Origin of the sequence: Mesorhizobium sp. LNJC391B00, from assembly GCF_000502535.1 — a bacterium.
In the GTDB taxonomy this organism is placed as follows: Bacteria; Pseudomonadota; Alphaproteobacteria; order Rhizobiales; family Rhizobiaceae; genus Mesorhizobium.
The window spans coordinates 55544-110942 of the sequence record NZ_AYWI01000005.1 but is presented as its reverse complement, the minus strand read 5'-3'; the positions used below and the strand labels follow the sequence as shown (position 1 = coordinate 110942).

Annotated in this window: 56 protein-coding genes and 1 pseudogene (2 of these 57 cut by a window edge); 26 read left to right on the top strand and 31 right to left on the bottom strand. The window is 63.5% G+C overall.

Annotated features, from left to right (window positions below):
- A protein-coding gene (locus X750_RS150760) for a peptidoglycan-binding protein (RefSeq protein ID WP_023705444.1) crosses the window boundary here: on the top strand, window positions 1-464 show its 3' portion. The gene continues 325 nt to the left of window position 1, outside the view; only the last 464 of its 789 coding nucleotides appear in the window; the start codon falls outside the window, past its left edge; the stop codon is at window positions 462-464.
- Between the two features lie 72 nt (window positions 465-536).
- Entirely contained in the window at window positions 537-884 is a 348-nt protein-coding gene (locus tag X750_RS150765) for a DUF1491 family protein (RefSeq protein ID WP_023698568.1), read from the top strand.
- Here the strand turns inward: X750_RS150765 and X750_RS150770 are convergent.
- The 4 genes from X750_RS150770 to X750_RS150785 all read right to left on the bottom strand — a co-directional run bounded on the left by X750_RS150770 (window position 871) and on the right by X750_RS150785 (window position 5645).
- Window positions 871-1881 (bottom strand): DUF2336 domain-containing protein, encoded by a 1011-nt coding sequence (locus X750_RS150770; protein WP_023747495.1) that lies wholly within the window; start codon window positions 1879-1881, stop codon window positions 871-873. The two genes, X750_RS150765 and X750_RS150770, sit on opposite strands and share 14 nt — an antisense overlap.
- Before the next feature lie 396 nt (window positions 1882-2277).
- Entirely contained in the window at window positions 2278-2826 is a 549-nt protein-coding gene (locus tag X750_RS150775; protein WP_023747494.1) for a DUF1254 domain-containing protein, read from the bottom strand.
- On the bottom strand, window positions 2819-3403 hold the full coding sequence (locus X750_RS150780) for a DUF1214 domain-containing protein (RefSeq protein WP_023747493.1): 585 nt from the start codon (window positions 3401-3403) through the stop codon (window positions 2819-2821). The genes X750_RS150775 and X750_RS150780 overlap by 8 nt, the downstream gene beginning before the upstream one ends.
- A gap of 73 nt (window positions 3404-3476) precedes the next feature.
- Window positions 3477-5645: a penicillin-binding protein 1A gene (locus tag X750_RS150785; RefSeq protein WP_023747492.1), complete on the bottom strand. Its 2169-nt coding sequence runs from the start codon at window positions 5643-5645 to the stop codon at window positions 3477-3479.
- A gap of 170 nt (window positions 5646-5815) precedes the next feature.
- Here X750_RS150785 and X750_RS1000000166870 point away from each other — a divergent pair, with 170 nt between their 5' ends.
- On the top strand, window positions 5816-6076 hold the full coding sequence (locus tag X750_RS1000000166870) for a glycine cleavage T C-terminal barrel domain-containing protein (protein WP_023709286.1): 261 nt from the start codon (window positions 5816-5818) through the stop codon (window positions 6074-6076).
- Window positions 6058-7598, top strand: a pseudogene (locus X750_RS01000000162900) (trimethylamine methyltransferase family protein). Before X750_RS1000000166870 ends, X750_RS01000000162900 begins: the two are co-directional and overlap by 19 nt.
- Before the next feature lie 12 nt (window positions 7599-7610).
- On the opposite strand, the gene X750_RS1000000166390 reads toward X750_RS01000000162900, so the two are convergent.
- The 3 genes from X750_RS1000000166390 to X750_RS150795 all read right to left on the bottom strand — a co-directional run bounded on the left by X750_RS1000000166390 (window position 7611) and on the right by X750_RS150795 (window position 9967).
- Window positions 7611-7775, bottom strand: coding sequence for a hypothetical protein (locus X750_RS1000000166390; protein ID WP_023705441.1), 165 nt, complete (start codon window positions 7773-7775; stop codon window positions 7611-7613).
- 136 nt (window positions 7776-7911) lie between these two features.
- The gene (gene groL, locus X750_RS150790) at window positions 7912-9540 is read right to left on the bottom strand and encodes a chaperonin GroEL (RefSeq protein ID WP_023705440.1); all 1629 of its coding nucleotides are present in this window, start codon (window positions 9538-9540) and stop codon (window positions 7912-7914) included.
- Window positions 9541-9604: 64 nt separating this feature from the next.
- Window positions 9605-9967, bottom strand: coding sequence for a co-chaperone GroES (locus X750_RS150795; protein WP_023705439.1), 363 nt, complete (start codon window positions 9965-9967; stop codon window positions 9605-9607).
- 246 nt (window positions 9968-10213) lie between these two features.
- Between X750_RS150795 and X750_RS150800 the strand changes: the two genes are divergently transcribed.
- Both X750_RS150800 and X750_RS150805 read left to right on the top strand, forming a co-directional pair.
- The gene (locus X750_RS150800; protein WP_023670169.1) at window positions 10214-10477 is read left to right on the top strand and encodes a hypothetical protein; all 264 of its coding nucleotides are present in this window, start codon (window positions 10214-10216) and stop codon (window positions 10475-10477) included.
- A complete protein-coding gene (locus tag X750_RS150805) occupies window positions 10474-10740 on the top strand; it encodes a DUF1488 domain-containing protein (protein ID WP_023705437.1) in 267 nt (88 codons plus the stop codon). The genes X750_RS150800 and X750_RS150805 overlap by 4 nt, the downstream gene beginning before the upstream one ends.
- A gap of 43 nt (window positions 10741-10783) precedes the next feature.
- Here X750_RS150805 and X750_RS150810 read toward each other — a convergent pair whose 3' ends face one another.
- Both X750_RS150810 and X750_RS150815 read right to left on the bottom strand, forming a co-directional pair.
- The gene (locus tag X750_RS150810; RefSeq protein WP_348524274.1) at window positions 10784-10951 is read right to left on the bottom strand and encodes a hypothetical protein; all 168 of its coding nucleotides are present in this window, start codon (window positions 10949-10951) and stop codon (window positions 10784-10786) included.
- A gap of 31 nt (window positions 10952-10982) precedes the next feature.
- Window positions 10983-11192: a hypothetical protein gene (locus tag X750_RS150815; RefSeq protein ID WP_023705435.1), complete on the bottom strand. Its 210-nt coding sequence runs from the start codon at window positions 11190-11192 to the stop codon at window positions 10983-10985.
- 217 nt (window positions 11193-11409) lie between these two features.
- On the opposite strand from X750_RS150815, the gene X750_RS150820 reads away from it, so the two are divergent.
- On the top strand, window positions 11410-11817 hold the full coding sequence (locus X750_RS150820; protein ID WP_023670173.1) for a DUF3168 domain-containing protein: 408 nt from the start codon (window positions 11410-11412) through the stop codon (window positions 11815-11817).
- 6 nt (window positions 11818-11823) lie between these two features.
- Here the strand turns inward: X750_RS150820 and X750_RS150825 are convergent, their stop codons facing one another.
- A complete protein-coding gene (locus X750_RS150825; RefSeq protein WP_023747491.1) occupies window positions 11824-12210 on the bottom strand; it encodes an ester cyclase in 387 nt (128 codons plus the stop codon).
- Window positions 12211-12490: 280 nt separating this feature from the next.
- Between X750_RS150825 and X750_RS150830 the strand changes: the two genes are divergently transcribed.
- The 8 genes from X750_RS150830 to X750_RS150865 all read left to right on the top strand — a co-directional run bounded on the left by X750_RS150830 (window position 12491) and on the right by X750_RS150865 (window position 19657).
- Window positions 12491-12751, top strand: coding sequence for a hypothetical protein (locus X750_RS150830; RefSeq protein WP_023670174.1), 261 nt, complete (start codon window positions 12491-12493; stop codon window positions 12749-12751).
- An 81-nt stretch (window positions 12752-12832) separates the two neighbouring features.
- Window positions 12833-13498 carry a response regulator transcription factor gene (locus X750_RS150835; protein ID WP_023670175.1) on the top strand — a complete coding sequence of 222 codons (666 nt, stop codon included), beginning with the start codon at window positions 12833-12835 and terminating at the stop codon, window positions 13496-13498.
- A complete protein-coding gene (locus tag X750_RS150840; RefSeq protein ID WP_023747490.1) occupies window positions 13482-14900 on the top strand; it encodes an ATP-binding protein in 1419 nt (472 codons plus the stop codon). The genes X750_RS150835 and X750_RS150840 overlap by 17 nt, the downstream gene beginning before the upstream one ends.
- A 174-nt stretch (window positions 14901-15074) precedes the next feature.
- On the top strand, window positions 15075-15518 hold the full coding sequence (locus tag X750_RS150845) for a hypothetical protein (protein ID WP_023687241.1): 444 nt from the start codon (window positions 15075-15077) through the stop codon (window positions 15516-15518).
- Window positions 15519-15603: 85 nt separating this feature from the next.
- Window positions 15604-16758 (top strand): c-type cytochrome biogenesis protein CcmI, encoded by a 1155-nt coding sequence (ccmI, locus tag X750_RS150850; RefSeq protein WP_023747489.1) that lies wholly within the window; start codon window positions 15604-15606, stop codon window positions 16756-16758.
- A gap of 3 nt (window positions 16759-16761) precedes the next feature.
- A complete protein-coding gene (ccmE, locus tag X750_RS150855) occupies window positions 16762-17205 on the top strand; it encodes a cytochrome c maturation protein CcmE (RefSeq protein WP_023705431.1) in 444 nt (147 codons plus the stop codon).
- Entirely contained in the window at window positions 17205-19196 is a 1992-nt protein-coding gene (locus X750_RS150860; protein ID WP_023705430.1) for a heme lyase CcmF/NrfE family subunit, read from the top strand. The genes ccmE and X750_RS150860 overlap by 1 nt, the downstream gene beginning before the upstream one ends.
- Window positions 19193-19657 carry a cytochrome c-type biogenesis protein gene (locus X750_RS150865; protein WP_023670181.1) on the top strand — a complete coding sequence of 155 codons (465 nt, stop codon included), beginning with the start codon at window positions 19193-19195 and terminating at the stop codon, window positions 19655-19657. Before X750_RS150860 ends, X750_RS150865 begins: the two co-directional genes overlap by 4 nt.
- On the opposite strand, the gene X750_RS150870 is transcribed toward X750_RS150865, so the two are convergent.
- Both X750_RS150870 and X750_RS150875 read right to left on the bottom strand, forming a co-directional pair.
- Window positions 19654-19962: a type II toxin-antitoxin system RelE/ParE family toxin gene (locus tag X750_RS150870; RefSeq protein WP_023670182.1), complete on the bottom strand. Its 309-nt coding sequence runs from the start codon at window positions 19960-19962 to the stop codon at window positions 19654-19656. The two genes, X750_RS150865 and X750_RS150870, sit on opposite strands and share 4 nt — an antisense overlap.
- Window positions 19959-20228, bottom strand: coding sequence for a CopG family ribbon-helix-helix protein (locus tag X750_RS150875; protein ID WP_023670183.1), 270 nt, complete (start codon window positions 20226-20228; stop codon window positions 19959-19961). The genes X750_RS150870 and X750_RS150875 overlap by 4 nt, the downstream gene beginning before the upstream one ends.
- Before the next feature lie 191 nt (window positions 20229-20419).
- Here X750_RS150875 and X750_RS150880 point away from each other — a divergent pair, with 191 nt between their 5' ends.
- The 5 genes from X750_RS150880 to X750_RS150900 all read left to right on the top strand — a co-directional run bounded on the left by X750_RS150880 (window position 20420) and on the right by X750_RS150900 (window position 27989).
- The gene (locus X750_RS150880) at window positions 20420-21973 is read left to right on the top strand and encodes a Do family serine endopeptidase (RefSeq protein WP_023670184.1); all 1554 of its coding nucleotides are present in this window, start codon (window positions 20420-20422) and stop codon (window positions 21971-21973) included.
- A gap of 254 nt (window positions 21974-22227) precedes the next feature.
- The gene (locus tag X750_RS150885; protein WP_023670185.1) at window positions 22228-22902 is read left to right on the top strand and encodes a response regulator transcription factor; all 675 of its coding nucleotides are present in this window, start codon (window positions 22228-22230) and stop codon (window positions 22900-22902) included.
- A 107-nt stretch (window positions 22903-23009) separates the two neighbouring features.
- Complete coding sequence (locus X750_RS150890; protein ID WP_023747488.1) at window positions 23010-24485, top strand: HAMP domain-containing sensor histidine kinase; 1476 nt, start codon at window positions 23010-23012, stop codon at window positions 24483-24485.
- Entirely contained in the window at window positions 24485-27451 is a 2967-nt protein-coding gene (locus X750_RS150895; protein WP_031242861.1) for a bifunctional [glutamine synthetase] adenylyltransferase/[glutamine synthetase]-adenylyl-L-tyrosine phosphorylase, read from the top strand. The genes X750_RS150890 and X750_RS150895 overlap by 1 nt, the downstream gene beginning before the upstream one ends.
- 64 nt (window positions 27452-27515) lie before the next feature.
- On the top strand, window positions 27516-27989 hold the full coding sequence (locus X750_RS150900; RefSeq protein WP_023702181.1) for a hypothetical protein: 474 nt from the start codon (window positions 27516-27518) through the stop codon (window positions 27987-27989).
- 104 nt (window positions 27990-28093) lie between these two features.
- Here X750_RS150900 and X750_RS150905 read toward each other — a convergent pair whose 3' ends face one another.
- Together X750_RS150905 and pepN are read right to left on the bottom strand one after the other, a co-directional pair.
- A complete protein-coding gene (locus X750_RS150905; RefSeq protein ID WP_023702180.1) occupies window positions 28094-30415 on the bottom strand; it encodes a PAS domain-containing sensor histidine kinase in 2322 nt (773 codons plus the stop codon).
- Between the two features lie 310 nt (window positions 30416-30725).
- A complete protein-coding gene (gene pepN / locus X750_RS150910) occupies window positions 30726-33365 on the bottom strand; it encodes an aminopeptidase N (RefSeq protein ID WP_023747486.1) in 2640 nt (879 codons plus the stop codon).
- A 318-nt stretch (window positions 33366-33683) separates the two neighbouring features.
- Between pepN and X750_RS150915 the strand changes: the two genes are divergently transcribed.
- The gene (locus X750_RS150915; protein WP_084567145.1) at window positions 33684-34586 is read left to right on the top strand and encodes a DMT family transporter; all 903 of its coding nucleotides are present in this window, start codon (window positions 33684-33686) and stop codon (window positions 34584-34586) included.
- Between the two features lie 19 nt (window positions 34587-34605).
- On the opposite strand, the gene X750_RS150920 is transcribed toward X750_RS150915, so the two are convergent.
- From X750_RS150920 to X750_RS150930, 3 genes are all read right to left on the bottom strand, one after another.
- Entirely contained in the window at window positions 34606-35418 is an 813-nt protein-coding gene (locus X750_RS150920; RefSeq protein ID WP_023747484.1) for a helix-turn-helix transcriptional regulator, read from the bottom strand.
- Window positions 35419-35658: 240 nt separating this feature from the next.
- Complete coding sequence (locus tag X750_RS150925) at window positions 35659-36537, bottom strand: uracil-DNA glycosylase (RefSeq protein ID WP_023670194.1); 879 nt, start codon at window positions 36535-36537, stop codon at window positions 35659-35661.
- Between the two features lie 141 nt (window positions 36538-36678).
- Window positions 36679-37233: a hypothetical protein gene (locus X750_RS150930; RefSeq protein ID WP_023698594.1), complete on the bottom strand. Its 555-nt coding sequence runs from the start codon at window positions 37231-37233 to the stop codon at window positions 36679-36681.
- A gap of 302 nt (window positions 37234-37535) precedes the next feature.
- On the opposite strand from X750_RS150930, the gene X750_RS150935 reads away from it, so the two are divergent.
- Both X750_RS150935 and X750_RS150940 read left to right on the top strand, forming a co-directional pair.
- Window positions 37536-39215, top strand: coding sequence for an electron transfer flavoprotein-ubiquinone oxidoreductase (locus X750_RS150935; protein ID WP_023747483.1), 1680 nt, complete (start codon window positions 37536-37538; stop codon window positions 39213-39215).
- 143 nt (window positions 39216-39358) lie between these two features.
- A complete protein-coding gene (locus X750_RS150940; protein ID WP_023692824.1) occupies window positions 39359-39958 on the top strand; it encodes a DUF922 domain-containing protein in 600 nt (199 codons plus the stop codon).
- 25 nt (window positions 39959-39983) lie between these two features.
- On the opposite strand, the gene X750_RS150945 is transcribed toward X750_RS150940, so the two are convergent.
- The 3 genes from X750_RS150945 to X750_RS150955 form a co-directional block, all read right to left on the bottom strand.
- Window positions 39984-40985 carry an endonuclease/exonuclease/phosphatase family protein gene (locus X750_RS150945; RefSeq protein ID WP_245271837.1) on the bottom strand — a complete coding sequence of 334 codons (1002 nt, stop codon included), beginning with the start codon at window positions 40983-40985 and terminating at the stop codon, window positions 39984-39986.
- A gap of 152 nt (window positions 40986-41137) precedes the next feature.
- On the bottom strand, window positions 41138-42598 hold the full coding sequence (locus tag X750_RS150950; RefSeq protein WP_023731828.1) for an AMP nucleosidase: 1461 nt from the start codon (window positions 42596-42598) through the stop codon (window positions 41138-41140).
- A 277-nt stretch (window positions 42599-42875) separates the two neighbouring features.
- Window positions 42876-43070, bottom strand: a complete 195-nt coding sequence (locus X750_RS150955) for a hypothetical protein (protein ID WP_023747481.1) — start codon at window positions 43068-43070, stop codon at window positions 42876-42878.
- 51 nt (window positions 43071-43121) lie between these two features.
- Between X750_RS150955 and X750_RS1000000165775 the strand changes: the two genes are divergently transcribed.
- Window positions 43122-43352, top strand: coding sequence for a hypothetical protein (locus X750_RS1000000165775; protein WP_156932391.1), 231 nt, complete (start codon window positions 43122-43124; stop codon window positions 43350-43352).
- A gap of 136 nt (window positions 43353-43488) precedes the next feature.
- Here X750_RS1000000165775 and X750_RS150960 read toward each other — a convergent pair whose 3' ends face one another.
- Window positions 43489-43830, bottom strand: a complete 342-nt coding sequence (locus tag X750_RS150960; protein WP_023687258.1) for a DUF2147 domain-containing protein — start codon at window positions 43828-43830, stop codon at window positions 43489-43491.
- A gap of 436 nt (window positions 43831-44266) precedes the next feature.
- On the opposite strand from X750_RS150960, the gene X750_RS150965 reads away from it, so the two are divergent.
- A complete protein-coding gene (locus X750_RS150965; protein WP_023747480.1) occupies window positions 44267-44533 on the top strand; it encodes a sel1 repeat family protein in 267 nt (88 codons plus the stop codon).
- Window positions 44534-44919: 386 nt separating this feature from the next.
- Window positions 44920-46041, top strand: coding sequence for an ABC transporter substrate-binding protein (locus tag X750_RS150970; RefSeq protein WP_023687260.1), 1122 nt, complete (start codon window positions 44920-44922; stop codon window positions 46039-46041).
- Between the two features lie 66 nt (window positions 46042-46107).
- Here X750_RS150970 and X750_RS150975 read toward each other — a convergent pair whose 3' ends face one another.
- The 10 genes from X750_RS150975 to X750_RS151020 form a co-directional block, all read right to left on the bottom strand.
- A complete protein-coding gene (locus X750_RS150975; protein WP_023747479.1) occupies window positions 46108-48069 on the bottom strand; it encodes an acetyl/propionyl/methylcrotonyl-CoA carboxylase subunit alpha in 1962 nt (653 codons plus the stop codon).
- A gap of 49 nt (window positions 48070-48118) precedes the next feature.
- On the bottom strand, window positions 48119-48496 hold the full coding sequence (locus X750_RS150980; protein WP_023684512.1) for a hypothetical protein: 378 nt from the start codon (window positions 48494-48496) through the stop codon (window positions 48119-48121).
- A 45-nt stretch (window positions 48497-48541) separates the two neighbouring features.
- Window positions 48542-48931 (bottom strand): hypothetical protein, encoded by a 390-nt coding sequence (locus tag X750_RS150985; protein ID WP_023747478.1) that lies wholly within the window; start codon window positions 48929-48931, stop codon window positions 48542-48544.
- A gap of 120 nt (window positions 48932-49051) precedes the next feature.
- Window positions 49052-49582, bottom strand: coding sequence for an O-acetyl-ADP-ribose deacetylase (locus tag X750_RS150990; protein WP_023747477.1), 531 nt, complete (start codon window positions 49580-49582; stop codon window positions 49052-49054).
- A 1-nt stretch (window position 49583) separates the two neighbouring features.
- Window positions 49584-51191 (bottom strand): carboxyl transferase domain-containing protein, encoded by a 1608-nt coding sequence (locus X750_RS150995; protein ID WP_023747476.1) that lies wholly within the window; start codon window positions 51189-51191, stop codon window positions 49584-49586.
- A gap of 8 nt (window positions 51192-51199) precedes the next feature.
- Window positions 51200-52024: a DUF1444 family protein gene (locus X750_RS151000; RefSeq protein WP_023747475.1), complete on the bottom strand. Its 825-nt coding sequence runs from the start codon at window positions 52022-52024 to the stop codon at window positions 51200-51202.
- A 107-nt stretch (window positions 52025-52131) separates the two neighbouring features.
- A complete protein-coding gene (locus X750_RS151005; protein ID WP_023692831.1) occupies window positions 52132-53295 on the bottom strand; it encodes an isovaleryl-CoA dehydrogenase in 1164 nt (387 codons plus the stop codon).
- A 65-nt stretch (window positions 53296-53360) separates the two neighbouring features.
- Complete coding sequence (locus tag X750_RS151010) at window positions 53361-54017, bottom strand: TetR/AcrR family transcriptional regulator (RefSeq protein ID WP_023747474.1); 657 nt, start codon at window positions 54015-54017, stop codon at window positions 53361-53363.
- Window positions 54018-54086: 69 nt separating this feature from the next.
- Window positions 54087-54377 (bottom strand): acylphosphatase, encoded by a 291-nt coding sequence (locus tag X750_RS151015; protein ID WP_023747473.1) that lies wholly within the window; start codon window positions 54375-54377, stop codon window positions 54087-54089.
- Window positions 54378-54523: 146 nt separating this feature from the next.
- Window positions 54524-55399 carry the 3' portion of a pyridoxal phosphate-dependent aminotransferase gene (locus X750_RS151020; protein WP_023747472.1) on the bottom strand. Its footprint extends 237 nt past the window's final position, so only the last 876 of its 1113 coding nucleotides appear in the window; its start codon lies off the right edge, out of view; it ends in the stop codon at window positions 54524-54526.

Below are 55399 nucleotides of genomic sequence, written 5' to 3'. Positions count from 1 at the left end.
TGAAGGATCTCGATTTCTACACGGGAACGGTCGACGGCATTTCCGGGCCGAATACCCAAAAGGCGATCCAAGCCTACCAGCAGAAGGTTGGCCTGCCGGCGTCCGGCGAGATCGATGCTGTGCTGCTCGACCAGCTCGGCGCCAAGCAGACCACGGCTGGCATCCCGCATCCTGTGCCGAGGCCCGTGGATATGGCCGCTGCTCCCGTCGCCGCGCCCGAGGCCGCGCCTGCGCCCATCCCGGTTTCCGCGTCGGTATCCGCCCAGGCGCCCGATGCCCGCATCGTCAAGATCCAGGCCGGCCTGAAGGCATTCGGCAATGACGACATGCAGCTCGACGGCGTCGTCGGCGCCCGCACCAAGGCGGCGATCAAGGAATTCCAGTCGCTGTTCGGCCTGCCGGAAACGGGCGAGCCCGACGAGGTCGTCTACGTCAAGATGCGCGAGATCGGCCTGACCAATTGAGTGGTCAGACGACCGCTCGCGGATAGACGAAAATCCGGCTAAGACGCCGCGCATGTCCTCCGGAGCCTCGTCATGCGCGTAACCACCGAGTTTTGGGTGTCGGCCCTGCTGCGCCGTGTCTTCGGCGCCGGCGGCTTTGCGGCCGTCGTCAAGCGTGGCGCGACCGAGGCCGGCGCTGTCTTCGTGCTCTCCCGCGGCAGGCTGGGCGACGTCTCCCTGTTCGGCCCGGCGCCGCAGACGAGCTACGATTCGGACAAACCGGATGATCGCTTTTTCACGCTGCTCGGCGCCGGCGACGATGCCGCCGCGCTTGACGCCAGGCTTGAGCGGGAGAAAAAATTCGATCCCGACATCTGGGTGGTCGAGATCGAGGCCGGAACGGTTTCCGTCGAGGAGCTTCTCTCCGTCAAGACGCCTTGAGGCTGGCCCCTAAGCTGGCTTTGTCGACGTCCGGCGCTTGGTCGCCATTCGCGGCGACAGGGGTGTTGCCGCGCACCGCTCGCGACAATGTTTCGGCCTTCCAGCCGCGCACCTTGTCGAGCGCCGCCTCGTGATGCAGCAGCCGGTAGCGGTCGAGGAAGATGCGGATCGCCTGCGGGTGCGGAAACTCCCGGGGGTACACCGCGACCACGATCAGGAATGCCCTGTCCTCAGTGAGGTCGAGCGCCCGCAGCGCGGCGAGCAGCGAGACATAGCTCGAATGCTTGGTCAGCGACCGCGCCGTCGAGAAGTCGATATCGAGCGCGTCGGCAAGCGCGGTCTGGAAGAAGGCGGCGTTGCCGGTCAGCGCCGTCTCGCGCAGCTTGCTGTAAGTTGCTGAGCCGGCGAAGGGATTGACCGATGTCGCCTCGCCCTCGGCGAGCATCATCGAGCGCAGGCGGCGCCTGGCGGTTTCGGCGGCGCTGCCGGGCAGATTTGGTGCGCTGGGAGCGGCGGCAGCGGCTTCGGCGTCGGCGCCCGCCACGTCGGCGATCGGCTCGGGCTGCCGCACGCGCACCAGGGTCGGCTTTTCCAGCGCCTTGATCAACTGCGCGATGGCCGGGTTCAAATCCTTGCGGCGGGCAATGGCGCGCGCATGCGGCAGGCCGTGGCGGCCGATCAACGCGATCAGGTCGATGTCGCCCAGCGCCCGCGAACGGACCAGCAAGGGCGCGCAGACATCGACCGGCTCCTCGCAAAGCCGCCGCACCAGGGCGGCCGGCGCATATTCGCATTCGGACAGGGCGGCGGCGACATAGCGGCGCGATTCGACCGGCACGCTGTCGAACAGCGGCAGCGTCAGATCCTCGAGCTGGGCGATCTCGCGGCGCGATGGGCGAGTCAGCGAGCAGAACGCCGACACGGCGGCGCGAAACAGCCTTTCGGCTTTTCCCGATTCCGTCCGTATGGCGATTTGCCTGAAATCCGAAGCTGACACGGAAGATACGCCCGATACTCGACACAACCCGGACCATGCTCAACCGCAACTGTGTCGGTTTCGCGCAAGGCCTGGAACAAAGATCAAATTAGCCGCGATCCGTTAGCGCTCCGTTAACCCTCTGCCGGCCTTAATCACATTTGGAGGCGTTGCGTTGTGCTCCGGGGCAACCGAGAGGAATACGCGAACCATGGGCATGGTACTGTCTTTCGTGCCGCGATCGGCACCAGTCAATCGAGCAGTTCAGGACACCGGTACGCCGGCGGCGGTGATCATTTTCCCCGGCGTCCGCTACGAGCATCCGCCATTGGCGGGCCAGGCGCGACCGGCGGACCAGCCGGGCACACCACGGACGCCTGTTCCGCACCACTGAATTTGCTGGTCGTCGGGCTGAGGTCAGTAGTCCTGCAGTTCGCAGGAGCTCTGGTCCAGGAACTGCGACACAACCGGCTTCCAGCTGTCGTCAGGCACGAAGGCGCGGATGACGAAGATGCCTTCCTCGATCGGCGCCTCGACGAAGATCGCCCCTTGCAGGTCTTCGGGAAGCTCCCTGCGCACGTCGATCATCTGTGCCGGCGTCAGCACCACGGTGTCCAGCTTGTTGCCGGTCGCCGTGCGGTCGTTGAATGAATAGAAATTGTGGCCGTTGCGGTCATAGACCGACACCGACCAGAACGGCACGCTGCCCGGCGCCTTGATCCGCACCATGCCTTCGGCAAGGTCGAAGCGGCAGGCGGCGGCGTAAAACAGCGGATCTACCGACTTCACCACCGGCCCGCCGCCCGCCTCGGCGTCCAGCCTGGTCATCTTGTAGAGGTCGGACGCCATCGCCAGCCGTGACCAGGCGTCGCGCTCGGTAAATTCCGGCACCAGCAAAAGCACCACGATGTGGACGATGCCGGCGCCGACCAGGCCGAGCAGGATGGCGTGCAGCAACCTACGCATTGCAGCCAGCCTTGACGATCCGGGGCAGCGACACGTCGGAAAGGCCGGTGCTTGAGGCAATCGGCGTGTCGTAGAAGGTGAGCACGAAATACATCCGGCCAAAACCTTCGATCAGAAGCCAATTGCCGGGGGCCGGACGGTTGCCGACGGCAATGATCACCGAATTGTCGGGCTGACGCAGCACCTGGTAGGATTGCAGCGCCGCCAACCTTGGCTTGCCGGTGTCGACCACGCCGAGCGATTGATCCGCGGCATAGAGCGTCCAGAACCGGGCGGTGGGGAAACTGCCCTCGATCCTGTAGTCGCATTGCCGCTGAAGCTCATCGCCGGCCGCATCGCGCTCGGCGATGAAGGACAAGCCCTCGGCCTTGCCGAGCGCCAGCACGCCTTCACGCGCCACGCGCGCCTTGGAATAGGGGTCGGCATCTTGCGTGCCGATCTCGGGAAAGGCGGTCCATTCGCCGATGCTGATCGCGCCGACGCCGCTCTGCGCCTGCAGCGCATACCAGACGCTGCCGCCGCCGAGGCCGATGGCTATGGCAAGCGAAAGCAGCGTGAAAAAGGCGGTCTTGAGCATGAAGAACCGGGACGAGTGAATTATCGTTCGGGGATATAGCGGGGCAGGCCGCAGAGCAAGCAGCGCTGTGGAATCAAAGCGCCGACAGGGTCTCCGGTGTCTGCGGCGAGCCGAGCACGGGCGCGGCCTGGAACACCTTGGTCATCTCGCGCAGCGTCTGTGTCGTGCGGCTGGACAGCACCGCCGGGCGCTCGGCCGCGGCATCCGCTGCTGCCTGATCGGCATTTTTCTTCTCCGCTTCCTCGGCCTTGGCCGCGATCTCTTCGTCGACGAAGGGTTTGTCTAGGCCGGGGATCGGCTTCAGGTCGATATTCTGGTGCGCATAGACCATCAGCCGCTGCCACACCATCGCCGGCAGCGTGCCGCCGGTCATGTTGCGGGTCGGGGTGAAGTCGTCATTGCCGAGCCAGACGGCAGCCGTGTAATTGCCGGTGAAGCCGACGAACCAGGCGTCGCGGTAGGATTGCGTCGTCCCCGTCTTGCCAGCGACGACGATGTTGGGCAGCTGCGCGCGCCGCGCGGTGCCGATCGCCGGCACCGCAGCCAGCATGGTGTTCATGTATTTCAAAGCCTGTTCCGACAGAACCCGATGCGGCGCCGGCGCATCCTTGGCAAAGTCGTAGACGACATCGCCGGTGCGGGTGACGAGCTGGGTGATGCCGTGCCGCGAGCCGGCGAAGCCGTTCTGCGCGAACACGCTGTAGCCCGTCGCCTGGTCCATGACCGTCATGCCCGATGTGCCGAGCACCATGGTCTTGTGCGACTCCAGCGGCGATTCCACACCGAATGATTCGGCCATCGCCTTGATCGGGCCGATGCCGAGATAGTCCTTGGCCAGCCGTACCGGCACGGTGTTGATCGATTTGGCGATCGCCGTGATCAGCGTCACATTGCCGGCCGAGCCGCCATTGTAATTGTGCGGTGACCAGCCGCCCCAGCTGATCGGCCCGCCTGAGACGACGGAGTCCGGGGTGAACCCGTGCTCCATGGCGGTGGCGTAGACGTAAGGTTTGAACGAGGAGCCGGTCTGGCGCAGCGCCTTGGTGGCGCGGTTGAACTGGCTTGCGCCATAGTCGCGGCCGCCGACAATGGCGCGCACCGCGCCATTGGTCTCGATCACTACAACGGCGCCCTCGGTGACGTTGTATTCCTTGCCGAACTGGCGGAGATGGAATTCGACGGATTCCTCCGCCGCTTTCTGGATGTTGGCGTCGAAAGTGGTGTGTGCGACCAGCGAATGCTGGCCGGGCTTGGCGATCTTCTTGACCTCATCGAAGGCCCAGTCGAGGTAATAGTCCGGGCTCTTCTGCTCGCCGCGGTCGACGATCTCGGCTGGATGCAGCCTTGCCTGCAGCACCTGGCCTTCGGTCATGAAACCGGAATCGACGAGGTTCGACAGCACCACATTGGCGCGAGCACGGGCGGCGGGCAGGTTGATGTGCGGGGCGTATTTGGTCGGCGCCTTGAACAGGCCGGCCAGCATCGCCGCCTCGGCGAGGTTCAGATCCTTGACGCTCTTGCCGAAATAGAAATCCGCCGCCGCCTCGATGCCGAACGTGCCGCCGCCCATATAGGCGCGGTCGAGATAGAGCTGCAGGATCTCCTTCTTCGACAGATTGGCCTCCAGCCACAGCGACAGGAAGGCTTCCTTGATCTTGCGCTGGAAGGTACGCTCATTCGACAGGAACAGGTTCTTGGCCAGCTGCTGGGTGATGCTGGAGCCGCCCTGGACGACGGAATTAGCCCGCACATTCTCGAAGATGGCGCGCGACAGGCCGAGCACGTCGATGCCGTAGTGCTCGAAGAAGCGTCGGTCCTCGNGGTCCTCGGTCGCCAGCACCGCTTTGATGACATGGTCCGGCATCTCGTCGACAGGCACGGAATCCCGCTGGATGATGCCGCGCTGGCCAATCTCATTGCCGTAGCGGTCAAGGAAGGTGACGGCGAAATCGCCCTGACTGCGCCAGTCGCCGGTGGTGATCTGGAAGGCCGGCATCGCGAGTGCGAGCAGCACGACGACGCCGCCGGCGCCCATCGTAAAACCTTCGCTCAGCACCTCGATGATGCCGCGTCGCCAGCCGGTGACTCGGAAGCGCCGCGAAAAAATGGTCGCCGATTCCCAGAACTGGCCGGCCTTGAAGCCGATTTCGTAGAGCGAGGAATCGATCCAGGCGTCCACCGCCAGCAGTGCGGCGGCGATCGGACCTCTTCGTCTTGGACGTCGTTCTAAAGGACTGGCCATTCCCGAAACTCACCCAACCCACCTGAGAACCGCAAGCGGGCAATTTCAGGGCGGGCATACCCGGCGAAGACTATTCTTCCATTTCAGCCCGGCTCACAAGGGCAGCCAGGCCACACCGCACGGTTTGTTGAGCGCCGCCCGGATCGTGACGCTGGAGGTCGACGCCGTCGATGCCGACGCCAGTGGCTTCGAGCAGTCTGGCACAAGGGCCGGCGCGTCGGCTTCGTCGCCTCGCCGGCTATGGCTACACAATAGGCAAAAGCGTCGCGCTGACGTTGCTGGGCGACGAATTCGCCGGGGAGGGGACCGCGCTTTGGGTGCACATTGTCGGCGTCGAGCGGCCGGCGCGAATTATTCCGGCCTCGCCATACGACCCCGAGGGCAGGCGATGCGGCAATGAGGAGTTTTGGCCATGGTCGATGACATCATAAGGGAGACCAGGCGCGAGCGCCGGCGCGGGCACACCGGTGAGGCCGGCAGCGGGCCAAGCCGCCACCCGAACTATCGCTCGCTCAAGAACCCGTTCCTGCCGCAGCCGGTGTTTTCGGACGACCAGGTCGCGGCCATCCACGACACGGCGTTGCGCGTGCTGGAAGAGCTCGGCATCAAGGTGCTGCTGCCGGAGGCACGGGCGATCTACGCCAAAGCCGGTGCGCTGGTCGACGAGGACAGCCAGATGGTGCGCATCGGCCGCGATATTGTCACTGCGGCACTGGCCTCGGCGCCGAAATCCATCCGGGCGCTGGCGGGCAACCGTAGCCGCGATCTCATGCTGGAGCTCGGCTCGATGACGTTCCTGGCCGGAGCCGGGGCGCCCAACGTCACCGATCTCGAACGCGGACGGCGTCCGGGCACGCTCGCCGCTTTCGAAGAACTGACCAAGCTTGTTCAGAATTTCGACGTGCTGCATATGCTCGGCCCCTGGATCGAGCCGCAGGATGTCGACAACCATTTGCGCCACTATGCCGTCAACCGTGCGCAGCTGACCCTGTCGGACAAGTTCCCCTTCGTCTTCGCCCGCGGCACGCCGCAGGTCGAGGATGGGTTCGAGATGATCAGGCTGGCGCGCGGGCTCTCGCAGGACGAGTTCCTGGCCGGCGTCCATTGCTACACCGTGATCAACACCAATTCGCCGCGCCAGCTCGATATCCCGATGGCGCAAGGCATCATCGACTTCGCCAGGGCCGGCCAGGTGTCCATCATCACGCCCTTCTGCCTGGCCGGCGCCATGGCGCCGATCACCGTCGCCGGCGCATTGACGCTGCAGCATGCCGAGGCGCTGGCCGGCCTCGCGCTGGCGCAGATGGTGCGGCCGGGCGCACCGGTGGTTTACGGATCCTTCTCCTCCAATGTGGACATGAAGTCCGGCGCACCGGCCTTCGGCACGCCCGAGCACGTCAAGGCGACGCTGGGCGCCGGTCAGCTGGCCCGCTTCACCGGCCTGCCTTGGCGGTCCGGCGGCGGCAGTGCGGCCAACATTTCCGATGTGCAGGCGGCGCACGAGACGCAGTTCGCGCTGTGGGGCTCGGTGCTTGCCGGCGCCACCGTCTGCATCCATGCCGCGGGCTGGCTGGAGGGTGGCCTCAGCGTCTCCTACGAGAAGCTGATCACCGATATCGAGGCATTGCAGACGGTTGCCGAACCCCCGGCGACAAGGATTCGATCGGCTTCGAGGCGATCGCCGAAGTCCAGCCGGGCGGGCATTTCTTCTCCGCCGGCCACACCATGACGCGCTACCGCACCGCCTTCTACGAGCCGCTGGTCGCCGACTGGTCGAATTTCGGCAGCTGGACGCAGTCCGGTTCGAGGTCGGCCACCGAGCGCGCCACCGGCATCTGGAAGCGGACGCTGGCCGACTTCCAGCCGCCGGCGTCGGCCGTTGCCACATCCGATGTGCTCGACGAGTTCATTGCCCGCCGCACCGAAGAGGGCGGAGCGTTGCCGATGTCGTGAGGTTGGCAGCCGTCACATCGGCCGCTTGTCGCCGGTCTTCGACGGCTCGCGGCGAATCGGCCCGGCATCGGCCTGCCTGTGCTTGTCGGCGGCAATCCGGCGGATGCGATCGAAGCGGCTCTCCTCCGCCGGCTTGGTCGCGGATACAGCGTTTGGCTTCGGGGCAAATGTGATCATCTGTCGATCTCCCTGTCGTTGCTGACTGGTCTTGACTGACTGACGGAAATTCCTGGCTCGCCGGGGAAATGTCCCCGGCAGCCTGTTCTGATTTATGCCCGCCCAGATTCCCAGGCGGGCAATTTTCGAGCGATGGTCAGTAGCCGCCCATGCCGCCACCGCCGCCCGCAGGCGCCGCATCCTTGGCCGGAACGTCGGTGATCATCGCTTCGGCGGTGATCAGAAGCGCTGCAATCGAGCCGGCATCCTGCAAAGCGGTGCGCACCACTTTCGCCGGGTCGACGATGCCGGCCTTGATCATGTCGACATAGACCTCGTTCTGGGCATCAAAGCCCTGATTCTGGTCCTTGCTGTCGGACAGCCTGCCGACGACGATCGAGCCTTCGACGCCGGAATTCTCGGCGATCTGGCGGATCGGCGCTTCCAGCGCCCTGAGCACGATCGAAATGCCGGCGGTCACATCGTCATTGGCGCCGGTCAGGCCGGCCAGAGCCGATCTTGCGCGCAGAAGCGCCACGCCACCGCCGGGCACGATGCCTTCTTCCACCGCCGCGCGCGTCGCATTCAGCGCGTCGTCGATGCGGTCCTTCTTTTCCTTCACTTCAGACTCGGTGACGCCGCCGACGCGGATCACGGCGACGCCGCCGGCGAGCTTGGCCAGCCGCTCCTGCAGCTTCTCCTTGTCATAGTCGGACGTGGTTTCCTCGATCTGGCCCTTGATCTGCGCGATGCGCGCCTGGATGGTCGCCTTGGTGCCGGCGCCGTCGATGATCGTGGTGGTGTCCTTCTCGATCAGTACGCGCTTGGCGCGGCCAAGCATCTCGATGGTGACGTTTTCGAGCTTGATGCCGAGATCCTCGGAAATCATCTGGCCCGATGTCAGCACGGCGATGTCTTCCAGCATCGCCTTGCGGCGATCGCCGAAGCCCGGCGCCTTGACGGCCGCGACCTTGAGGCCGCCGCGCAGCTTGTTGACGACCAGCGTCGCCAGTGCTTCGCCTTCGACGTCTTCCGAGATGATCAGCAGCGGCCTGCCGCTCTGCACCACCGCCTCGAGGATCGGCAGCATCGCCTGCAGATTGCCGAGCTTCTTCTCGTGGATGAGCACGTAAGGCTCTTCCAGTTCGACGCGCATCTTGTCGGCATTGGTGACGAAATAGGGGCTGAGATAGCCGCGGTCGAACTGCATGCCTTCGACGACGTCGAGTTCGGTGTCGGCGGTCTTGGCCTCCTCGACGGTGATGACGCCGTCATTGCCGACCTTGTCCATCGCCTTGGCGATCATGGCGCCGACGCTGGCATCGCCATTGGCGGCGATGGTGCCGACCTGCGCGATCTCGGCCGACGACTTGACCTTCTTGGCCTTCGCCTTGATGTCCTTGACCACGGCGGCGACAGCCTGGTCGATGCCACGCTTGAGGTCCATCGGGTTCATGCCGGCGGCAACCAGCTTGGCGCCTTCGCGCAGGATCGATGCGGCCAGCACCGTGGCGGTGGTGGTGCCGTCACCGGCGAGGTCGTTGGTCTTCGAAGCCACTTCGCGCACCATCTGCGCGCCCATGTTCTCGAACTTGTCGGCAAGCTCGATTTCCTTGGCCACCGTCACACCGTCCTTGGTGATGCGCGGCGCGCCATAGGCCTTGTCGATGATGACGTTGCGGCCCTTGGGGCCGAGCGTGACCTTCACCGCATTGGTGAGGATCTCGACGCCGCGCAGCATGCGGTCGCGCGCGTCGGTGGCGAATTTGATTTCCTTGGCAGACATTTTTTTCAATCCCGTTGGTGTGGTGAAGCAAGCGGCTCGCCGGAGCCTGGCAAAGCCAGGCCGGTCAGGCGGCCTTCTTGGCTTTGACGCTCTTCTCGGTGACGACCGTCCCGATCTTGCCGATAGCGGCCGTCTCGCTCTTGTCGATGACGCCCATAATGTCGGCTTCCTTCATGATCAGCAGGTCCTCGCCGTCGATCTTGACCTCGGTGCCCGACCATTTGCCGAACAGGATGAAGTCGCCGGCCTTGACGTCGAGCGGAACAAGCGCGCCGTTTTCGTCGCGTGCGCCCGGCCCAACGGCGATGACTTCGCCTTCCTGCGGCTTTTCCTTGGCATTGTCGGGAATGATGATGCCGCCCTTGGATTTGACATCGCCTTCGGCGCGCCGGATGACGACGCGGTCGTGGAGTGGCCGAAACTTCATGAGAACTTCTTTCTGGGGCCGGCATAGGCGACCGCGCCGTTCTTATAGGCGTATTGGCACTCGATAGATAGGAGTGCCAAAAATTATTCGTGGCCAAAATTAAATATTAAAAAGTATTATGATGTCTGCCGGATTCGAAACGTCGCGAGGCGCCTAGATATTTCGAAAAATTGAATTTCGAGGCCAAAGCGACTATTTATATCGTAAGTTCGATTTCACCATTTCAGGCACGAGGAGATTTAGGCGATGGCCGAAGGCAATCAGAGCATCATGGAAAAAGCTGAAGCCCGCTTCATGGACAAGCAGAAGAAGACGGCCGAGCGCAACAAGGCAACCTCCGACTACATGTCCGAAGCGAGGGCCAGGGAGATCAAGACGGCAAGGCTCAGGGAATTGCGCCTGGCCAAGGAAGAGGCCGACCGCGTCGCGGAAGCCTTGAACCCGACACCGAAGAAGAAGCGGGCGACAGTCAAGAAAGCCGCCGCCGCGCCGAAGGGGGGCACGTCATGAGCCTGACATTCCCCAATCCAAGCCGCTTCTATGACGAGGCCGGCAAGCGCGTCCGCTTTGTCGGCCATGACGGCATGTTCCAGATTTCCTTCTCGGTCGCCGCCGATGCCCTCTCGAAGGCGCCATCAGGGACGGCGACCGCGGAAGCCACCTATCTGGCGGCCTTCGACACCGCGTCCAGCTCCATCCATGACATTGCCAGCAAGGCCTACGCTCGCACCCGCAAGAGCATATATGTGCTCACAGCCGCGGATTTCGGCTAGCGCGCGTTCGTCTTGCAATCAGAGCGGCTGAGATCAGCGTGCGTCAGGACTTGCGGTCGGCTTTTGCCCGCCGCTTGACGTCCCGGCTGTTCAGGCGGTCGGCCATCGCTTCCGCATCGCGCAAATTCATGGCCACCATCACCTGTTGCTTAAGATCGACAGGCTGGCCGGTGAAGATGTCGAAGATAGTCCAGCTCTCGGGCTCGTCCATGCGCAACGCGTAGCGGTTTGCCATATCGGCATCAGGCCTTTGACATGAAAAATGCCGCCGCCAGGATCAGGATTGTCCAGGCCACCACCGACAGCTTCAAGGCCAGGCCGCCATGCATTGAAAGTATCTCGCGCATGCGCAGGGCCACGGTGCTCTTCGACAGGGCGGGTGTTGCCGCAATCGCGACCGGGGGCTTGACGCCGAGCTTTCCAAAAGCCGGCAGCAGCGGTGGCGTTCGCATGAAATGACCTCGAATTGCCGGAGAAAACAGGGCTCCTCATAACACCCTTCTTGAAACTCCCCGCATGCCAAATAGAACCCGGTCCGTGAAAGGGCCATGCCGCCCGATTCGCCGCCTTCCATCAGGCGGATCGTCATCTGGCGAAATCCGTGCAACGCGGTTAGGTTGCGCGCGAAACTGAGGTTGTTCAAAGCGTGACAGGCGAACGGAGACGACGATGACGGCGCCCGGCGATTTGCTGCAAGCCTTGTTCATGAGATTGAAGAGCGATGCCTCGCTGACGGCGCTGCTCGGCGGCGCCGGGTTGCGCGAGCAGGCGGCCGACAGTGCCGCCTTCCCTTATGTGACCTATGGCAGGACCAGCGCATTCGATCTGGACACCGGCGCCGACAATGATGACGACCAGCTCATCACGCTGCATGTCTGGTCGAAGGCGCAAGGCGAGGCCGAGACGCGTCTGATCATGGACAGCATCCGGGCGCGCCTTGACGGCGCCGCTTTCGCCACCGGCTCGCGCGACCAGACCCGCCTGTCCCTGGAGTTCGCCGAGGCCCGCTACGACGAGGACCTGGCGCTCTACCACGGGGTGCTGCGGATACGCGCTCTCACCGAGCAAAGTGATTGAAGCAACCTAGATTTGCGCCTGGATCTCGGCCTTGTCGATGACTGACCACACCTCGCGGATGCGACCCTCTCCGAATTCGTAGAAAACATTCTCAGCGAACGACACGCGCTTGCCGTTCACCGGCAGGCCGAACAGCACGCCCTTGGGATGACAGTCGAAATGCAGGCGCGCCGCCACGCGCGGCGGCTGGCAGACCAGCAGTTCGATGTTGAAGCGGAGGTCGGGAATCGCCTCGAAATCGCCTTCGAGCATACGGCGATAACCCGACAGGCCGAGCATTTCGCCATTGTGCTGCACCTCGTCGCCGACAAAGTCTCCAAGTTTCGCCCAGTCCTGGGCATTCAGGCAAGCGATATAGCCCCGGCAAAGGTCGGCAAGGTCTTTATCCGTCATGGCGCACTCCGATGATTTGGCGTTTCCCGCGCTATTTAGGGCGGCCCTTCAGAATGGTCTCGCCTTGACCTGTTCCCAATCTGGCTGCGAATTGAGAACCTGCGCGCAAACACCATAGCCGCGCAGCCGGTTTTCCGGTTATGAATCCATTGCCCGGTCTGAGGGACTGGGCGGTAGGATCGCATTCATTCGTTGCGCGCGCAGGGGGTATTGCGGGGATGGATTTTCACCCGTTCACCGTTCATTTCACGTTCAGCACAGTTGCGTTACAACGCCGACCATGAAAACGCTTCGCTCTCATGTCAGAACCGCGATACTGGCGCTCACAGCGGCCGGCCTGTTGGCGTCGCAAGCGACGCCGGCAGCCGCGGCGGATTGCTACGCGATCGGCCAGCAGGTTGCCGAGCAGAATGGCGGCACGCTGGCCAAGGCTTCGCAGACGACGCGTGGCGGCCAGGAGGTCTGCGTCATCGTCGTGCTTGTGCCGGGCAAGGACGGCCAGCGTCCGCGCCGCTCCGAGATCGTCGTCCCGGCGAACTGATCCAATCTTCCCCCTTGCAGGGTCGTTTCCCAGACCACCGGAATCGGCCTATAGCTGACCCATCAACAGGCCTGACCGATCATGCGCGTACTCGTCGTCGAAGATGACAAGGATCTCAACCGGCAACTGGCCGACGCGCTGGTCGATGCCGGCTATGTCGTCGACCGCTCCTATGACGGCGAGGAGGGGCATTTCCTCGGCGACACCGAGCCCTACGATGCCGTCGTGCTCGACATAGGCCTGCCGCAGATGGACGGCATCAGCGTCGTCGAGCGCTGGCGCCGCAACGGCCGCAAGATGCCGGTGCTGATCCTGACAGCGCGCGACCGCTGGAGCGACAAGGTGTCGGGCATCGATGCCGGCGCCGACGACTATGTCACCAAGCCGTTCCACATCGAGGAGGTGCTGGCCAGGGTGAGGGCGCTGATCCGCCGCGCCGCCGGCCATGCCTCGTCCGAGCTCACTTGCGGGCCGCTGCGCCTCGACACCAAGGCCTCCAAGGCCGATGTCAACGGCGTGCCGCTGAAGCTGACCTCGCATGAGTTCCGCCTGCTGGCCTATCTGATGCACCATATGGGCGAGGTGGTGTCGCGCACCGAGCTGGTCGAGCATCTTTACGACCAGGATTTCGACCGCGATTCCAACACCATCGAGGTCTTTGTCGGCCGGCTGCGCAAGAAGATGGGCATCGACATGATCGAAACCGTGCGCGGCATGGGCTATCGCATGCGTGAGCCGGAGGCGTAAGGCGGAACCGCTCCCCATACCAGCAAGGAAGCCTTTTTCGGCGCGGCTCTGGCCGCGCTCGCTGGCCTTCCGCGTCATCGGCTTTTCCACGATCTGGGCGATCCTCACCCTGATCGTCATCTTCACTCTGATCACCACGCTCTACCGCCAGGCCAGCGAGCGCGGCTTCGACAGCCTGCTGTCGGCGCATCTGTTCAATCTGATCGGCTCGGTCGGCGTTTCCGAATCCGGCCAGCTCACCGGTGCTCCCGACCTTGGCGACCTGCGCTTCTCGGAGCCGAATTCGGGCTGGTACTGGTCGGTGGAGCCGGCTTCCGAAGGTGTGCACGGCAACCTTCATTCGTCCTCGATGACCACGACGATCCCGTCGCCGACCGTCGCCGAGGTGCCGTTCAATTCGAGCTTCCAGCGCAGCTACTCCACCGACGGTATCGGCGACGAGCAGCTCGAAGTGTTCGAGAGCGAATTCGTGCTCGATGCCAAGAACCGCGCCGCGCGCTTCCGCGTGATGGGCAACAAGACCGAGCTCGAACAGGAGATCGCCACCTTCCAGGGCCGATTGCTGACCTATCTCAGCCTGTTCGGCGTCGGCATGATCGCCATCAATGCGATTGCTATCCTGCTCGGCCTCCAGCCCTTGCGCCGGGTTCGCAACGCGCTTGCCCAGGTGCGCGAAGGCACGGCGCAGCGGCTCGATGGCCGGTTTCCCGCCGAGATCGAGCCGCTCGCCAACGAGACCAATGCGCTGATCGAAAACAACAAGCGCATCGTCGAGCGCTCGCGTACGCAGGTCGGCAACCTTGCCCATTCGCTGAAGACGCCGCTCGCCGTGCTGATCAATGAGGGCCGGGCTCTCGGCGGCGCCAAGGGCCAGCTCATCGCCGACCAGGCGGCGTCGATGCAGAAACAGGTCGACCACTACCTGCAGCGGGCACGGGTCGCGGCGCAGCGCGACAGCGTCGTCTACCGCACGCCGGTGACGCCGCTGGTGCAGCGCATGGTGCGCGTGCTGCAAAAACTCAAGCCTGATGTCAGCCTGTCGCTTGTGTTGCCGGCGGCCGACATCGTCTTCGCCGGCGAGCGCGAGGATCTGGAGGAACTGCTCGGCAACCTTCTCGACAATGCGATGAAATGGGCGAAGAGCACTGTTGCCGTATCCGTCACGCCGGCCGCAGCCGGCCTGTTCGAGCTATCGATCGAGGATGACGGTCCCGGCATCCCCGAGGACAAGGCCCGCGATGTCTTGAAACGCGGCCGGCGCCTCGACGAGACAAAGCCGGGAACCGGGCTCGGACTTGCCATCGTTGCCGACCTCGTCAACGAGTATGGCGGGGCGCTGGCGCTGGAACGCTCCACGATGGGCGGGCTGAAGGCGGTTGTGCGCTTGCGGAGCTTGCAATGATGTACTGCCCAGGGCCAATCGACACGGCCGAATGCCTGTGTTATGGCGGCCCCTCGATTGCGCAAAAGCCGTTAAGAACGGCCAAATTTCCGACAAATATCAATAGTATGACGTCCTGACGCCCCCGATGACGCGGCCCCCAGCGCATCCCGTTCAAGAAAACCGGTTGTTGGCATGAAGATTCGCGTTGCGCTCGTTTCCGCACTGCTCGCTCTTTCCGGCTGCGGAACGCTGGGCAAGGGCAGTGGCCCGGATATCTCCATCACCAACCCGCCCGCGTCGCCTCCTTCAGGGGCCAAAGTCGCGACGACGATCATCTCGGCCATGGCCGGCGGGCTCGTCGGCGGATCGATCGGCAGCGGCCTGAACAGCACCGAGAAGCGCAAGGCGCTCGAGGCGGAATACAAGGCGCTCGAATATACGGCGAGCGGCCAGAAGGTGACGTGGAAGAGCGACAGTTCGGCTCATTCCGGCGAAGTCGTCGCGGCCCAGCCCTACCGCGTCGGCTCGCAGGATTGCCGCCAGTACACCCATACGGTGTTTACCGGCACGGCCGGCCAGACCGCGCGGGGCACCGCATGCCGCAACGCCGACGGCAGCTGGACGCCGCTGACCTGAACATTGGGCCGGGGCCGGAATCCCGTCAAAGCGTCGCAGCACCCTCATGTTGTGAGAGCAGGGCTCTCGCTCTATTGGAAGAACCATGCTGTTCTGGGTCATAGCCGCACTCCTCACGCTGGGCGCAAGCCTGGCGGTGCTGCTGCCGCTGACCAGCGGCGGCAAGGGCGCTCCGACCAGCAGCGACCATGATCTCGAAGTCTATCGCGACCAATTGGCCGAGCTCGAGCGTGACGCCGCGCGCGGCCTGATTCAGCCGGCCGAAGCCGAGGAGGCGCGCACTGAGATCGCCCGCCGCATCCTTCGCCTGGGAGATGTTGGTCAAGCCAATGTCGGTCAAGCCGATGCACCTGGCGCGCGGCAGCCGTCGAGGGCGGCCAGGTTGATGGCAACATCAGCGGTGCTGGTGGTCCCGCTGCTCAGCTGGGGCCTGTACAGCCAGCTCGGCTCGCCGGATCTGCCGTCGCAGCCGCTCGCCGAACGGCTGGCCAAGAATCCGGCCGATAGTTCGGTCGACGAGTTGGTGGCGCGCGCCGAGGCCCATCTTGCCGCCAACCCTGGCGATGGACGCGGCTGGGACGTGCTCGCCCCGATCTATCTGCGCCTGCAGCGCTTTCCCGATGCCGTGACCGCCTATCGCAATGCCATCCGCCTCGATGGCGACACGGCCGCCCGCGAGGCCGGCCTCGGCGAAGCGATTGCCAATGCGGCCGGCGGCATCGTTTCGGCCGATGCGCAATCCGCTTTCGAACAGGCGCTAAAACTCGACCCGGCAAACGCGAAAGCCTCGTTCTATTTGGCGATGGCGCTGGCCCAGGAAGGCCGCATACCCGAGGCAACCGCGGCGTGGCAGAAAATGCTCGATTCCCTGCCGCAGGATTCACCATGGCGCGGAGCTGTCCAACAGGCGTTAGCCGAGGCTGCCAACCGCAGCGTCGCCTCAGCAGAGCCGGCGAAAGGCCCCGATGCCGCGGCCGTCGACGCCGCCTCGTCGATGGCGCCGCAGGACAGGCAGGCCATGATCGAAACCATGGTCGCCGGCCTCGACGAAAAATTGCGGCAAAAACCGCGCGACACGGAAGGATGGATGCGGCTCATTCGTTCCTATGTTGTGCTGGGCAAGGCCGACCAGGCGCGCGACGCGCTGCATCGCGGTATCGCCGTGTTTGGCGCCGACAGTGAGGAAGCGAAGAAATTCACCGCCTTTGCCGCCTCGCTCGGCCTGACGGCGACGGAGTAGGACATGACGCGCAAGCAGAAGCGATTGTCGGTGATTGTCGGAGGTCTTGCCTTCCTCGGCGCCGCCACCGGGCTGACCTTCTATGCGTTGGGCCAGAAGGCCTCCTATTTCTATATGCCCGCCGATCTGACCACCGCCAGCTTGCAGCCGGGACAGCGCATCAGGCTCGGCGGCCTCGTCGAAAAGGGCACAGTCGTGCGCGGGCAGGGCGCGACGGTTGCGTTCTCGGTCACCGACGCGCACAAATCGGTCAAGGTCAGCTATACCGGCATCCTGCCCGATCTGTTCCGCGAGGAGCAGGGCGTCATCACCGAAGGCAGCTTTGGCGCCGACGGCGTTTTCGTCGCCGACAGCGTGCTGGCCAAGCATGACGAGCGCTACATGCCCAAGGAAGTCGCTGACGGGCTGAAGGCCAAGGGCGTGTGGCAAGAGAGCAAGAGCCAGTAATGGTTGAGACCGGACACTTCGCGCTCGTCCTCGCCTTTGTGCTGTCGCTGGTGCAGACGCTGGTGCCGCTGATCGGCGCCCGTACCGGCAACCAGAGGCTGATGGCTGTCGGCGGTCCCGTCACGGTCACAGGCTTCGCGCTCACGGCGCTATCGTTCGCAGCACTCGCCGGCGCCTATGCAAGTTCCGATTTCTCGGTGGCGAGCGTGTGGGAAAACTCGCATTCGCTGCAGCCGCTGATCTACAAGATCACCGGAACCTGGGGCAATCACGAAGGCTCGATGCTGCTCTGGGTGCTGATCCTGACCTTCTTCGGTGCGCTGGTCGCTGTCTTCGGCTCCAACCTTCCGGCGACGCTGCGCGCCAATGTGCTGGCCGTGCAGGGGGCTATCGGCGCCACCTTCTTCCTGTTCATCCTGGCGACATCCAATCCGTTCACCCGGCTCAATCCGGCGCCGATCGAGGGCCGCGATCTCAACCCGGTCCTGCAGGATCTTGGCCTCGCCATCCATCCGCCGCTGCTCTATCTCGGCTATGTCGGGTTCTCTATCTGCTTTTCCTTCTCGGTCGCCGCCCTCATCGAAGGCCGCATCGATGCCTCCTGGGCGCGCTGGGTGCGGCCGTGGACGCTGGTCGCCTGGATGTTCCTCACCGGCGGCATCGCGATGGGCTCCTACTGGGCCTATTACGAGCTCGGCTGGGGCGGCTTCTGGTTCTGGGATCCGGTCGAAAACGCCTCCTTTATGCCGTGGCTGGCCGGCACGGCTCTTCTGCATTCGGCGATCGTCATGGAGAAGCGTTCGGCGCTCAAGATCTGGACGCTGCTGCTTGCCATCCTCACCTTCTCGCTGTCGCTGCTCGGCACCTTCCTGGTGCGCTCCGGCGTGCTGACCTCGGTGCATGCTTTCGCCACCGATCCGACCCGCGGCATCTTCATCCTGTGCATTTTGACGCTGTTCATCGGCGGCTCGCTGGCCCTGTTTGCGCTGCGCGCCTCGCGGCTGACGGCCGGCGGCCTGTTCCACCCGATCTCGCGCGAAGGCGCGCTTGTCCTCAACAATCTGTTCCTGACCACGGCCACCGCCACCGTGCTGGTCGGCACGCTCTATCCGCTCGCGGTCGAGGCGCTTTCGGCCGGCAAGATCTCGGTCGGCGCCCCCTTCTTCAACCTGACATTCGGCCCGCTGATGGTGCCGCTGCTGGTCGTGGTTCCGTTCGGGCCGCTGCTAGCCTGGAAGCGCGGCGACCTCTATGCCGTCGCTCAGCGCCTGATGGCGGCTTTCGGCGCCGCTCTCCTGGCGATGCTGGTCACGGGGCTGTTTATCGACGGCGCGTCGGTGTTCGCCGCCCTTGGTGTCGGCCTCGCCTGCTGGCTGGTCTGCGGCGCGCTCACCGACCTCGCCGTCAAGTCCGGCTTTGGCAATGTGTCGCCCGCCATCATGCTGCGCCGTTTCGCCGGCCTGCCGCGTTCGGTGTTCGGCACTGCACTTGCCCATCTCGGCCTCGGGCTGACGACGCTCGGCATTGTCGGCACGCTGTGCTTCGGCACCGAAAGGATACTGCCGATGCATGCCGGCGAGAGCGTCGAACTCTCCGGCCACACGCTGCGTTTCGACGGCCTCTTCCCGGCGCAGGGTCCGAATTACAGCGAGCAGCGCGGCCGCTTTTCCGTGATCGGCGCCGGTGGCGGCGTTTCAGCCGAGATCACCTCGGCCAAGCGCTTCTTTCCGGTGCGGCAGACGACGACGACCGAATCCGGCATCGAGACGATCGGCTTCAGCCAACTCTATCTGTCGCTGGGCGATGAGGGCACCGATGGGTCGGTCGTGGTGCGCCTGTGGTGGAAGCCGCTGGTGACGCTGATCTGGGGCGGAGCTCTGGTGATGATGGCGGGAGCCGCAATGTCGCTGCTCGACCGGCGCCTGCGGGTTGGCGCACCCTCGCGCCGCCGCAAGCAGGCAGCCTCCATGCCGTCGGCAGGCGCGCCGTGAGCACCAGGTTCTCGTTGGCCTCGCTCACCCTGCTTCTGGCGCTGCTGTTTGCCGGCGCGGCGCAAGCGGTGAAACCGGACGAGGTTCTCACCGATCCGGCGCTCGAGGCGAGGGCGCGGCTACTGTCGGAAGGCCTGCGCTGCATGGTCTGCCAGAACCAGTCCATCGACGAATCCGATGCAGACCTCGCCCGCGACCTGCGCATCCTGGTGCGCCAGCGCCTGGTTGCCGGCGATACCGACCAGCAGGTGATGGACTATATCGTGTCGCGCTACGGCGAGTTCGTGCTGTTGAAGCCGCGCTTCAGCCCGCGCAACGCCTTGCTTTGGGGCACGCCGGTGCTTCTGCTTCTAGTCGGCGGCATTTTCATTGTGCTGACCACACGCTCCCGCCGCTCGTTGGCAACCAAGGCGCTGAGCGCCGAGGAACAGGCGGCGCTGGACAAGATGCTGAGCGACTAGCTCGGCCATTCCTCCAAAGGCCAGTCCCGCGACGTGTGGATGGCGCGCAGGATAACAATGCTCTGACGGCCGGCGATCAGGCGCAATTCATAGGCAATGATGTAGGGCAGGCGGCCGATGGGCTTCTCATAAGTGCCTGTTACCCGGCCAGGTCGGCCCGTCGCCATATCACCAAGGCCCCGGCCCATTTCACGGATACGGTCCGCGAGGCGTCGGGCGGCGGCAGGATTGTCCTGAGCGATAAAGGCAACTTGCTGCGTGAGATCGTCCAGCGCCTCTCGCGACCAGGTGACGAACCGCTTCACGCCTTGCCTGCGCGCCTGGCTTTCGCTGCTTCGATCACCGCGTCGACCTCCGCCATGGCGTCGTCGTGGGGCACGACGCGGCCAGCCTCTGCGTCGGCCATGCCACGTTTTATGCCTTCGATGATATCCAGCTCGCGATCGACATAGGCTGAGACCGCCTCGGCGGCGAGGAACGATTTACTACGCCTGGTATCGGTAGCGATCTGCTCCAGCTTCAGCTTGGTCTCGGACGAGACTCGAATGGTCATGGTGGTGCTTGCTGTCATTGTGAAAGCCTTGTGCTGAGTTGTGTACACCATAGCGCAGCAGGCGAGCGCAACCAAGCGATTTGTGCGTCCGCCCAACATTACAAAACTTTCATGCTTCGGAAATGGCGCGGTAATGTGCGCCTCTCTATTTCTCTTGTCCGAGGATGCTCTGCCTGAGCCGCATCCAGTGAAAAGAGGATATGAGACCCATGACTATCGCCCCCAACCCATATTCCCGGACCCGCAAGCGCCTGTTGGCCGCCGCCGCTTCGCTGGCCATTGCCGGCGGCATCGGTTTCGGCGCCGTTGCCACTGGTACAGCTCCCGTTCTGGCCGATGCCGTGCGGGTCGAAGCGCCGCAGGTACCGGGCTTTGCCGACGTCGTCGAGCGCGTTTCGCCGGCCGTGGTCAGCGTCAAGGTCAAGGCCAAGATCGAGCCTGCCGCCGATGACGGCTCCGACCAGTCCGACGATCCGGACGGCATGAACAACCTGCCCGACAATCCGCAGCTGCGCCAGTTCTTCAAGCAATTCCGGGGCTTTGGCGATCAGAACGGCCAGGGCGGCGGCAATCGTCGCTTCAGCCACCGCGACCATAACAACGACCAGCCGCGTCCGGTAGCCCAGGGTTCGGGCTTCTTCATCTCCGATGACGGTTATCTCGTCACCAACAACCATGTCGTCGAGGAAGGCTCCGCCTTCACAGTGGTAATGAATGACGGCAAGGAGCTTGACGCCAAGCTGATCGGCACCGATCCGCGCACCGATCTGGCGGTGCTCAAGGTCGATGGCGTCGGCAAGTTCACCTATGTCGATTTCGCCGACGATTCCAAGGTTCGCGTCGGCGACTGGGTGGTGGCCGTCGGCAATCCGTTCGGCCTCGGCGGCACCGTCACCGCCGGCATCGTCTCGGCCCGTGGCCGTGATATCGGCGCCGGTCCCTACGACGACTTCATCCAGATCGACGCCTCGGTCAACCGCGGCAATTCGGGCGGCCCGACCTTCAACCTCAACGGCCAGGTCGTCGGCATCAACACCGCGATCTTCTCGCCGTCGGGCGGAAGCGTCGGCATCGCCTTCGACATTCCGGCCTCCACCGCCAAGCAGGTGGTGCAGGATCTGATGAAGAGCGGCTCGGTGCAGCGTGGCTGGCTCGGCGTCGAAATCCAGCCGGTTACATCGGACATCGCCGAATCGCTGGGCCTGAAGTCGCAGAACGGGGCTCTGGTTTCGGGCGCCCAGGACGGTGGCCCCGGCAAGAAGGCCGGCATCACCGCCGGTGACGTGATCACCCAGGTCGAAGGCAAGGACGTCGCATCGCCGAAGGAACTGGCTCGTCTGATCGGCGCGTACCCACCCGGCAAGTCGGTCGACGTCACGGTGTGGCGCGACGGCAAGAGCCAGACCATCAAGGTCGATCTCGGCACGTTGCCATCCACTGACAAGCAGGCCTCGGCCGACCCGCAGCAGCCCGCGGCACCGGCAAAGCCCGCCGCGCTGGCCGATCTCGGCCTCACCGTCACCAAGTCGGAAAACGGCAAGGGCCTGGTGGTGACCGATGTCGATCCCGACAGCGATGCCGCCGACCGCGGCATCCAGCCCGGCGATGTCATCACCTCGGTCAATTCGACGGAGGTGAACGGCACCGAAGACGTCGCCAAGGCGATGGCCGATGCGGTCAAGTCCGGCCGCAAGGCGGTGCTGATGCAGATCACCCGCGACGATTCAAACCGCTTCGTCGCGCTGCCAGTCGCCAAAGGCTGACATCACACAGTTTCCAGTGCGGCGGTTTCAACACCCCCGAGCCGCCGCACGGGAAGCAAGGGGCCGAACGCGTTAGTCAGTCATCGTGTTCTGCCCCCGGCGGCAGCGGGCCCCCATCGCCCGCTGCCGCTCTAACATCGAAGCATGTCGCCCAAAAGTGCACGGCGGTTTTTGCAAAACGACATGCTTGAACGAAAGCTTTTGCGCTTATGGCGGCCCCTCAATCTTCCGGCGAAATCGCGTATAACGGCTCTATGAAGATTCTCGTCATAGAAGACGATCGCGAGGCGGCCGACTATATGCAGAAGGCCTTTGCCGAGGCTGGGCACACCGCCCATGTCGCCGGCGACGGCGAAACCGGCTTTGCGCTGGCCGATGCCGGCGACTATGACGTGATGGTCGTCGACCGCATGATGCCACGCCGCGACGGGCTCTCCGTCATTGCCGGCCTGCGCTCGCGCGGCAACACCACGCCGGTGCTGATCCTGTCGGCGCTGGGCGAAGTCGATGACCGCGTCACCGGTCTGCGCGCCGGCGGGGACGACTATCTGACCAAGCCCTATGCCTTTTCCGAATTGCTCGCCCGCGTCGAGGTGCTGAACCGCCGCGCCAGCGCCAGGGAGGCCGAAACCGTCTACCGGGTCGGCGATCTCGAGCTTGACCGGCTGTCCCATTCGGTCAAGCGCGCGGCGCGCGAGATCACGCTACAGCCGCGCGAATTCCGCCTGCTCGAATATCTGATGCGCCATGCCGGCCAGGTGGTGACGCGCACCATGCTGCTCGAAAATGTCTGGGACTATCATTTCGATCCGCAGACCAACGTGATCGACGTTCACGTCTCGCGCCTGCGTGGCAAGATCGAGAAGGGTTTCGACAAGCCGATCCTGCATACGGTTCGCGGCGCCGGCTATATGCTGAAGAGCGGCTAGAGCATGATCCCAAAAAGTAGGTACCGGTTTTTGGAGAAGATCATGCTCCAACAAAGGGGTAGGTCATGATGAGATTTCAGCCAAATCTCATCATGAGCTAGAACTCGATGGCCCTTTCCCTGCCGGCCATCATGAGGACGACGGCGGCGCGGCTTTCAGCGCTTTATTTCCTGCTTTTCGCGCTATGTGCCGTGTTGCTGGTCTTCTACATGACGTCGTTGTCGGCCCGCATGCTGACCGGCCAGACCCAGCAGACCATCAATGACGAGGTGCTCGGCCTCGCCCGTGCCTATCAGAGCGGCGGCCTGCCGCGGCTGGTGCGCGTCGTCGAGCAGCGCTCGCGCCAGCCCGGCGCCAACCTCTATCTCATTGCCGATGTCAACGGCCAGATCCTCACCGGCAACGTGCAGAGCCTGGCACCGGGGGTGCTCGAGACCGATGGCTGGACGACCGAGCCCTTCTCCTATCGCCGTTTCGGCGAAGGTGAGCTTGAACGGCAGCGCAACCAGGCTTCTGACCCGAATGGCGCGCAGCCCGGCGAGACCGAAATTCAGTCCGAGGGCGAGAAGGGCCACAACGCCATCGCGCTGGTGCTGCGGCTGCCCAACCAGATGATCATGCTTGTCGGCCGCGATCTCGGCGAGCCCGAGCGCTTCCGCGCCGTCGTCCGCCGCGCGCTGATGCTGGCGCTGGGCATGATGGGCCTGGGCGGGCTGCTGATCTGGTTCCTTGTCGGCCGCGCCGCGCTGAAGCGCATCGACAGCGTCTCGGAGGCAAGCCGCCGCATCATGGGCGGCGATCTCACGGGACGGCTGCCGGTGACCGGCGCCGGCGACGAGTTCGACCGCCTGTCGGAAAACCTCAACACCATGCTGGCCAGGATCGCGACGCTGAACGAAGGGCTGAAGCAGGTCTCCGACAACATCGCGCATGATTTGAAGACGCCGCTGACCAGGCTGCGCAACCGCGCCGAGGCCACCCTTTCGGGCAAGCACAAAACCATCGATTACCGGCAGGCGCTCGAAGGCGCCATCGCCGAATCCGACCAGCTTATAAAAACCTTCAACGCCATCCTGATGATCTCCAGGCTGGAGGCCGGCTATTCCTCGGAGAGCACCAGCAAGGTCGATCTCGCCGCCGCAGTGCATGACGTTGTCGAGCTTTATGAGCCGGTGGCGGAGGAGGCTGGCGTGGTGCTTGAAACTGCCGCGGACGGGGATTTTTCCGTCGATGGCAACCGCGAGCTGATCGGCCAGGCGCTGTCGAACATCGTCGACAACGCCATCAAATACTCGACCGACGCGGCTGAAAAGCCCGCCGTGCGGGTGGCCCTGCAGCGTGTCGGTCATGAAATCCGGCTTTCCGTTGCCGACAATGGCCATGGCATCCCCGACGATGCCGACCGCGCCAGGGCGACCGAGCGCTTCGTGCGGCTGGAAAAGAGCCGCTCGCAGCCGGGATCAGGCCTTGGTCTCAGCCTCGCCAAGGCGATCATGACTTTTCACAGTGGCCGGCTTGAACTTCTGCCTGCCAATCCCGGATTGTCCGTTATCATGAGCTTCCCGGCGCGGGAGGACCATTGATGGCGGTGAGGATGGCTGCGAAACGGATCGAGACCGAATGGCGCCTGCAACTGGCGGCGCAGCTCGCGCCGCTGGATGAGGCCCGCGCCCGGCGTGAACTGTCGGAGATCGCTGGCGATGCCAAGGACGAGAACCTGTCGCGGCTGGCGAAATTCCTAGGGGGCAAGGGCGCCGCACAGGAGTTTCTCGCTGCCGTCTTCGACCTCTCGCCCTTCCTCCGCGATGTCGCGCGCCGCCGGCCGCAAATCCTCGACGCGCTGTTCGATGGCAGTGTCGAGGCTCGGCTGCTCGCCATCGCCGAAGCGATCGGCAAGGCCGCCTTTTCCGAGACCGTTTCCGAATCCAGCCTGATGATGGAACTCAGGCAGTGGAAGGGTGAAGCTCACTTCCTGATCGCACTTGCAGACCTCTCCGGCGAGGCCGATGCCGCGCTGACGGTAAGGCGCCTCAGCAATCTCGCCGATGCCTGCACCTGTGCGGCGGTCGACTTCCTGCTGCGCGAGGCGCACAGCCAAGGCAAGCTCAAATTGCCCGATCCCGAAAATCCGTCACGGCAATCCGGCTGGATCGTGCTCGGCATGGGCAAGCTTGGCGCGCATGAACTGAATTTCTCCTCCGACATCGACCTCGTCGTCTTCTTCGATCCGGATGCGCCGGCAATCGTCGATCCGCTCGACGCCACAGAGCTGTTTGCGCGCCTGACCCGCAGGCTGGTCCGCATCCTGCAGGACCGCACCGGGCACGGCTATGTCTTCCGCACCGATTTGAGGCTTCGTCCCGATCCAGGCTCGACGCCGCTGGCGATCCCGGTCGAGGCAGCACTTCGCTACTATGAGGCGCGCGGCCAGAACTGGGAGCGCGCCGCCATGATCAAGGCGCGTCCCGTGGCCGGCGATCTCGATGCCGGGGACGCGTTCCTGCGGGAATTGCAGCCCTATGTCTGGCGCAAATACATGGACTATGCGGCGATCGCCGACGTTCATTCGATCAAGCGCCAGATCCATGCCCACAAGGGTCATGGCGAGATCGCGGTCAAAGGACACAACGTCAAGCTCGGCCGCGGCGGCATTCGCGAAATCGAATTCTTCGTCCAGACCCAGCAACTGATCGCCGGCGGCCGTTTTCCGGAGCTGCGCGGGCGCGAGACGGTGCCGATGCTGGGTGCGCTGGCGGCGCGCAACTGGATCACCGCCGATGCACGCGACGCGCTCACGCAGCAATATTGGTTTCTGCGCCGCGTCGAACACGCCATCCAGATGGTCGCCGACGAGCAGACGCATATTCTGCCCGACGATGATGAAGGGCTGAAACGCATCGCCCATATGCTGGGCTTTGCCGATGCCGCCAGATTTGCCGAAACCTTTCGCGCGGCTTTGCATGAGGTCGAGCGCCATTACGCCGCGCTGTTCGAGACCGCGCCTGAATTGTCGGCCGGCGTCGGCAATCTGGTCTTCACCGGCGATGTCGACGATCCCGACACGCTGCAGACCTTGCACGGCCTTGGCTTCCAGCGGCCAAGCGACATCTGCCGCGTGATTCGAGGCTGGCATTTCGGCCGCTACCGCGTCACCCAGTCTGCGGAAGCGCGCGAGCGGCTGACCGAACTGACGCCGGCGCTGCTCAAAGCCTTCGGCCAGACGCGCCGGGCCGACGAGGCGCTGGTTCGCTTCGACGAATTCCTCGCCGGCCTGCCCGCCGGCATCCAGCTGTTTTCGCTGCTGCAGTCGAATCCCGCCCTGCTGAAACTAATGGCGACGATCATGGGCGCCGCGCCTCGGCTGGCGGCAATCATCACAAGGCGCCCGCATGTCTTCGACGGTCTGCTCGACCCGGCGCTGCTCGCCGAACTGCCCAACCGCGCCTATCTCTCAGCGCGGTTGGCCGCTTTCATCGATGGCGACAGGCCCTACGAGGATGTGCTTGACCGGCTGCGCATCTTTGCCTCCGAGCAGAAATTCCTGATCGGTGTCAGGCTGCTCGCCGGCTCGATCGACCCGGCGCGCGCCGGCCGCGCCTTTTCCGATCTCGCCGACCTCACCATCGACGCCGCATTGCAGGCGGTGACCACCGAATTCGCGCTGCGCCACGGCGGTATCGCCGGCGGCACGGTTTCGCTGCTCGGCATGGGTAAGCTCGGCAGCCGCGAATTGACGGCGGGTTCGGACGTCGACCTTATCCTGCTTTACGATCACGACCCGGATGCCGACGAGTCCGACGGCGACAAGCCGCTCGCACCGTCGCACTACTACACCAGGATGACGCAGCGGCTGATCGCGGCTGTCTCGGCGCCGACCGCCGAGGGCGTTCTCTACGAACTCGACCTGCGCTTGCGGCCATCCGGCAACAAGGGGCCGGTGGCGACCCATATCGACGCCTTCAAGAAATACCAGCGCCAGGAGGCCTGGACCTGGGAGCACATGGCTTTGGCAAGGGCTCGCGCCATCGGCGGTGACGCTGCCCTTTGCGCCGAGGTCGAGGCCGAGGTGGCGGCACTTCTGGCCTTGCCGCGCGACGCCGCCAAGGTGAGGGCGGAGGCATCCGAGATGCGCGCGCTGATCGAGAAGGAAAAATCGCCGCGCGATCTCTGGGACATCAAGCTCATCTCCGGCGGCCTCATCGACCTCGAATTCATCGCGCAGGTGGCGGTTATAACCGGGCAGGTCGAAGCCGGCCGCAGGGTGACCGCGACCGGCGAAATCCTGGCGCATCTGTCGCCGGATTTCGCCGAGGCTGACGTCAGGCAGCAGCTTTGCGAAGCCTACCAACTCTATCTGGCGCTGACCCAGATGACGCGGCTTTGCCTCACCGGTGCATTCGAACGCGATGACGTTCCGCCGGGATTGTCGGATCTGCTTCTGGCGGTGACTGACCTGCCGGATTTCGGTGTGCTGGAAGCACATCTCAAGGAAACGTCGCAAAAGGTCAGAAAGGATTTCAACCTTTTGCTTCGTACGAAACGGTCGTGAGGGCGTGAAGCGTTGGCGGCTGTTTCGGATCGCATCGGGGGTGACGATGCAACAGGAGATACCCATGAGAAAGACAACCGGACTTGCCCTTGCCTTTGTCGCGCTTGCCGGCGCCGTTGGCACCACCGCCTATGCCGAGAACAATGCCAGCGCCAGAATGCGCGAGGGCGCGATGATGCGCCTCGACAAGGCGATGAAGGATTCCAACGGCACCATCAGCTTCGACCAGTTTTCCGACGCCATGAACGCGCGGCTGAAGAAGCTGGTCGCCGATAATGGCGGCAAGCTGACAGTCGCCCAGCTCGCCGACGCGCTGGAGAAGGCGCGGTTCGAGGAAATGGCCAAGCGCATAGTTGCCCGCTACGACAGCAAGGGCGACGGCACGCTGACCACGGACGACATCACCGGGCGCGAGAAGAAGGTGTTCGCCATGCTCGACCGCAACAATGACGGCAAGATCGAGCGCAACGAACTGCCAAAGAAAGGCCGCATGGGCCGCCACCACCAATGGGACGGCGGCGACGACAGCATGGAGTGAAATGGCGATATGTCTCCGGCGGCGAAAGCCGCCGGAGCCCTTACATGACCGGGGCTACTCAGTCCTTGAACGCGGCGGAGAGCACCGCTCGCATTGGCGGGCCGTCAGGCCGCCGCCTTCACCGCCAGCGCCGGCTTCTTCACCGGAATGCGCACCGACACGATCGTGCCGACGCCTTCGGTCGAGCGGATTTTCAGCGCGCCGCCCTGCAGCTCGGCCAGCGAGCGCGAGATGGCAAGGCCGAGGCCGGAGCCGGCGTGGTTCTTCGAAAACTGGTTCTGCACCTGTTCGAAGGGGCGGCCAAGCTTGCTCAGTGCCTCCTTCGGAATGCCGCAGCCATTGTCCTCGATGGTCAGCACCAGCGCGCCTGACGTGTTGCGGGCGCGCACCGAGATATGGCCGCCCTGACCGGTGAACTTCACCGCATTCGACAGCAGATTGATGGCGATCTGCTTGATCGCCCGGCGGTCGGCGAACAGCGTCATCGTATCGGCGATGCGGGTTTCGACCGTGATCGATTTCTCCGCCGCCTGCAGCGAGATCACCCGCACCGTCTCGCGGATCAGCGGGCAGAGATCGATTTCCTCGCGGTCCACCGAGAATTGGCCGGCTTCGATCTTCGACATATCGAGTATGTCGTTGATGACGCCGAGCAGATATTTGCCGCTGCCGTTGATGTCGTTGGCATATTCCTCGTAGCGCGGCGAACCGAGCGGCCCGAACAGGCCTTGTTCCATCAGTTCGGAGAACCCGATGATGGCGTTGAGCGGCGTGCGCAGCTCGTGCGACATGTTGGCTAGGAATTCGGATTTGGCCCGATTGGCGGCCTCGGCGCGCTCGGTTTCCTTCATATATTCGCGGTTGAGCTCGACCAGTTCCTTGGCGCGCTCTTCCTCGGCCCGGCGGGCGAGGCTGAGGTCGTGGATGGTCGCCATCAGCCGGCGCTCGCTGTCGACCAGCTTTTCCTGGTGCAGCTTGATCTGGGTGATGTCGGAGCCGACGGAGACCGTGCCGCCGTCCCGGGTCCTCAGTTCGTTGACCTGCAGCCAGCGGCCGTCGGAGAGCTGCCGCTCGAAGGTTGCGCCCCCTTGCGGCCCGTTGGTGTTGGCCAGCCGCCGTTCAGAGGCGAAGGCCAGCATGCGCTCTTCAAGCACGGCGCGCGCAGCGCCCGGCATGACGTCGCGGTCCGACAGGCCGTTGTCCTTCTGGTATTTGGAATTGCACATGATCAGGCGCTGGGCGGCATCCCACAGCACGAAGGATTCGTTGATGTTTTCGATCGCGGTCCGCAGGCGCAGGTCGGCCGCCTCCGAGCGCAGCGCCAGATGCCGCTGCTCGGTGACGTCGACGGCAATGCCGATCAGCTGGATCTCAGGCGCTTCCGGGTCGATCACCTGGGCCCTGGCGCGCATCCACACCCACTGGCCGTCGGCGTGACGCATCCGGAACACCTGGTCGATATGGTCGATCTCGCGCTCGACGATTTTGTTGGCCAGCTCGAACAGGTCGCCGTCCTCGGGGTGGATGATGTCGTCGACCTCGCCGAACGACAGCATCGAGTTGCAGGGCTCGTAGCCCAGCATGTCGTACATCGAGCGCGACCAGTACATCTTGCCGCGCACCATGTCCCAGTCCCACAGGCCGCAGCGACCGCGAACCAGCGCCATGTCGATGCGCTGATGGGCTTCGAGATAGATGCGGTCGGCTGTCTGGGCGCGCGATGCCTGGCCGAAATAGGCGTAGAGGATGATGATCAGCACGCCGGCTGTCAGCACAAACAGCGTGACGTTGAGCGAGACGGTCTTGCGCCAGTTGTCGAACGCCGCTTCCTGCGGCACCAGCACGGCGGCGGCGTACTTGCGGTCCCGGGTCAGGCTCACCGCCGCGTACCAGTCCTGGCCGCCGATGCTGACATCCATGACCCCGGCGCGGTCGCCGAACATGAACAGCGGCTGGCCGTCCAGCACCAGGCTGTCCAGCGATCGCCCTTGCCAGCCGGTCGACAGCGGCGACACGGCAATGATCTTGAAGGCGCTGTCGGTGATCACAAGCACATGGCTTCTGCCCATGGCGCCCTGGCGGCTCGTGCTTTCCAGAAGATCAATTGCACCGCTGGATGCCGCGGTCGGGTCGGCCGAGATTGCGTTCGCCATCTGGCCGGCGGCGAGACCTAGCACCGCCTTGCCGTCGCGCTCGGCCTCGTCGCGCTCGTTCATCAGCGACAGCACGCGCAGTGCGGCGATGACGATCAGGAAGATGATGATGAGAGCCGGTATCGAACGGCGCAGAAGGGGTTCGGCAGCCAGGAGCCGCCGGTAGGCTGGTTCAGCGATGAGCCGCGTATTGCCGGCGAGGCCGTCGCCTCGCGCCTTGCGCCGCTCAAAAGCCGTCCCTTCGGGCGCGCCCCACGCGTCCGCCTTGGCCATAAATGGCACTCCCCGAATTTCCGTACGCTTGACGATTCGGCAACACCGCACATCCGAATCGTCTGTAAAGAATCAAAGGTGATTCGCCTTGTCCAGAGGCGCGGCCGAAAAACATTAAAAATTCATTGAAATAACGCTGAAATCCCTCCCCTTGAGGGGAGGGTGGCCCGAAGGGCCGGGTGGGGTCCTCGGCGAAGCGCTCGACTCTCTCAATCACGGTCGAAGTTGGTCGAGGTCGCGCACTGCCGCAACGACCCCACCCGTCCATCCGCCTTCGGCGGCTGTCCACCGTCCCCTCAAGGGGGAGGGATCAGGCCAGCGTTCGCTCCACAATGTCCCGCAAATCCGCCGACAGGTTCTCGGCACCGGCGATGGCCAGCAGCGCTTCCCTGGCCTTGGCTTGCCTGCCCGGCTCCAGCGAGCGCCACGAGCGCAGCGCTGTCGCCAGCCTGGCCGCCACTTGCGGATTGCGTTTTTCAACCTCGAGTACGGTCTGGGTAAAAAACCGGTAGCCTTCGCCATCGGCGCGGTGGAAGCCGGTCTGGTTGGCGCTGGCGAATGTGCCGACCAGCGAGCGCACCCGGTTCGGATTGGCCATCGAGAAAGCTGCGTGACCAGTCAGCTCGCGTACCGTGTCGACTGTCCGGGGTCCCGGCACGCTGGCCTGGATCTGGAACCATTTGTCCATGACCAGCGGATCGGCGCCATAACGGGCCTCGAAATCGGCCAGCGCCTTGATCGCCTCCGGCGAACCGTCATGGCGGTGCGCAAGGACGGTCAGCGCTGCGGCGCGGTCGGTCATGTTGGTCGCGGTTTCGAAATGCCGGGCGGCGAGCGCAGCACCTTTCGGCAGCAGCGAGAGGTAGTCGAGCAGGATGTTGCGCAGCGCGCGGCGTCCCGCACTTGCCGCGTCGGGGCTGAACGGCCCGTCGCCGGCGAGGCGGCCGTATAGGTCGGTGAACGTTTGCTGATTGGCGCGCGCGATTGCCAGCGCCAGTGCTTGGCGAGCGGCAAAGATGGCGTCGGGATCGATGTTCGTGCCGATGTCGCGGGCAATGTCGGCCTCGCCGGGAAGCGACAGCGCCAGCGCCCGGTAGGCAGGCTCCAGCGTCTCGTCGCCGGCGATCTTGCCGGCAAGTCCGGTCAGCCTGGCGGTGAAAACCGGTTTCGCGCCGCCGAGGATCTGGCGGAAGGCCGCTATCAGCGCATCGGTGAGCAGCGTGTTGAACGCCTGCCAGCGCGCGAAGGCATCTCTGTCATGGCCAGCGAGGAAGAACTGGTCGTCGGCCTTCTGCTCGACCGAAAGCGTGATCGGCGCCGAAAAGCCACGGTTCAGCGACACCGCCGGCCGCTCGGCGACGCCTGAGAAGCGCACCATGTGACGGCGCTTGCGGATGTGGATAACGCCGTCCTCGACGGTGGCTCCCTCGACGCCTTCATAGGCGACCGGCTCACCGCCCGCGCCGACCAAGCCGAAGGCGAGCGGAATGTGCATCAGGCGCTTGCGGCTCTCCGACGGTGTCGGTGGCACCGACTGCTCGATCTCGAGCGTAAACTCGCGCGTCGCCGGATTATGCGTCGAACTGACGGTCAGGTTCGGCGTGCCTGCCTGGTGATACCAGAGCGCGAACTGAGACAGGTCGCGCCCGGAGCCGTCCTCGAACACCTTCAGGAAGTCCTCGATCGTCGCGGCCTCGCCATCATGGCGCTCGAAATAGAGGTCCATGCCGGCGCGGAAAGCCTCGGCCCCGAGAATCGTGCGGATCATGCGCACGACTTCCGAGCCTTTTTCGTAGACCGTCGCCGTGTAGAAATTGTTGATCTCGCGGTAGCGGCGCGGCCGTACCGGATGCGCCAGCGGTCCCTGGTCCTCGGGGAACTGGTGCGCCCTGAGCGTGCGCACTTCGGCGATGCGCTTGACCGCACGCGAGCGCTGGTCGGCGGAGAATTCATGGTCGCGAAAGACCGTCAGCCCTTCCTTAAGGCAGAGCTGGAACCAGTCGCGGCAGGTGATCCTGTTGCCGGTCCAGTTGTGGAAATACTCATGCGCGATGATCGCCTCGATATTGGCGAAATCGGCGTCGGTGGCGGTTTCCCGGTCGGCCAGCACATACTTGTCGTTGAAGATATTGAGACCCTTGTTCTCCATGGCCCCCATGTTGAAGTCGGAAACGGCGACGATGTTGAAGACGTCGAGGTCGTATTCGCGGCCGAACGCCTGCTCGTCCCATTGCATCGAGCGCTTGAGCGCGTCCATGGCGTAGCCGGCAAGCCCCTCCTTGCCTGGCTCGACATAGATGCCGAGTTCGACCTCGCGCCCGGACATGGTGACGAAACTGTCCGCAACCTTGCCGAGATTGCCGGCCACCAGCGCAAACAGATAGGACGGCTTGGGGAAGGGGTCGTGCCAGACTGCAAAGTGCCAGCCGTCGGCAAGCGCGCCGCTTTCGACCGGATTGCCGTTGGAAAGCAACAGCGGCGCTTCGTCCAGCCTCGCCTCGATACGCACGGTATAGACCGACAGGATGTCGGGGCGGTCGAGGAAATAGGTGATGTGGCGAAAGCCCTCGGCCTCGCATTGCGTGCAATAGACATTGCTGGAGCGGTAGAGGCCCATCAGCGCCTCATTGCTGGCCGGCGCGATCTCGGTCTCGAGCAGCAGCTGGAAACGGGCCGGCGGCCTCAAAATGGTCAGCTGGTCCGGCGTGGCGAGATACTCGGCCGGGGCAAGCTCGCGACCGTCGATGGCAATGCGCTTGAGCACCAGCCCGTCGCCGTCCAGCACCAGCGACGTCGAGGCGGCGGCGCCATCGCGGCGTTCGATCGTCAGCACTGTGGTGACACGCGTTGCGTCTGGCGAAAGGCGGAAGGTGAGGCCGGTTTGCGGGATGGAAAAGTCGTTGGGGCGGTAGTCTTCGAGCTTGAAGACCTGGCCGGTATCGGTTCGCATTCCCTTGGGTTTCCCTGTCGCTATCGGAGCCGCTGACGTGTCCTGGCCCATTAAATCTAAAGTTGCGCGCTCTTTACACGAAACGGCCACTCGACAAAACTGCGCCAATGCCTATTTCGGGGCGTTCCCCTTCCATCTTCATCGCGAGGCCTTGATGACCGTCGTCACACCGAAATTCGGCATGGGTGCCTCTGTGCTGCGTCCTACGACACATATCTGGGCAACGATTCGGGAAGCGGCGGAGGCGTGACTTTAGGGCCGAGAGACGAGGCGGCAGGGAAACTGTCCGATCATCCAGGGCGTGTGCTGACCGGGATCATGCTCAAGGTGATCTCGGTGGCGGTCTTCGTCGGCATGCAAACCTGCATCAAGGCAGCCGGCACCTTGCCGGCCGGCCAGATCGTCTTCTTTCGCTCCTTCTTCGCCATCTTCCCGATCATTATCTTCCTGGCCTTCAGGAGAAAACTGGGTACGGCGTTTGCCACCAAACGTCCGCTGAACCACATTGCGCGCGGTGTCGTCGGCGTTTGCGCCATGGGGCTCGGCTTCTTCGCGCTGACCCGGCTGCCGCTGCCGGAGGCGATTACGCTGAACTATGCGCAGCCGTTGCTGGTGGTGGTGTTCTCCTCGCTTTTCCTCGGCGAGGCCATCCGCATCTATCGCTGGAGCGCGGTCGCGGTTGGTCTCGTCGGCGTGCTGATCATCTCCTGGCCGGAACTGACGCTGCTCACGTCGGGCGCCGCACTCGGCGACCAGGAGGTGCTGGGCGTCATCGCTGCTCTCTTCTCAGCGGCAATCTCCGCCAATGCCATCCTGCTCGTGCGCAATCTGGTTCAGACCGAACGGACAGCGACCATTGTGTTGTGGTTTTCGGCGACGGCGAGCGTCATGGCGCTGTTTTCGCTGCCTTTCGGCTGGCAGGCGCTGACGCTATTGCAGACCGGCCTTCTGGTCGCCGCAGGCTTCTGCGGCGGGCTGGCGCAGATCCTGATGACGGCAGCCTATCGCCACGCCGAGGCCTCGGTGGTGGCGCCGTTCGAATACACCTCGATGATCCTCGGTGTCGTCGTCGGCTATTTCGCCTTTGGCGATATCGCCACCATCAACACGCTCGTCGGCGGTGTGATCGTCGTTGCCGCCGGCATGTTCATCATCTGGCGCGAGCGCCAACTCGGCCTGGAACGCACCCGAACGCGCAAGGCAGCGCCACCACAGGGGTGAGGAGGTCCGCGGGGTTGGCTCAGTTAGCTTCCGCACGTTCCTTCGCCAGCCGCACCAGCACCGCTCGCGTCTGCTCGTCGGCCGGGAAGAAAGACTCGATCGCCAGTTCCGACAGCGTCACGTCAAGCGGCGTGCCGAAGACGGTGATGGTGCTGATGAAGGACAGCACCTGGTCGCCATGCGCCAGCCGCAGCGGATGGACGATGCCGTTGGGCTCGACCGGCACCGGCCGCGCACCCTTGAGCCCGGACGGATAGGTTCGCAATTCGCGCTCCAGCTCGACCAGGACGGGATCGCCGGCGGCATCGTTCTGGTGTTTCAGCCGCTCCAGCAGATGCGCCCGCCATTCCGCGAGATTGACGATGCGCGGTGCGATGCCGTTCGGGTGCAGGCTGAGGCGCAGCACATTGACCGGCGGCTGGAGCAGCGACGGCTCGGCAACATCGGCCAGAAACGGGCCGATGGCGGCATTGGCGGAACTCAGGTTCCAGTGCCGGTCGACGGCGAGCGCGGGGAACGGTTCATGCCCCTTGAGCACGGTCTCGACCGCGGCAAGCGCCGGCGCCAGCGTCTTGTCTGTGAGTGGCCGCTCGCTGAAGCTCGGCGCAAAGCCGGCAGCCAGCAACAGCTGATTACGCTGCCGCAGCGGAATCTCAAGCTGCTCGGCCAGATGCAGCACCATCTCGCGCGAGGGCGCGGCGCGGCCGCTTTCGACGAAGGAGAGATGACGCTGGGAAATCTCAGCCTCCATTGCGAGATCAAGCTGGCTCATGCGCCGGCGCGTGCGCCATTCGCGGATCAGGCTGCCGGCGGAGGTTTGGACTGTTGTCATCGGGCAGGATTAAGGCGGCGGGAGAGGGATTTCAATTACGTCGGAGGTTATAGCGGAGGCCGAGGCGAAATCTATTCTCCCCCTTTGAGGGGGAGATGGCCGGCAGGCCAGAAGGGGTCGGTTCGACGGGATGCGACCTTCTTACGGAAAATGGACGTTGGCGCTCCACGCGCAACGACCCCACAGTCGCCTTCGGCGACATCTCCCCCTCCAAGGGCCCTCAAGGGGGAGATCAGCTAGCTAGCCCACCTCTCGCAACTTCGCTTTCACCTCGAGAAAATCCCGCCACGCCAGTTTCTTGTGCGCCGGCGTCCGCAAGAGATAGGCCGGGTGCAACGTCGGCATGGCCGGAATGGCAGTGCCCGACACCGTCGTGTGCACCTGCCAATTGCCGCGCAGGCGCAGGATGCCCTCGGTAGTGTTGAGCAGGGTTTTGGCCGAAGGGCCGCCGAGATTGACCAGCACCTTCGGATTGACCAGCTCTATCTGCCGCTCGATGAAGGGACGGCAGATTTCGGTCTCGTGCGGCGTCGGCGTGCGGTTGCCGGGTGGCCGCCAGGGAATGACGTTGGCGATATAGACCGAAGTCCGGTCAAGCCCGATCGCCGCCAGCATGCGGTCGAGCAGCCGGCCCGAGCGGCCGACGAAGGGCAGGCCCTCAATATCCTCGTCGCGGCCGGGCGCCTCGCCGACCAACATCACCGAACCTTCCGGATTGCCGTCGGCAAAGACCAGGTTCTTGGCGGTGAATTTGAGGTTGCAGCCATCGAACGACGCCATGTGCTGGCGCAGTTCGTCGAGCGTCGAGGCACTTGCCGCCATTTGCCGGGCCAGGGCCGCCTGTGCCTCGTCGGGCACCGTCGCCATGGCCGGAACGGAACGCGCCGGCGCGTCCGGCACCCGGCTTGCGTCCAGCCCGGGGCTGGCGGCGGCTTGTTCCGGAAACTTGTTTTCGCGAGGCGGCGCGGCAGGCGCCGTTGTGCGCTCGGGGCGCTTCGGTGCTGCCCCGGCAAACCGGTTCACCGGCGCGTCCTCCAACGCTTCGTCGACGCCGGCAGAGGCGTAGAAGGCGAGCAACTCGGCCAGGTCGGATCGGTTGTTGGGGGAGGCGGCAGTCATGCCGGGCACATTCGTCCGCCGAGAGACGATTTGCAAGGTTGGGCGGTTAGTAATCTCCCCCTCAAGGAGGGAGACTACGCGCTCGTCGGCTTTCGCCAATCACGAAGGGCATTTCGTGGCGATTTTCACGGCGTCTGCCGCTTACCCCGTAGGAATCCGCGGATCCTGAACCAGATAAAACGTCCAGCGCGGCGTGTAGTCGGTGATCAGAAACTCGAAGCGTCCCCTCTTCAGCGGGTCGATCTGTCCACTCTTGAACAAGAGCCGGTCATAGGGTTCGAAATCGCGGTCGAAATCGGCGTACGCGCTCGACAGGATATTGTCGGGCGTCTTGTTACGCTGGTCGAAGGACAGGCCGTCGCCGAACACGCTCGGCTGGTTGAGTATCTCCTGCAGCTCGAACTGGAATTCGACCCAGGCCTGGCCGCTGTTGTTGAGCACCTCGATACGCATGTACAGGATGCCGTTGGCGAATTCGCCGTTGGTGCTGAACGGCTGGATCGGTTTGGTGGTGCGGATGGTGAGCGTCACCGGCGTCGACGAATTCAGCTCCTCGGAGATGACCAACGGATCTTCCTTGGTGCCGGTGCCCGAGGCGCCGGTGATGTGGAAACCGCCAAGCTCGTCGGAAAAGGAATAGGCGCCGGTCGCCCACACCTTCACCGGCTCGGCCTGAGCGCGAACCGGCGTAAGCATTGAAAGGGCGAGAAGGATCGCTCGGCAGGTCCGGCCGGGCGGAAGGGGGAAGCGCGTCAATGAATAGCCGGACGGCGTGCGCATGGAAATAAGTATGGCCGATAAGAGAGCCGTCGAACAATTAAAATATGGGACGCTGAGCGCGGCCGCGCGCAAAACGCTTGCGGCAGAGTTGTCATCCGCGACTTTTTGTCGAAATCGGCATTGTCACGTCAGCGCCGGTTTCCTGTCGCGGATTGATGCGCTATGCAGCGCAGGAGCCAGCAAAATGCCGGAAACGGTTGGCCAGTGCGGAGGGGTTGATGAGCGAGATCGAACGCGAGAGCATGGAATTCGACGTGGTCATCGTCGGGGCCGGCCCGGCGGGCCTTGCCGCAGCGATCCGTCTCAAGCAGGTCAATCCCGAGCTTTCCGTCGTGGTGTTGGAAAAGGGCGGCGAGGTTGGTGCACACATTCTGTCAGGCGCCGTCGTCGATCCCATAGGCATCGACCGCCTGTTGCCGGGCTGGCGCGAGGAAGATGGCCATCCCTTCAAGACGCCGGTTACGGCCGACGATTTCCTGGTGCTCGGCCCCGCCGGCTCGTTCCGTCTGCCCAATATACTGATGCCGCCGCTGATGAACAATCACGGCAACTACATCGTCTCGCTCGGCAATGTCTGCCGCTGGCTGGCAATCAAGGCTGAAGCGCTAGGCGTCGAAATCTATCCGGGCTTTGCTGCCGTCAGCCTCGTCTACAACGATGCCGGCGCCGTCACGGGCGTCATCACCGGCGACATGGGCGTCGAAAAAGACGGCACACATGGCCCGGGCTTTGCGCCGGGCATGGCGCTGATGGGCAAATACGTGCTGATCGGCGAGGGCGCGCGCGGTTCGCTGTCCAAGCAGCTGATCGCAAAATACAAACTGTCCGACGGCCGTGAGCCCGGCAAGTACGGCATAGGCCTCAAGGAGCTGTGGCACGTCAAGCCCGAGAACCACCGGCCGGGCCTGGTGCAGCACTCCTTCGGCTGGCCGCTCGACCTGAAGACAGGCGGCGGCTCCTTCCTCTACCACCTGGAGGACAACCAGGTCGCGGTCGGCTTCGTCCTGCATCTCAACTACAAGAACCCCTGGCTGTCGCCCTTCGAGGAATTCCAACGGTTCAAGACGCATCCGGCGATATCGCGCACCTTCGAGGGCGCCAAGCGCATCGGCTATGGCGCGCGCGCCATTACCGAAGGCGGCTGGCAGTCGGTGCCGAAACTCTCCTTCCCCGGCGGCGTGCTGATGGGGTGTGCGGCGGGCTTCGTCAACGTGCCGCGCATCAAGGGTTCGCACAATGCGGTGCTGTCCGGCATGCTGGCGGCCGAGCATGTCGCGCAAGCGATCGGCTCCGGCCGCGCCAATGACGAGCTGTCTTCTTATGAGGACGCTTGGCGCGCGACCGATATCGGCAAGGATTTGAAGAAGGTCCGCAACGTCAAGCCGCTCTGGTCGCGCTTCGGCACCATTATCGGCGTCGGCCTCGGTGGTCTCGACATGTGGCTGAACACGCTGTTCGGCTTCTCGCCCTTCGGCACGCTGAAGCACGGCAAGGCCGATTATGCCACGCTTGAGCCCGCGGCCAAGCACAAGAAGATCGCCTATCCCAAAGCGGACGGCGTGCTGACCTTCGACCGCCTGTCCTCGGTGTTCCTGTCCAACACCAATCACGAGGAAAACGAGCCGGTGCATCTCATCGTCGGCGACATGGAGTTGCAGAAGCGTTCCGAGCATGATGTCTTTGCCGGGCCTTCGACCCGCTATTGCCCGGCCGGTGTTTACGAATGGGTCGACAAGGACGGCAACGCCGCCGCCGATCCGTCTGCCAAGGATGTGCGCTTCGTCATCAACGCGCAGAACTGCGTGCACTGCAAGACCTGCGACATCAAGGATCCCAACCAGAACATCAACTGGGTGCCGCCACAAGGCGGCGAAGGCCCGGTCTATCAGGGCATGTGAGCCTCACCGACCGGGGCCGTCTCAACCAGCAAAAATGGCGGCGATGGCCGGGTTTACCAAGGCATGTAAGGCGCTCGGCGCCAAAGATTGTTGAAACCGTCGTCTGCTTGTGGTCTCATTGCCGCGTCCATGGGGAAAATGGCATGCGCGTGTTGGTCTTGTTTTGCGTCGCCGTCATAAGCGCGGCCTGCGGCGTCGTCGGGACGGCGTCGGCGGGGGTGAAAACCGTCGTCAAGACGCGAACCTATGACATCACCGGCACGACAGGTGCCGGTCTGGTTATCGCCATGAACCGCAGGGGCCCCAAGCACGGTTTCATGACCCACGCCATCGCGCAGACAAGCTACACCGCCGACTGGAGCCTGGACGTGGGTCAGGTCAACGGCGTCTGCCGCCTGCGCCAGGCCAATGGAACGCTCAACATCGCCTACACCTACCCGCGCGTCGCCTCGGCCGTCACGCCGGCGCTGCGCAAACGCTGGAACCGGTTTTTCACAGGCGTTCTCGCTCATGAAGGAACCCATGGCCGTATCGCCGGGCAGATGATGCAGGCTGCCGAGCGGTCGGTTCGCGGCCTGAAATTTGCCAACGATCCGCAATGCAACAAAACGCGCGTCGAAGCCACGCGGCGCTTGCAAGCCACTTCCAAGCTCTACGAGGCAAAACAGATCGCGTTCGACGCGCGCGAGCACAGTGAAGGCGGCCATGTCGAGCGCATCATCGAGGCCTTGGTAGGCTTGTGAAACCGTAAGCCCCGTGGCGTACGATCTAGCCGCCCATGCTGGGCTGGATCAGCGACACAGTCGCGGTAGAATCCTCGTCGACCGGCTTGGTCTCGTCGCGCATCAATGAAAATTCCACCATCACCGGCAGATGGTCGGAGCCGGTCGCTTCCATCTGCGTCGACGACAGGATGGTCACCCCGCCCTTCGAAAACACCTGGTCGATCGGCAGGCCCGCATAGCGCCGCAGGAAATCGGGCAGGGTCCGGTGGATCCAGGTCGATCCGGCCGACGGCATCACGGTCAGTCCGCCGAGCGAGGCAACGCGCCGTACCGCGGCGCTCCACGGCACGGCGTTGCAGTCGCCGGCCATGATCGCCGTCTCGCCGAGCGAGGTGAGCGTCTCGGTCAACTCGCCGATCTGCCAGTATTGTTCCTTCGGCCACGGCCAGCTCAAATGGATCGCCGCGACATCGACCGGAGTGCCGCCGAAATCGACGGTGGCGGCCGCCATCGCGCCGCGCGGTTCGCAATGCGGCTCGGTGCCGGCCGCAAAAGGTCGCCGGGACAAAAGCGCCACGCCCCACACGCCGTCGGGATGGGCGCACAGGATGCGATAGGGATAGGCGTTCTGGATATAGCCGAGTTCGGTCGCCCACATGGCCGATACTTCGTCGAGCGTGATCACGTCTGGGTTGGTCCTGGCGATCAGCGAAAGAACCTTCTTGGGTGTCGGATTGTTGAAACGCAGGTTCATCTGCAGCAGCCGGTAGACCGGTTCGTTGCCGGGCGCGGCGTCATTGGCGGCCTGCACCGGCCACAGGCGCGGCAAGGTGCTCAACGTGCTGGCGAAGGCGGCCACGGCCAGCAGCAGGCCCACGCCCGCCTGCAGGCGAAACGAGGTGGCGAGCAGCGGCAGCGCAATCAGCCCCATCAGCACGGCAAAATGGATGCGGAAATGGGCGAAGGAATCGAAGGCCGGATGCAGTGCGCCAAAGAACCCGGCTACAAGCGCGGCCGAGAGGCCGAGCATTGCCAGGAACGCCATTGAAGCCATCATCTTTCGCACGCGTGCCATCAGACCGGGTTTTGCCCATAGACCGGGTAATACATTGCCGAGGTATCAGGCCTTTATCGGCTGAAATGCGGCCCAATCAAGATGACGAAACGCCTCGCGGCAAACATTTACGGCAAGCCGGTCTACTGAAAGGCCGTCTCCGAAAAGCTTCTCAGCTTGCGCGAATGCAACCGTTCCATCGGCATTTCCGCCAGCTTCTCCATCGCCTTGATGCCGATGGTCAGATGCTGCGCCACTTGCCGCTTGTAGAATTCGGTCGCCATGCCGGGCAGCTTCAACTCGCCATGCAGCGGCTTGTCGGAGACGCAAAGCAGCGTGCCGTAGGGCACGCGGAAGCGGAAGCCATTGGCGGCGATCGTGGCCGATTCCATATCGAGCGCGATGGCGCGCGACTGCGACAGCCGCTGCACCGGTCCGCGCTGGTCGCGCAGTTCCCAGTTGCGGTTGTCGATGGTGGCGACGGTGCCGGTGCGCATGATGCGCTTGAGATCGTAGCCGGAAAGTCCGGTGACTTCGGCGACCGCCTCCTGCAGCGCCACCTGGATCTCGGCCAGCGGCGGTATCGGCACCCACACCGGCAGGTCATCGTCCAGCACATGGTCTTCCCGGACATAGGCATGCGCCAGCACATAGTCGCCCAGCGCCTGAGTGTTGCGCAGGCCGGCGCAATGGCCGAGCATCAGCCATGCATGTGGCCGCAGCACCGCGACATGGTCGGTGATCGTCTTGGCGTTGGACGGGCCGACGCCGATGTTGACCATGGTGATGCCGCCATGGTTCGGCTTCTTCAGATGATAGGCTGGCATCTGAGGCAGGCGCGGCGCCGCCACGCCTTCGCTGGGCGCGTTTTGCCCTGCCTTGGTGATGACATTGCCCGGTTCGACGAATTCGGTATAGCCGTGGCCGCCTTCAGCCATCTGGGCCCGCGCTCGGGCGACGAACTCGTCGATGTAGAACTGGTAGTTGGTGAACAGCACGAAGTTCTGGAAATGCTGCGGGCTGGTCGCCGTGTAGTGCGTCATGCGGTGCAGCGAATAGTCGATGCGCTGCGCCGTGAACGGCGCCAGCGGCCTTGGTTCGCCGAACGCGACCTCGAAGGTGCCGTTGGCGATCTGGTCGTCGGTGCCGTCGAGATCCGGCACGTCGAACAGGTCGCGGATCGGCCGTTTGATGCGGTCGGCGGCGGCGCCATCGACATGGGTTCCTTCAAGGAACGCGAAATGCAGCGGGATCGGCGTGGTCGATTCCGAAACCGTTACCGGCACGCCGTGATTGCGCATGATCAGGCGAAGCTGCTCTACGAGATAGCGTTCGAACAGCACCGGCTGGGTGATGGTGGTCGAGAAATGCCCGGGGGTCGGCATGTGGCCGTAGGCCTGGCGCGAGTCGATCTGGGTGAACGAATTGGTGGTGACGCCGATCTCCGGGTAGAAGGCGCGGTAGCGCTTGCTTTCGTCGCCGCCGGCGGCAAGCGTGGCAAAGGAGTCGCGCAGAAACTTGGTGTTGCGGTCGTAGAGCACCTGCAAGGCGGCCACGGCCTTTTTGGCGTCGTCGAAGCTCTGCTTGCCGAAAGGCTCCGGCATGACGACCGATTCGATAGCTTGTGGGTAGATTCGCTTTTCCATGGCTCAATATAGAGACTTGAGGCCGCACTTGGGAGGGGAGGGTGGCCGCCAAGTGGTCGATTTATTCGTCCACGCCCAAGGTGTGCTGAGATTCAGGTAAGGCTGAGCCGGAGTCGAGGACGGGCGCGAAGCGACCAAACTGGTTGGCTTCGAGAACCGGAGCGGAGCGTACTCGAAGCATGTGAGCACCAAGGCCGCCACTTGCAGGCCAGCATCACCTTAATACCGGCACACCTTACCCGCGCTGCAGACTGACCAGCAAGACAAAGCCGACGCCATGCTTCTTCGGCGCCGGCGCGTCGATCGTCGTGTCGGCATTGGCCCGCATCATTGGCATGGCCAGGACCGGCGCCGACAGCACGACCAGGACGAGCGCCGCCCGCGGCAGGAGCCGAAGGGTCTGGAGGGCGTTGATGGCGATGCGGTTCATGGCTTTTGCTTTTCTGTTTGGATCTATGTCTTTGTCGTCTCAGGGGCGAAAATGGTTCATGCAATCGAATTGGCAGGAACTGGCTGCATTCCAGGAACGGGCCGGACGGCCGGATTCGGCCACGAGGATGGCGAAGAGCATCCCGAACAGGCTCATCAACAGGCAGACGATGGTGAAGCGGCGAGCGAGCATTTGCGTGGTGTCTCCTTGAACACGCCATCAAAATGCCCTGATGCGACTGAACCGGCGCTGATGCCGGCGTTCATCTACGGTTCAAAGTGATTGACGATGTTTTAGGGAGCGCATCGGTTCGGGTTTGCGCCGCCGCAAACGGCACGGTCGTCGCTATGGCGCGGACCGTCCTGCAAAAGAAAACGGGGCCTGTGAAGGCCCCGTTGGTCAACTCAAAGCAGCAAGATCAGAGCTTGTGCCAGGTCTGGCTCTTGCAGATCAGCCCGCCGAGCACGCAGCCGCTCATCTTGAGCGAGGTGCCCGACAGTGTTGCCTTGCCCGAATAGGTCTTGTCGTTTGCCGGATCGGTGATGTTGCCGGCATATTTGTTGGCCCCGGCCGCCTTGAGCGAACCGATGGTCTTCCCGGCATATTTGCCGGTCTTCAGGGTGATGGAGAATGAACCGCTGCCGCCGATAACTGCTGTGTCGCCGGCTTGTGTCTTCCAATTGCCTTCGATCGGATCGGCCCAAGCCGCACCAGCCATCATCACGGCGGCCGCCAGGGCCAAGCTCACTTTGCGAAACATATCTGTCCTCCCTGGTTTAGATGGGGCAGCCGCCTCTCTGCCCCTTACGCAAACGTAAGCTAATCCAGCTCCCGGCAAAACAAAAGCGTGCCGCGACGGAAGGTTTCGCAATTTTCATGCGGGGTCGGGAGAGTGCAGCCCGTGGAAATAAACGATCGAGGCGTTGGCTTTGGTTCGCGTGGTTAGCAGAGTGTTGATCGGCGCCTTGCAAATTTTCGTCAAATCGGTCGAGAAACGGCGGGATTGCTGACTTTGTATCCTTAACGAATTTCCGCGTTTACCTCTTGTTTTAGCTTTGTTTTCTCCAAATTAAGCACGCCATTTAACGACGGATTCAAGGCTCGGCCTCATTCTCGGAAGCATCGAAAGAGCGGCTCCCCAGGGAACACCGGGGGACAGAAGAGGCCCGCTCTCGGGAGCCAGACAGGGGACTAAAATGGCACGTTTTGAAATGCTTGAAGCCGGCTTCGGCGCCATGGGGGCAACTGCCCAGGCCGACATTCTTTTCGAACTGGGCATGATGTATGCGACCGGCCGCGATTGCGAGATCGATGTCGTTGCCGCCCACAAATGGTTCAACATCGCCGCCATCAAGGGCTCGGTCCGCGCCGCGGAACTGCGCTCGGAATTGTCGGCCGCAATGTCCAAGGTCGAGATCGCCAAGGCGCTGCGCGAAGCCCGCGAATGGATGACGATGCACTGAGATCGCGAGCAGATTATCGCAGGCAGATTATCGAAAACAGGGAAGCCCCGGGATCAAGACCGCAAAGACGGTCGGAACCGGTGAAACGACAAGGCCGCGACAAGACGGCCGACCATGAAAGAACAAGAACGCGGCAGGCCGGCACGGTCCAGTCGTGCACAATGGGGACGGCGGGCAGGTTTTCGTGGCGCGGGGGCGCATGGGGACTGCTACGAGCAAAAAGCCACGACCGGCCGGAACAGGCTGGCGTGGCTTTTTGCGTTGATGAGGCCCAATCGAGCGGCGCCGATGCGCCTAGACAGGCCCAATGAAGGATGAAATTGTCCCGCCTTCGGAAAGAAGCGCGGCCAGAGCGGCTGCGCGAGTGTGGGAGGAGTTCTATCACCATGAAAAAAACGGGTATTTTGAGCGCGGCCGTATTTGGCCTGATGATGAGCGCTCCGGTTGCCTTTGCCGATGACATCACCATTTCGGTGGTCGGCCCGATGACCGGACAACTCGCCACGATCGGCGACCAGTTCAAGCAGGGCGCAACGGCAGCCGCCGACGCGATCAACGCCGCCGGCGGTGTCAACGGCTCGATGATCAAGCTCGACATCGAGGACGACCAGTGCGATCCCAAGCAGGCGGTTTCGGTGGCCAACCGGATCGTTGCCAACAGCGTCAAGTTTATTGACGGCCATGCCTGTTCAGGTTCGAGCATCCCGGCTTCCGCCGTCTACGCCGAGGCCGGCGCGCTGATGATGAGCCCGGCCTCTTCAAATCCCGAGCTGACCGATGCCGCCGCCAAGGCCGGCTGGCCGACGATCATGCGTCTCTATACGCGTGACGACGCGCAGGGCGCCTTCATTGGCCCGTGGATCGCCAAGAAATATGCCGGCAAGAATGTCGTTATCCTGCATGACAAGAGCGCCTACGGTCAGGGCGTTGCCGATGCCGTGAAGGCGACGATGAATGCCGGTGGCCTAAAGGAGATCGACTATGAAGGCATCAATGCCGGCGAGAAGGATTATTCGGCTCTCGTCACCAAGCTGAAGGACCTCAAGGCCGACGTTGTCTATTTCGGCGGCTATCACCCGGAAGCCGGGCTTATCCTGCGTCAGTCGGCCGAGCAGAGCGTCAAGTTCCAGCTGATCATGCCGGATTCGATCGCCTCGCCAGAATTCTGGCAGGTCGCCGGCCCCGCCGGTGAAGGCACCCTGTTCGTCTTCCCGTCGGACCCGCAGGCCAAGCCGGAAGCCAAGGAGGCCATCGCCAAGATCAAGGCGGGCGGCTTCGTGCCGGAAGGCTTTACGCTGTTCTCCTACGCCGTCGTTCAGGCGTTTGCAGAGGGCGTCAAGCGCGCCGGAACGGACGATCCGGTCAAGGTAGCCGAAGCGCTGAAGAACGGCACGCCGTTCAGCACCGTGGTCGGCGACGTGACCTTCGACGAGAAGGGCGATCTGAAGAACGCCAGCTACGACATCAACCAGTGGCACGACGGCAAATACGCACCGATCGCGCAGTAAGCGGCCGCGTACTCATGGCAATGGCCGGGCTTGTCCCGGCCATTTTTCATTCAAGCCTCCAGCCGGCTATGCAGCCTCTTCAACGAAGCGCACCAGCACCGTTCCGTCGGTGACCTGCGCGCCCTCGGTGGCGATCTCGGCGATCACGCCGTCATGGCTGGCCGCGATCGTGTGCTCCATCTTCATCGCTTCCAGGATCAGTAGCGGCTGGCCCTTGATCACCCTTTCGCCCTTTGCCGCGCGCACCAGCTTGACCAGGCCCGGCATCGGCGCGCGCAGGCTGCCTGAAGCGGCGGCCGCCTCGTCGGTGCGCGCCAGCGGATCCGGGACGAGGAAACTGTAGCCGACCGCGCCTTCGAACACGGTGACGTGGCCTGGCCAGCGGGCAAGGCGAAGGGCGGCGCGAAGATCATGCGAATTGACGCTGTCATAGGGCGCGTCCAGCGCCACCTCGAAGCGCCCGTCCGGCCGCACTGAAACACGCGCCAGTATATCGTCCTCGCCATGGCGCAGGCGCGTGCGGCGCGCAACGCTGTGGAAATGCGCATAGCCGGCAAGCGACGACCACGGATCGTTCGACGGCGGCAAGGCACCGGCCCCGGCCGCTGCAAGGGCTGCCGCGGCAACGATCCCGCAGCTCGGCGGGGCGACCGCGGTCAGCGCTTCCTGATGCCTGCCGATCAGGCCGGTATCGACATCACCGGCCGAAAAATCGGCGTCCGCGGCAAGTGCCGCGAGAAAGGCGGTGTTGACGGTCGAGCCGGCAATCTCGGTCTGCGACAACGCAGTGCCGAGCGCATCGAGCGCCGCCTGCCTGTCCTTGGCGTGGACGACCAGCTTGGCAATCATCGGATCGTAGAAGGGCGAGATCGCATCGCCGGCCCGCACGCCGGTCTCGATGCGCATGCTGGCGCCTTCGGGCGCGTTGTCGGGAAACGCCAGGTGATGCAGCGTGCCGGTCGCCGGCAGAAACCCTTTCGCCGCGTCCTCGGCATAGATGCGCGCCTCGAAGGCGTGGCCGGAAAGCGTGATTTCGCTCTGCGTCTTCGGCAGCTTTTCGCCGGCGGCTACCCGCAACTGCCACTCGACCAGGTCGGTGCCGGTGACCATTTCGGTGACGGGATGCTCGACCTGCAGGCGGGTGTTCATTTCCATGAACCAGAAGCGGTCGGCCTTCAGCCCTTGCGAGGCATCGACGATGAATTCGATGGTGCCGGCGCCGGAATAGCTGATCGCCTTGGCGGCCTTGACCGCCGCTTCCGTCATCGCCTCGCGCAGCGCCAGCGTCATGCCGGGCGCCGGCGCTTCCTCGATCACCTTTTGGTGGCGGCGCTGCGCCGAGCAGTCGCGCTCGTAGAGATGCACGGCATTGCCAAAATTGTCGCCGAATACCTGGACCTCGATGTGGCGCGGCTTGTCGACATATTTTTCGACCAGCACGCGGTCGTCGCCGAACGCGGCCTTGGCCTCGCGCCGTGCGCCCGACAGCGCCTCGGAGAAATCGTCGGGATGTTCGACCCGGCGCATGCCCTTGCCGCCACCGCCGGCGCGCGCCTTGATCAGAACGGGATAGCCGATCTCACGCGCCTTGGACGCCAGCAGCACGATCTCCTGCGCCTCGCCATGATAGCCCGGCACCACCGGCACGCCGGCCTTTTCCATCAGCCGCTTGGCCGCGTCCTTCAGCCCCATGGCGCGGATCGAGGCGGCCGACGGGCCGATGAAGGTGAGCCCTGCCGCCACCACCTGGTCGACGAAATCGGGGTTTTCCGAGAGGAAGCCATAGCCGGGGTGAATTGCTTCGGCGCCGGTCGCCAGCGCCGCCGCAACAATCCTGTCGCCGCGCAGATAGCTTTCACCGACGGGCGAAGCGCCGATATGCACCGCCTCGTCGGCCATTTCGACATGCAGAGCCTTGGCGTCCGCGTCGGAATAGACGGCAACGGTGCGCACCCCCATCTTCCTGGCCGTGCGTATCACCCGGCAGGCGATCTCGCCGCGATTGGCGATCAGGATCTTGGCGAACATGGAGCCTCCCGGGTTTGTCTCGGGCGGCGCCGGTCTAGCAGGAATGAGCCTATTTCGAAGCCGCGATTTTGCAGCCGCCGCTCGCGGTCTGAACCTTCCACTTTTTCAGGCCAACCTGACAGCTTCGCAACGCCAACTCTTCCGCGGCCTTCTGAGATGGCGCGTTCAGCCGCGCACCGCAGATGATGTAAAGATCGTCGACGCGCGAGTAGAATGTGGTCGCGTAGGCCGAGTGGCCACTCGCCGCGACATAGGCGTTGTACGACTTCGTGCAGGGCTCCTTTGGATTCAGTGACAACGGAGGCCAGAATCGGGTGTCTCCCTTGCTGCCCGCCAGCGATCCAGCCGCCCCGATACCGGGTGCCGTAAATACGAGCAGGCCGGCAAGCATCGATACAGTAATTCGTTTGATGCGTGTCGATTTCATCTTGCGCCGCCCATTTGAAAAATGCCCAAGCCGATGCTTGTCGGCCTACTTCGATGCCGCAACTTCGCAGCCAGCCCCTGTAATGACCTTGTAATGGCTGCGGGCGGACTCGCAGGATTTCATCGCCCGTTCTTCGGCAGCCTTCTGTGACGGTGCATTCAAGCCCGAGCCGCAGATGATGTACAACGAACGGATCCGGGCATAGGGCGTGGTCGCATAGGGCGTGGTCGCATAGGCCGAATGGCCGCCGGCGGCCACATAGGCGTTGTAAGCCATGGTGCACTGGTCTTTCGGGCTTTTCGGCAAATACGGATAGAAATGGATGTCGCCTTTGCTTCCCGCCAGCGATGCCGCGGCGCCAACGCCGGGTACCGAAAATATAAGCAAGACTGCAAGTACCGACGCAGTCGTTTTTCCCGAATATTTCGGCCTCATCTTTACCCCATCCCCGTTGCCCAATGTGGGATGAACAATAGCGTCTATTCTCCAGTGCCGCCAGCCTGCTCACCGAAAATTGCTTTTGCGTAGGTGGAGGAACCATCTTATCCATGCAGACTAGCATCCTCCAATGGCAGCAACGGCTTGTCGGTATAGTTGAGCTATTGGCTCGTCGAAGCAGCAGAAAATAACTGTTTCGGGCGTTGAGTTCTGTCCGACGAAGGTACCTGCGATGCCAACGGCAATCTGCGTCGCCTCATTTTTCGGATAACGGTAGATGCCGGTGGAGATCGCCGGAAATGCCACAGTCCGGCAATCCCTGGCGGCGGCGATTTCGAGCGACCTGATATAGCAGGAGGCGAGCAGCCCGGCTTCGCCTTTGCCGCCGCCTTGCCAGACAGGTCCGACCGTGTGGATGATGTAACGTGCCGGCAGGTGATAGCCCTTGGTAAGCTTTGCTTCGCCGACATTGCAGCCGTTCAGCATCCGGCATTCGAATTCGAGCTCCGGGCCGGCGGCGCGGTGAATGGCGCCGTCGACGCCGCCGCCGCCCAGCAGCGAGGAATTGGCGGCGTTGACGATGGCATCGACCGCAAGCCTGGTGATGTCGCCGGTGTGGACATGTATCCGTTCGCCGAACTTGCTCATCCTACATCCTGAACACGCCGAACTTCGTTTCCTCGATGTCGGCGTTGAGCGCGGCCGACAGGCTGAGCGCCAGCACCTCGCGCGTTTTCGCCGGGTCGATGATGCCGTCGTCCCACAGCCGCGCCGAGGAGTAGAGCGGGTGGCCCTCATGCTCGTATTTCATCAGGATCGGCTTCTTGAATTTCGCTTCCTCGTCCGCGCTCCACTCACCGCCCTTGCGCTCGATGCCCTCGCGCTTGACCACCGCCAGCACGGTCGCCGCCTGTTCGCCGCCCATCACCGAAATGCGCGCGTTCGGCCACATCCACAGGAACCGCGGCGAGTAGGCGCGTCCGCACATGCCGTAATTGCCGGCGCCGAACGACCCGCCGATGATCATCGTCACCTTCGGCACCTTGGCGGTGGCGACCGCCATCACCAGCTTGGCGCCGTCCTTGGCGATGCCGCCGGCCTCGTATTTTCGCCCGACCATGAAGCCGGTGATGTTCTGCAGGAACATCAGCGGGATCTTGCGCTGGCAGCACAGTTCGATGAAATGCGCGCCCTTCACAGCACTTTCGGAAAACAGCACGCCATTGTTGGCGATGATGCCGACCGGCATGCCCTGAAGATGGGCAAAGCCGGTGACCAGCGTGGTGCCGTAATTCTGCTTGAACTCGTCGAACTCGGAGCCGTCGACGACGCGCGCGATCACCTCGCGCACATCATAGGGCTGGCGCAGATCCGTCGGCACGATGCCGTAGAGTTCCTGCGCGTCATGAAGCGGCGGCATGGGTTTCTGTAAGGTCAGGCTTACAGTCTTGCGCCGGTTGAGATTTTTGACGATGCGCCGGCAGATGGCCAGCGCATGTTCGTCGTCCAGCGCATAGTGGTCGGCGACACCGGACAGCCTGGTGTGCACGTCGGCGCCGCCAAGCTCCTCGGCGCTGACATCTTCACCCGTAGCCGCCTTCACCAGAGGCGGGCCGCCGAGAAAAATGGTCGCCTGGTTGCGCACCATGATCGTCTCGTCCGACATTGCCGGCACATAGGCGCCGCCCGCAGTACATGAGCCCATGACGCAGGCGATCTGCGGAATGCCGGCCGCCGACATGTTGGCCTGGTTGTAGAAGATGCGGCCGAAATGCTCGCGATCGGGAAACACCTCGTCCTGATTAGGCAGGTTGGCGCCGCCGCTGTCGACCAGATAGACGCAAGGCAGATTGTTTTGCAGCGCGATCTCCTGTGCGCGCAAATGCTTCTTCACCGTGAGCGGATAATAGGTGCCGCCCTTCACCGTGGCGTCGTTGACCACGACCATCACCTCGGTGCCTTCGACACGGCCGACGCCGGCGATGAGGCCGGCCGAGGAAATCTCCTCGCCATACATGGACCATGCCGCGAACTGGCCGATCTCGAGGAAAGGCGAGCCGGTGTCGAGCAACTGCGCCAGCCGCTCGCGCGGCAACAGCTTGCCGCGCGAAACATGACGCTCGCGCGCCTCCTCCGAGCCACCGCGCTCGACGCTTGCCGCCTTGTCCGCAATGTCGGCAACCAGCGCCCGCATGCGCTCGGCATTGGCGCGGAAGGTCTCGGAGGAGGGCGAGATCTGGGTCTGGAGTACGGCCATTTCGAGCTCTACATCTGGGCTAGGAGTTTGCCGTTGCGGCGTTCGAAAATTTTATCGGATAGCAGATTGAAGTCATCCTCGAACGTGACGTCGATCATCTGTCTGGCCGCGCTTTGGGCCTGCGGATTGCTCGCGTCGAAGATGAACAATTGATCCCGGCGCGGCAGCGCAAATAAAACATCGCCGGGAAACTGTGCTTTGATCGACAGCCAGAACTCGTCGAGCAGCACAAGGCTCGTGGAGAGCATCGTATTGCCGTCGACGTAATAGAGATAAAATGTGCCAATCTGGCCGTCGGAGACAATTTTCGGCAGCCATTTCTTCACATTGCCTAGTGCGACATCGCGCAAATCCGAAAGCGCCCGGCCGGGGAAGTCCTTCGGAGCAACAGGTGAGACTGTATCGGGAAGGTCGGCCATGTATACGACCGCAATTTCACCAACCAGCGGTTCGCACAATAAATCCAAACCCATCGATTTGAGGTGCTCGACATACTGCTGGGTCCGTATCACCGCGATCAGACTTTCTTCACTCGCCCTAGGTCGTATTTCGGCGAGGCCTCGGACAAGCCTGCGTATGGCCGCATCGGCGTCTTCGTCGGGGTATGAGTTCAAGTGCCCGAACACGTTTGTGACGTCTGCCGTCACGTCTGCGCCATCGAGTTTTGCACCGATTTTTGCAGGATCCGATGGGTCTGCGACAGCGCTATCGACACCCGGCTGCCGTTTGAGTTCGGCAATTACGAGCTCTCTGAATTCCGCCATATTAGAAAAGCGACGCTTCTGAGCCTTCGCGCGCCCGAGAAAGCCAGCGATTGTGGAAAACAAAGCCATCGCAAATATCCCCCGCCTTGTGACTGGATGCCCCGATGACGTAACCATCTATCGCCCTACTTGTCTCTCGATACCCGCAAAACAACAGCCTGCCATCTTGGCAGGCACTAAACCCCTTCCGCCATGATCTCGCGCCCGATCAGCCAGCGGCGGATCTCGCTGGTGCCGGCGCCGATCTCGTAGAGCTTGGCGTCGCGCAACAGCCGGCCGGTCGGATACTCGTTGGTATAGCCGTTGCCGCCAAGCAGCTGGATGGCGTCGAGCGCCATCAGCGTCGCTTTTTCGGCGGCAAACAGCACGCAGCCAGCGGCATCCTTGCGTGTCGTCTGGCCGCGATCGCAGGCAGCCGCGACAGCATAAACGTAAGCGCGCGCGGCGTTCATCGTCGAATACATGTCGGCAAGTTTGCCCTGCACGAGCTGGAACTCGCCGATCGGCTGGCCGAACTGCTTGCGCTCATGCACATAGGGGATCGCCACGTCGAGACAGGCCGCCATGAGCCCGAGCGGTCCGCCGGCGAGCACGGTGCGTTCGTAGTCGAGGCCCGACATCAGGACCTCGACGCCGCGGCCCTCCTCATGCAGCACATTGTCATAGGGCACCTCGACATTGTCGAACACCAGTTCGCCGGTGTTGGAGCCGCGCATGCCGAGCTTGTCGAGCTTTGGCGATGCCGAGAAGCCGGCCATCGTCTTTTCGACGATGAAGGCGGTGATGCCGCGCGATTTCCGCTCGGGATCGGTCTTGGCGTAGACCACCAGCGTTTCGGCATCGGGGCCGTTGGTGATCCACATTTTCGAGCCGTTGAGCACATAGCGGTCGTTGCGCTTTTCGGCGCGCAGCTTGAGCGAGACGACGTCGGAGCCGGCGCCTGATTCCGACATGGCCAGCGCACCTGCCCTTTCGCCCGAGCACAATGCCGGCAGGAATTTCTCCTTCTGAGCCGGCGTCGCCCAGCGGTTGATCTGGTTGACGCAGAGGTTCGAATGGGCGCCGTAGGAGAGACCAACCGAGCCCGAGGCGCGCGAAATCTCTTCCACCGCAATGACGTGGGCAAGATAGCCCATGCCGCTGCCGCCGAAATCGGGATCGGCGGTGATGCCGAGAAGGCCGAGCGCGCCGAGCTCTTTCCACAGATGCGTGGGGAATTGATTGCTGCGGTCGATCTCGGCAGCGATCGGCGCTATTTTCTCCTGGGCAAAGCGGCGCACCAGATCGCGCAGCGCCTCGATGTCTTCGTCATGCCCGAAGCTGAGTGTGTTCGTGTACATGCCGTTCCTCCTGCCGCATGACCCCGAAAATCAACTTTGATTTCCGGAAAGGATCATGCGCGAAATCAAAATGCTACAGCGTCCTTTGCGCGTCCGAAGGGACGCGCGGCGCTGTAAGTCTTGCCGTCGATCTTCGCGCCAACCAGGCGCATTGTCATTGAAAGATATGTCGCCGTGACTTCAGCCATCGACAGCCGCTCGCCCGGCCGGAACCAGACGATGACGCCGGTCATCATCTGGACCAGGGCCATGGCAGTGAGCCCGGTGTCATCGACACTGAAGGCGCCGGCCTCCGCGCCGTCGCGCAGGATGGCGCGCAACTCCTTCTCATAGGCGGTGCGCATGCGAAGGATCTGCGTCAGCCGGTCATGCGACAGGCTGCGCAATTCCATGTTCGAGACATGGGTGGAGTGGCGGCGCTCGATGTGGAAAGCGATGTGGTTTTCGACATAGGCGGCAAGCCGCGTTGCCGGATCGGCTGCGTCGGGGCGTGCGGCGTCCCACGCTTCGATCAGCCCTTCCATATGTTCGCGCATCAGCGTGAACAGCAGGTCTTCCTTGGTCGGAAAATAGCGGTAGAGCGCGGCCGCCTGGACGCCGACCTCGGCGGCAAGCTGCCGCATCGACGTCGCCTCATAGCCGAAGCGGGCGATCAGGCTGACCGCTGCCTCGCGGACGGCCGCTTCAGTTTTTTCGCCATCGGATCCCGTTGTGCGTGCCATGATCGCCTTCCGGTATTCAGTAATAAAACGAACGTTCAATTAATTCAAGCGGCAATAAAGTGGTTCCGTCTAGACAATGATCCGAAAATCGATGGGCGCGTCGAGGAGTTCGAATTCCTCGGTCTCGACCTTCGAAACCGAAGCTCCCCGTGGCCCTTGCCGGAGCCGTTCGATCATTGTCGAAACCGCAGCATCGGCACCGGCAATCGAGGCCGTCACCGTGCCATCTCGTTCATTGCGTACCCAACCTACGAGGCCAAGCCCTATCGCTTCGCGTCGCGCCCACATCCGATAGCCGACGCCTTGCACCTTACCATGCACGCGCGCCTGCACCGCCTTTTGCCGGTCGTTATCTCCCATGCTCAAGAACTGGCGCGGGATCGGACGAAAGCAACAGCCTTGAACGGTTGGATTGTTGTTGGATCGACGGAAGCCGGGGACCCGGCTGATTCTGTCTTGGCCTTTGGCGGCATTGGCAGGCCGTGTCGCGACGGCAATCGGCCGGGCTAATTTCCCCGCGCAGCGGCGAGCGCGCCGGGCAGTTCCTCGGCAAAGATGTCGAGCTCATGATCGAGGCCGACGCTGACCCTTATGCAACGGTCGAGCCCTGGCGCCATCGGCTTGCGGATGAAAACGTCGCGCGACAAAAGATTTTGCAGCACTTTCAGCGCGAAGGCGCCGTCCTTGCCGCAATCGATGGTGACGAAATTGGTCGCCGATGGCAGCGGCTTCAGCCCGTTCGTCTCGGCAATCCCGGCTATACGTGCGCGTCCGGCAGCGACTCGCGCCACCACGCTGTGCAGCCAGTCCTGGTCGGCCAGCGCCTCGACGCCGGCGATCTGCGCCATGCGGCTGACGCCGTAATGGTTGCGGATCTTCTCGAAATCGCGGATCACCTCAGCCTCGGCCACCGCATAGCCGCAGCGAATGCCGGCCAGCCCGTATGCCTTGGAGAAGGTGCGCATGCGGATGACGTTGGGCCGCGCGACGTCGATCGGCGGCAGCGCCGAGGCCGGTCCCAATTCGCCATAGGCCTCGTCGAACACCAGCATGGTGGTTTCCGGCAGGGCTTCAATGAAGGCGATGATCTCGCTTGCATCCCACCAACTGCCCATGGGGTTGTCCGGGTTGGAGAGATAGACCAGCGGCGCCTTTTCCCGGACGACGGCCTTGAGCAGGCCGTCCAGACTTTCCTTGTCGTTCTCGTAAGGCACCGTGACCAGCCGGCCGCCGACGCCGGCAATGTGGAAATTGAACGTCGGATAGGCACCGAGCGAGGTGACCACCGCGTCGCCAGGCGCGACATACATGCGCGCCACCAGGCTAAGCAGCCCGTCTATGCCTTCGCCGACCACGACGTTTTCGGCGCCGACGCCGAGATG

Excerpts from the sequence above, each read along its gene's own strand:
- X750_RS150860 (WP_023705430.1), top strand. The coding sequence starts at position 17,205 with ATGGTTGAGACCGGACACTTCGCGCTCGTCCTCGCCTTTGTGCTGTCG.
- ccmI (WP_023747489.1), top strand. The coding sequence starts at position 15,604 with ATGCTGTTCTGGGTCATAGCCGCACTCCTCACGCTGGGCGCAAGCCTG.
- X750_RS151000 (WP_023747475.1), bottom strand. The coding sequence starts at position 52,024 with ATGGCTTTGTTTTCCACAATCGCTGGCTTTCTCGGGCGCGCGAAGGCT.
- X750_RS151005 (WP_023692831.1), bottom strand. The coding sequence starts at position 53,295 with ATGTACACGAACACACTCAGCTTCGGGCATGACGAAGACATCGAGGCG.
- ccmE (WP_023705431.1), top strand. The coding sequence starts at position 16,762 with ATGACGCGCAAGCAGAAGCGATTGTCGGTGATTGTCGGAGGTCTTGCC.
- X750_RS150930 (WP_023698594.1), bottom strand. The coding sequence starts at position 37,233 with ATGCTTACGCCGGTTCGCGCTCAGGCCGAGCCGGTGAAGGTGTGGGCG.
- X750_RS150820 (WP_023670173.1), top strand. The coding sequence starts at position 11,410 with ATGACGGCGCCCGGCGATTTGCTGCAAGCCTTGTTCATGAGATTGAAG.
- X750_RS150765 (WP_023698568.1), top strand. The coding sequence starts at position 537 with ATGCGCGTAACCACCGAGTTTTGGGTGTCGGCCCTGCTGCGCCGTGTC.
- X750_RS150875 (WP_023670183.1), bottom strand. The coding sequence starts at position 20,228 with ATGACAGCAAGCACCACCATGACCATTCGAGTCTCGTCCGAGACCAAG.
- X750_RS1000000166390 (WP_023705441.1), bottom strand. The coding sequence starts at position 7,775 with ATGATCACATTTGCCCCGAAGCCAAACGCTGTATCCGCGACCAAGCCG.
- X750_RS150980 (WP_023684512.1), bottom strand. The coding sequence starts at position 48,496 with ATGAAATCGACACGCATCAAACGAATTACTGTATCGATGCTTGCCGGC.
- X750_RS150945 (WP_245271837.1), bottom strand. The coding sequence starts at position 40,985 with ATGGCGTTCCTGGCAATGCTCGGCCTCTCGGCCGCGCTTGTAGCCGGG.
- X750_RS150965 (WP_023747480.1), top strand. The coding sequence starts at position 44,267 with ATGGCACGTTTTGAAATGCTTGAAGCCGGCTTCGGCGCCATGGGGGCA.
- X750_RS150815 (WP_023705435.1), bottom strand. The coding sequence starts at position 11,192 with ATGCGAACGCCACCGCTGCTGCCGGCTTTTGGAAAGCTCGGCGTCAAG.
- X750_RS150825 (WP_023747491.1), bottom strand. The coding sequence starts at position 12,210 with ATGACGGATAAAGACCTTGCCGACCTTTGCCGGGGCTATATCGCTTGC.
- X750_RS150795 (WP_023705439.1), bottom strand. The coding sequence starts at position 9,967 with ATGAAGTTTCGGCCACTCCACGACCGCGTCGTCATCCGGCGCGCCGAA.
- X750_RS150775 (WP_023747494.1), bottom strand. The coding sequence starts at position 2,826 with ATGCGTAGGTTGCTGCACGCCATCCTGCTCGGCCTGGTCGGCGCCGGC.
- X750_RS150920 (WP_023747484.1), bottom strand. The coding sequence starts at position 35,418 with ATGACAACAGTCCAAACCTCCGCCGGCAGCCTGATCCGCGAATGGCGC.
- X750_RS1000000165775 (WP_156932391.1), top strand. The coding sequence starts at position 43,122 with ATGGTTCATGCAATCGAATTGGCAGGAACTGGCTGCATTCCAGGAACG.
- X750_RS150990 (WP_023747477.1), bottom strand. The coding sequence starts at position 49,582 with ATGAGCAAGTTCGGCGAACGGATACATGTCCACACCGGCGACATCACC.
- X750_RS151015 (WP_023747473.1), bottom strand. The coding sequence starts at position 54,377 with ATGGGAGATAACGACCGGCAAAAGGCGGTGCAGGCGCGCGTGCATGGT.
- X750_RS150830 (WP_023670174.1), top strand. The coding sequence starts at position 12,491 with ATGAAAACGCTTCGCTCTCATGTCAGAACCGCGATACTGGCGCTCACA.
- X750_RS150940 (WP_023692824.1), top strand. The coding sequence starts at position 39,359 with ATGCGCGTGTTGGTCTTGTTTTGCGTCGCCGTCATAAGCGCGGCCTGC.
- X750_RS150800 (WP_023670169.1), top strand. The coding sequence starts at position 10,214 with ATGGCCGAAGGCAATCAGAGCATCATGGAAAAAGCTGAAGCCCGCTTC.
- X750_RS150975 (WP_023747479.1), bottom strand. The coding sequence starts at position 48,069 with ATGTTCGCCAAGATCCTGATCGCCAATCGCGGCGAGATCGCCTGCCGG.
- X750_RS150895 (WP_031242861.1), top strand. The coding sequence starts at position 24,485 with ATGGCGGTGAGGATGGCTGCGAAACGGATCGAGACCGAATGGCGCCTG.
- X750_RS150835 (WP_023670175.1), top strand. The coding sequence starts at position 12,833 with ATGCGCGTACTCGTCGTCGAAGATGACAAGGATCTCAACCGGCAACTG.
- X750_RS150985 (WP_023747478.1), bottom strand. The coding sequence starts at position 48,931 with ATGAGGCCGAAATATTCGGGAAAAACGACTGCGTCGGTACTTGCAGTC.
- X750_RS150845 (WP_023687241.1), top strand. The coding sequence starts at position 15,075 with ATGAAGATTCGCGTTGCGCTCGTTTCCGCACTGCTCGCTCTTTCCGGC.
- X750_RS150780 (WP_023747493.1), bottom strand. The coding sequence starts at position 3,403 with ATGCTCAAGACCGCCTTTTTCACGCTGCTTTCGCTTGCCATAGCCATC.
- X750_RS150805 (WP_023705437.1), top strand. The coding sequence starts at position 10,474 with ATGAGCCTGACATTCCCCAATCCAAGCCGCTTCTATGACGAGGCCGGC.
- groL (WP_023705440.1), bottom strand. The coding sequence starts at position 9,540 with ATGTCTGCCAAGGAAATCAAATTCGCCACCGACGCGCGCGACCGCATG.
- X750_RS150880 (WP_023670184.1), top strand. The coding sequence starts at position 20,420 with ATGACTATCGCCCCCAACCCATATTCCCGGACCCGCAAGCGCCTGTTG.
- X750_RS150935 (WP_023747483.1), top strand. The coding sequence starts at position 37,536 with ATGAGCGAGATCGAACGCGAGAGCATGGAATTCGACGTGGTCATCGTC.
- X750_RS150960 (WP_023687258.1), bottom strand. The coding sequence starts at position 43,830 with ATGTTTCGCAAAGTGAGCTTGGCCCTGGCGGCCGCCGTGATGATGGCT.
- X750_RS150890 (WP_023747488.1), top strand. The coding sequence starts at position 23,010 with ATGGCCCTTTCCCTGCCGGCCATCATGAGGACGACGGCGGCGCGGCTT.
- X750_RS150950 (WP_023731828.1), bottom strand. The coding sequence starts at position 42,598 with ATGCCGGAGCCTTTCGGCAAGCAGAGCTTCGACGACGCCAAAAAGGCC.
- X750_RS150955 (WP_023747481.1), bottom strand. The coding sequence starts at position 43,070 with ATGAACCGCATCGCCATCAACGCCCTCCAGACCCTTCGGCTCCTGCCG.
- X750_RS1000000166870 (WP_023709286.1), top strand. The coding sequence starts at position 5,816 with ATGCCGACGCCAGTGGCTTCGAGCAGTCTGGCACAAGGGCCGGCGCGT.
- pepN (WP_023747486.1), bottom strand. The coding sequence starts at position 33,365 with ATGCGAACCGATACCGGCCAGGTCTTCAAGCTCGAAGACTACCGCCCC.
- X750_RS150810 (WP_348524274.1), bottom strand. The coding sequence starts at position 10,951 with ATGGACGAGCCCGAGAGCTGGACTATCTTCGACATCTTCACCGGCCAG.
- X750_RS150970 (WP_023687260.1), top strand. The coding sequence starts at position 44,920 with ATGAAAAAAACGGGTATTTTGAGCGCGGCCGTATTTGGCCTGATGATG.
- X750_RS150905 (WP_023702180.1), bottom strand. The coding sequence starts at position 30,415 with ATGGCCAAGGCGGACGCGTGGGGCGCGCCCGAAGGGACGGCTTTTGAG.
- X750_RS150915 (WP_084567145.1), top strand. The coding sequence starts at position 33,684 with ATGCTCAAGGTGATCTCGGTGGCGGTCTTCGTCGGCATGCAAACCTGC.
- X750_RS150900 (WP_023702181.1), top strand. The coding sequence starts at position 27,516 with ATGAGAAAGACAACCGGACTTGCCCTTGCCTTTGTCGCGCTTGCCGGC.
- X750_RS150885 (WP_023670185.1), top strand. The coding sequence starts at position 22,228 with ATGAAGATTCTCGTCATAGAAGACGATCGCGAGGCGGCCGACTATATG.
- X750_RS150925 (WP_023670194.1), bottom strand. The coding sequence starts at position 36,537 with ATGACTGCCGCCTCCCCCAACAACCGATCCGACCTGGCCGAGTTGCTC.
- X750_RS150995 (WP_023747476.1), bottom strand. The coding sequence starts at position 51,191 with ATGGCCGTACTCCAGACCCAGATCTCGCCCTCCTCCGAGACCTTCCGC.
- X750_RS151010 (WP_023747474.1), bottom strand. The coding sequence starts at position 54,017 with ATGGCACGCACAACGGGATCCGATGGCGAAAAAACTGAAGCGGCCGTC.